Raw genomic sequence first — 57671 nt, forward strand, 5'->3', positions numbered from 1 at the left:
AGCTTGTTCCATTATAGCTACTTCAAAGATTTTGTAACTATCTTGACCGCCATCAGGATTTGGAAAACTTACAATCACGTTAGAATCTGTAGCAGAATCCATTGGTGCCATTGATAGTTGAGTGCTTAAAACAGAAAGATCTAAAGTAAAAACCTTGTAGCCAGTTCGAGGCATATCTGAGAAAGGAAAAGCGGGCAGTTGATTAACATGAGTTTGTGTCATGACCGTCCAAGGTGAGATTTGACCTAAAGCATTTAATACGGAAAACAATAGTATTGAAAACAGTAATAGTTTTTTCATAATTTATCTTTTAGTTTGGGGCTGTTTAAATGATTTATGGCATTAAGTGTTTTAAATTTTATTTTTTTTAATTGCTGCTTCCAAAGATATAATTATTCTAAAATAACTCTTATTATGGCTTTGGTTTACCTATTTGTAAAGGATACTAAATAAAGAACAGTATATACTTTTTCTAGATAGTGTAAGTTCAAGTTATAAGTGCAACAGATAAATTAAAAACACTTGGAGTTACCCCCCCCCCCCCCCAACTGTTTAAGGTCAGATGCCTAAATTTTAAATACATGAAAAAATACAAACAATTAAACGAGCACAAAAATGCCAAATTGAAGCTCTATTACAAGCTACATGTAATCAAACGAAGATAGTAGCTCAATGAGCTGTTGGTTGCTTTTAGAGTAGCATTTATAGAACTCCTTGTTATAAAATCGTGGTCTTTAGTGCAAGTCGAGTTTCACTGTTTAAATTGATTATTTTTTCTATGATTTTCAGGAGTGTCGTCTGTCATTTTTTTAAAAATATGATAAAAATTGCTTTTGCTATCAAAACCCAGTTCATAAGCAATTTCATTTACAGGAATTAAAGTATCTGAAAGTAATATTTTTGCTTTCTCTATTTTTCTAGATAGCACATATTGGTAAGGAGTTAAACCCAAATATTTAGAAAATAATCTAGAGAAATGGTCCTTTTTCCATTTTGTGAGTTTGGTTAATTCTTCAATATCTAGTTTTTTTTCTAAATTGCTATTAATATAATTTACAATTTCTTTTACTTTAAATGGAATAGGGCTTATTTCTTCATTTTCTATACGATTGGCATCTATTTTTTTGTGCGAATAGTTATTTAAAACTATCGAAACGGTCGATAATAAATCTTCATCTTTAAATGGTTTAACTATATAGCCTTGCGGCCTAGTTATGTTTACTTTATCTAAGGTGCTTTTGTCAGAATAGGAGGTGAGATAAACATAAGGAATTGTGTCTTTTTTTAGTAAATAACTGCCTAATTCGGTTCCTTCTTTATCTTTGTTTAGGTTAATATCAATAAGCACTAAGTCTGGTGGTGATTTTTTAATATATTGAATAGCATCTTCGACCGATGTAATATCGATAGTAACTTCGTAGTTGTTTTTTTCTAAAACTTTTTTAATATGAAGTGCTATTAATAATTCATCTTCTACAACAATTATTTTTGATTTCATGAGATTAAAGTTTTATTGTTTTAAATTGTATTGTAAAAATCGTACCTAATGAATTTTCAATTTGTAGCGTACCTTTTATTTGCGACACCAAAAGCCGAACTAGTTCAAGTCCTAAACCGTTTTGCTGTTCTTGTTTGTTTTCAAACCCAATACCATTATCGCTTATAGTAAGCGTAAATTTTTTCTTATTTTCTTTTAATGAAATTTTAATTGTTCCTGATGATCTGTTTACAAATGCGTGCTTGTACGCATTATTGATCAATTCGCTAACAATTAAACCAATAGGTATAGCAGTTTGAATATCGAAATAAATATCATGTACATCAAGTTGCAATTCTATTTTTTTAAAACCTTGATAGGAACTTATAATAGATGAGATCAAATTGTTCATGTATTCTTTAAAATCAACTTTGCTTAAATTTTGACTTTGATACAAGTTTTCATGCACTAAAACCATAGAGTTAATTCTGGCTTCGCTTACGCTTATAAAATCTTCAACGGTTAGTTTTTGGGCATCTAGTGCTTGAATTTTTAGTAAACTGATAACCATTTGCATATTGTTTTTTACTCTATGATGAATTTCTTTGAGCAATATTTCTTTTTCTACAAGCGATTTCTGAGTTCGTATTTTTTCGGTCTCGATTACTTTATTTTTATTTTTAATCGTCTTATTTGTTTTAATGTAAAAAAATATAAATGCCAAAGCAATTGATAGCAAAACACATATAAAGGTTAAAAGGTCTTTTTGATTTTTATTCTCAACGGTTTTGATTGTTTTTTGCTCTTGCAAGGTTTTTATATTATAATCTTTTAAGGTTATATCAAAATCAATTTGGAGAAGTAAGTGATTTTCATTGTTTATTTTATTGTTTCGCTTTTGTGTGAAATTTATTTGTTTTCGATAAAAATAGAGTGCTTTTTTATAATTGCCTAAATCCTCTTCTATTTTAGATACGTTAGCATTCAATTCAAAATTTTCAAATTGTTTATACAAAGAGTCATGAAAAACAAGCCCTTTGTTGCTGTAAAAACGAGCCTCTTTTTTTTTATTTAAATCAAAATAAATATTGCTCAATATAACATAACATTCAATTTTATATTCTTGAATGGTATTTTTTGAATCAATTACTTTGTTTATGTAAGGAACAGCTGCATTATATTTTTTTAATTTATAATACGCATTGGCAATGTTGTATAAAATTAAATTGTACTGCCATTCGCTGGTTCTTTTATATTTGTAAATAGTTTGATAATTTTTTAAACTTAAATCTAAGGCCTCTTTATGTCTTCCTAATTCGTTAAGTAGTAATGCTTTTTTTGCTTCGACCAAAAATTGTGCTTTTTCCTCTGAGTTTTCTATAGAAAAATTAATGTAAACTAATGCTTTTTCATTTTGGTTTAAAGAAATGTATTGATCTGAAATTCTTTGAAAAAAATAGCTTTTTGAAATCGACTTTTCTTTTGATAAAAGAGGTATACCTTTTTTATAATAAAATAACGATTTAGCTATAGAATGTTTAAAGCAATTATTATCGCCCAATAATCTATAAAAATTTAGTAGGATGTCTTTGTTTTTATGGTTTAAAGCTAGTTTTAAATTTTGGTTGAGTACTAGCTTGCTTTTTTGATTATCACTAAGCCCAATATAAATTTTAGCCATTTCAATAACATTATTAAGATAATGGCCAATAGCATTATTTTTAATTAAAATAGATGCTGCTTTTTTAGAAAACTGTAATGCATCGTTGTATTTATTATTCAATGAATGTACACGAGAACAATTTAAATAATATAAACCGTAGCCTATGTCATACTTGTGTTTTCGCGATAAAATTAAAATTTTTTGGTTGTATTTCTTTAAATTGGCTTTACTGTTTGTAGCATACTCTAAACATATAGAATGTAATGTATTTATTTGTGATTTATAATTTTCACTATCATTAAGTACAACAAGCAAGCTGTCTATTTGTTTTTCGTTTTGAGAAAAAGCGACAGTATGACCTAACAATATAAAAACAGATATTATAATATTGTTCATAATATATTTGTAAGACAGATTATATTTTTAAATATAATCTTTTTTATTTTTAAACATGAAAAAATAATAATCAAAAAAACCACTCCAGATGATTGGGGCGGTTTCTATACTTAAAAATAATTATTTTAAAAAAAACCGTTCAAGGATTTGCCCTTAAACGGTTTTAAAAAAAATTAAAATATTTCTTATTAAATTTTAAAATACCATTTCTAAATATTAAGAAATTTTTTTAAATACTAACAATTCTTTTAAAAAATAAAAGGTATAGAAATTGGCTTTATTTTTATTATTCAAATCTATTAATTTTTATCACATTGGCATATTTATAAGAACCATCTTGATTTTCAATAGGGGATTGTGAAAATCTATAAATATCTGCAGGTAATGTTGCATTAATAGCTCTATATACAGAACCATCCCAATCCATTGTTATTGAACCACCGCTCGGCATACAACATAAAAGTTTATTTTGGCTACTACTAAATGGAGTGTATGGTGAGCCAACATAAATGCCAAAAAAATCATTGTATGTCCAAAAGCCAGCTAAATTTAGAGTTTCTGTACTGATCTCACTATTAAATAGTATTGTTGGATCGTACCCTCTAAAAAGAGGTCCAACTAGTGTTGTGTTCGCAACAGTTGTGGCACTTATAAAATAATAAAACCGATGTTTAGGATCAGAGCTAATACATCGGTACTGACTAAAAACTCTAACATATGGTAGCGCCTGAATAAGTTGTTTTATTCTTCGTTGTTCGTAAGTAAAAGGATCAAATGTGGTATAATATAAAGAATTGCTCGATTCTGTTAATTTTGCCTCAGCTTCTCTTTTTAATACACCTAATAAATGATTATTAATAGTAGGTGTAGCAGCATAATTAGATAAAGTCATCAACATGTTATAAAATTCGGCTAATTCTGTACTTCTTGTTTGTTGTATTGCAAGCTTGACTTGTGACGCGATATAATTATCTCGAACACTTGTAGTTACGCCATTTTCAGTTACAATAGTACTAGTAAAAATTCCTGGGTTGTAAACATCATACTTCATTGATATTATAGGTTTTGTTGATTGACTATTAACCGCTGTAGTAAAAAGATTTTGTAATTCTATAAAGTTTGAAAGACTAAATGTACTTGCGGTAAGACTTGATGGAAGCGAAAAAGCTATATTTGAATATGCTTTAAACTCTACCTGCGTATTTGATACTCTAGAAGTCATTGTTGAATCGTAAGTATAACTGGCTTCAGTAGATGCTTTGCTATTAAAAAATTTAACACTTGCTGCTGCTTGAAAAGATTGTTTATCAGAATAACTCATATTGGCTTGGTCATAATAAACTTTTAACATTACAGTTAGCGAACCCCCTAATACCTCTTCAGAAATAAAATAAGGGCCATATAAATCAGTAAAGGTACGACCATTAACCGAGTTGTTATCACAATACGGTTGCGCTGCGCTGGTCATATTAGCAAATGTGTTTCCAACTACATATTTACCTAATCCAACTTTAATTACACCTACCATGTAGAAACTATTTGAGGTGTCTGACAAGTTACTTGATAAATTTGATTCATAACTTCCTGAAAAATTTGCTCGCACATCTGCAGTAGGCTTAATATTACCACTAAAAGAAATTGTACCGGCAGTATTAATTACTGATATTTTTTCAGAGTTATTTTCAACACTGTAAAAAGTAGCACTCGATTCGTTTCCAAAATTGCTTAGTCTAGAATCTACAAATGGTGTTCCGGCATAGGATGCGGTAAATGGGTTATATCCCATACCAATAAGTAGCCCATCTCCTGTTTGTGTAATTGTTCTACTACTATTTCGCGCCATTACATGTTTACTTTCTTGAATAGAATTACCTTCTTTTGAAAGATATGATTTATTCATAACATCATAACACGGTTTGTCATAAACGCCAGAAACATCAATATTTTTTGCTTCAATGGCTTTTACATCTATAGAATTGCTATCGGTAATGTTTTCATTTTCAAGATTATCAGTACAAGCATAAATTAAGAGTAAAAATATTGCTAAAGCCCAAAGATAAATTGTTTTTTTTATAAATTTTTTCATGGTTAAATTTTTTATTATATTTTAAAATTTTCTATTTCTCGTTTTTCCAGTTGTTGCATTACAGACACTGCAACAACTGTTGTGTTCTTGGGAATTTTTTGTGGTTTTTTCATAGGTTCGTTTTTTTGGTTAAGTTTAATATGTAAATTTATGTTTAACCAAAAAATCAAGATTGTCATAAAACGATATAAATTGCTGATAAACGATATTATGTTTTTGACAAAAAGTTAACGTGTTGTTTATCAGTAATTTAAAATAGGGGTTTTTGTTAATATTTTGATAAAATATTTTATAATTATTAATTTTCTTATAAAAATTTACGATTTTAACTTAAAATAAGTACATTCTTTTATCTTTTTAAGATTTAGATTTAGTGTCATTTCGAGTGATTTTGGCGCGATACGTTGCCACAATGTAAAATTGTACCTTTCTATAATTGTATCGTGAAGTTTTAATACTCCTCTAGATCTACATCGTCACTTTGATTGTTTTACTTGATAATGATAGATAAAGTGTACATGATGTAAGCCAAAACCTTTCGAGAAGTGTAAGACATTTCTAGATACAATTTTTATAGTGGGTAACATTCAAGCTTATTTTACATTACGATCGAGGCTGGCAATGCTACAGTAAAAGATATTAAAATCACCTTAAATAAAAAGGCATTATATAAAAGGTTGACTTTCTTGCTTCTGCAATTATCGAAAATTGTTTAGGGATATTACAATTAGAACTGTTGTATCTATAAAATACACATCAGTAGAGTAGGTAATAAAGGAAATTAAAGAATAGGTACACTAGTATAATAGTGACAGCAGCAAATTAGATTTAAATAAAATGAGCCCGATACACGATCGAGCTCATTATTATCAAGATAAATGATAAATTTTTAAAACTTTTGGATGCAGTCTACAGGTAAATCCAAACCTTTTTTTGTTTAGATGTATTTTATTACCAAGGGAACTTGCTTAATACGATAGCTATTTTTTTATAATTTTTAAATAATTGTATTTATTTTCTACTTTATCAAATACAATTACAAAATACAAACCTTCGGTATATTTTTCCATGTTTACTTGCAACAAGGTAGCACCAGTTTTTTCATATTTTGGAGTGATGTATTTACCGTTTAAATCATAAAAACTAAAACTGAAATCATCTGTGTTATTTCTTGTATCAATTGTGAATAATCCTTGAGTAGGATTTGGATAGGCGACAACCGTAGCGACTGACTTTGAAATAAAATTTTCTATTGCCAAAACTTGGTCTGATGCCAATGAATAGCAAGAATTTGTTACTTGGTAACTACTTCCCGCACAAGGGTTAGAAACCCGTTGGATATACAATTTTTTATTAATCAAAGTAAATTTTAATTTTCCGTTTACAGAAGATTCAGAGTATACATTTGGTGAATCATTATTCAAAACAGAAGATGAAGCAGTAGAACCAAAATGCCTGTAATTGATAACATGTATAGAATTATTTAGCAAATCGATACTCAAATAAACTGTTGCATTGGTGGTGTTGCAACTAGTGCCTATATTTAATTTAACGAAAACACCATTTTGCACTCTTGCAATCGATGCAAAATCTTTAATGAGATTTGTATTCGAATTCGTTATTGTAGCACCAGAAATAGTGTTGTTACAATTTGAAGGTTCAAGGGTATTATCAATTCCATTTTGATCGTCATCCATCACAGACCAACACGATGGGTTGAGTCTAAAACTGCCATTACCACAAGGATTATAAATTCTTTTAACGTAAAGTTTATTGTTACTAATAAAATAATTTACTTGTGCATTTGTAGTCAATGTGCTGGTTATAGAACTGGTTTCGTTTCCTGTACTATCTGAATTTGTTGAAGCAAAATGTTGGTATCCAAGTACATGTATTATATCTGAATCTAGGTTTACAATGGCTTTTAAATTATTGGTAGCATTGTTGCAAGAAGTAAAAGCGTTTAGATTCACATAAAAAAGTCCGCTTGTTGCACTTGCAAAATCTGTTACCAATATATCACTACTGTCTGTAACTGCTGTAGATTGCGGAATTTGATTATCACATTTTTGTAGTTCACTAGAATCTCCAGAATCTATACCAGTAGCACTATATGGTTTCCAGCATGATTCTTGTAAAGTAACGGTTTTGTCAGTCTGACCAATTGACGCACAATAATTGAAAATATGGTTTAGATATAATGTTTTGTTGATTAACGAAAAAGATACCTGCGCCCAACGATTACTAAAACTCGTTACATTATTGGTATTGTTTCCTGTAACTTGAATTGGCAAAACGCCATCTTCGAAATGACTGTAACGGATAACACTAATTTGATTGTTATCTAAATTGACTATGGCAGTCAAATTACTGGTATAATTTCCACAATTGGTAAAAAGATTCAGTTTTACAATAAATTTTCCGGTTGTTGCACCATTAAAATTGGTAACTAATCCTTGGCTTCCAACTGCTAAGCTTGGTGCTGCTGGAATATTATTTACACAGTTTACAGGATTTTCAAAATCGGAATTTAACACCAAACAACTTGCGGCATCATAATTTACAGTTATAAAATTTGTTACAGTTTTTGTATCTGATATTCCTGAACTGTTGGTTACTTTTAGCGTAGCATTTACAACTCCTGGAGATAAAAATTTTACAACAGGATCTTTTGAAGTTGCACTTGTACCACTTAAATAAATAGGTGTTTTAGAAAAAGACCATTCCCAAGTTGCACCAGTATAATTAAGAATACTATAATCGCTAAATTTTATTTCTTGGTTTACACAAATGTTTTTTACGTTGGTTGTTGGTTGTGCCACAGGATTACTTTTTTCGTAAAAAGGGATTGTTTGCACACCACCTTTAGCACTTGCAACAATTAATCTTTCTTTAAAATAAGATGCTTTTAAAAAAACTCTTTCTTTGGCTGTTCCACTCATTAAATTTGGTGAATAATCTATCCAATCTGGCATGGTGTTGTTTTTGTAAAAACATTTTGATATTTCATTTTGAACTCCCATGATGTACACACCACCATTCGAACCATATTGATGTTGTATTTGTCGAATATTAAATCCGTTTAAATTTGGTGTATTTAAATCAGTCCAAGTTTGTCCACCATTGGTGCTTTTAAATATCCTAGTATTGTTGGCAATGCTGCCGTGAGTAAGCCAAATTTCGTTGGCATTTGTTTGCGATACGTCTATGTAACACTCAACTCCTTCTGGTTTTAAATCTATGTTATTAAGTGTCATGTTGCATTGGGTCCAGTTTGCGCCACTATCACTGGTTTTCCAAAGTCCATCAGTATGGGTCATTACATACATTACTTTTGGGTCTTTTCTGGTTGTTTTTACATCCCAAACTAATGAGTTAAAACTTTTATAAACTTGATTAGTTACACCATTATCATAAGAGATAATCACATCGTTATTAAAACCTGAATAAATAATGTTACTATCTTGTGTGTTCGATGTGGTATCACTATTTCTTAGCCCACTAATATAAGAATTGTTTTTGAGCGTAAAAGGATGAGAATCTGTATAATTCAAACAATAATCTACATCTATTTGTTTAAACCGTTTCAAATTCAAATCTTCATAAAACATTGAATTTGGTCTACTGAAAATTGCTTTTCCCACGGGTGCTTCATTTGAATGGATATGTATTGATTTACCGTTGTTCCAATTGGGGTTAAAAATGTTATTACCGTTGTGTATTTTTCCACCACCCATTTGATCGGTATTAAACCCAATATCAAACCCGATATAATTTAATGAAAACATCCCTTTGGTCATGGTTTTATAGAGCGAAAGATTGGTGAAGTTATCTGGAGATTCTCCCACGCCACCATCAGTGGAAACCACAACTTTTTCTCCAATAAAAACCAAGTCTTGAATGTCGGCATGAATTTTACCGCTCAAAGGACCACCGTAACCACCAATTTTATTAAAAGTTAATCCACCGTCTGTAGATTTTAAGAAATCGGAAATACCAAAATAATAAATATTTGTATCTACTGGCGAAATACCAAAAACAAAAGCATAAAATCCTTGAGTAAATACCAAAGTTTCTTTTATCGATAAAAATGAAAAATTTTCGCCACCATTGGTACTTTTAATTATTTCTACAACGCCGTGACCTGTTGCACCTCTGGTTTGAAAACCGATTGAAACTAAATCTGGGTTTGCAGCAGAAACGGCCAACAAAAATCCTTCTTTACCAGTATTTAGCGTGTAATTGGTTGGTTTAATTGTCCAAGTTAATCCTGCATCGGTACTTTTATAAAAAACACCTTGATCATCAATAGCATAAGCAATTGTAGAACTGCCAGGTTTAAATTCTACATCCATAAAGTAACCTGCTTGTCTTTCATTAAACGTTTCGCCTGCATCAGACGAGACAAATAGCCCATTGTGAGTAGCTGCAATAATGGTAGTGCCGTTGTTTGACCATAATATTTCGTTACAACCTCTTTGAACTGGTTTTACAGTCCAAGTTGCACCACCGTCTGCACTGTAACGAAACGGATTACTGGCTAATATTATTTTATTAGGATCGGTTGGATGAAAGGCGCTTGGCCCACCGTGTTCGTTAAGATAAGTCCAATTTGCTCCTCCATCTGTGGTTTTAAAATTAGAATTTGTTTCGTCACTTGCCAACCTAATATTCGGATTAGAGGGTGCAATATTTAAGTAATAAACATTTACCATTGCTTGCACTTGCTCGTCGTTAACTACAACTTCGGTTGTGCCAATTTGTTCCCAATTGTTGACTAAAACACTTTTGCCACTCTTTTTAGCGTTAATATTACTTTTATTTTTTTCAAATAACTCTGCGTTTTTAAAAATTTTTTTTTCTGTTGGCATTTCAATGAAACCTTCATCATTAATCCACTCACCAGGAACTTTCATAACGAAATTTAGTGCAAATCGCACAATTGGATTTTCCGAAAGACTTTCATTAAAATCACTTTCATCCTTTTCAACGGTTTCTTTACTAGTTTTTTCTCTCTTCTCTTTTTTTTCTTCAATTAACCATTCATGAAGTTCTTTTTTTAATTTCTTTACATTAATCTGGTCTGGATTTTCATAAAACTGATTTGCCCACCTTGGTGTTTCGCTTGTTTTTGATGGTAAATCAGAAAAGTTGATGTAGTCTTTAATACTCATTTTGGTATCTTGAGCAAAACCATTGATTGTTAATAAAAACAAGAGCAACACATAAATTTTTGTTTTCATATTTTAGTTTTTTAATTGAATTATCAAACTATTAATTCTCTATTTCCTGTCCGAAATAATTAGCTTTCCGTTTAGTATTTTATCTTCAGAAATTATTTTATACAAAAGCATTCCTTCTTTCAAATTGTAATTACCAAGAGGAATTGGAGTATTAAACTTTGTAAAAACCGTATCTATTAATTTACCATCAATACTAAATAAATTAAACTTAATATTGTCATTGTCATTTCCGTTTACAGTTACAAAACCATTGCTTGTTACTGGATTTGGATAAACCAAGGGTGTTTCAAATTTAAAATCATCTGAAGATAATGCTGTACCATTTAGTTTTATATTATCAATATATAATGCTTGACCAAACTGATTAATATTTCTAAATTTGATTAAAACATCTGATGTACCAGCGTAAGAAGACAAATTAATAGTTTCTGTGCGCCATTGCGTTGCTGTTGGTAGAAATAAATCTTGAGTTGATGGTCCTGTTGCTAATTGTTGCCCTACTTTATTATATAAAGTTACAAAACTAGGGCTACAATCTTTTGAAGCAAGTACTTGAAGGCCATCTTGATAACCATCCGAATGAAAAGAATATGCAACATCAAAAGTGAGTATTGCATTTGCAGTACTAATTGTAGACATATTGATTTTTGCAATCATGTCGGCAGTTGTGCCTGATGCGTTTATATTAAAGTTATCAAAAACCATACATTTTGAACTCTGTCCGAAACCACCAACTGCATCGTTGTAAGACCAATTGTAAGTACTTGTACTTTGCTGATACCAATTTTGAGGTAATAAATTTACTTCAAAATCTTGATTTATCGTTGCACTAATTAAACTCGAACTGGTATTTACGGTTATTGTGTCTGTAGAAGAAACTCCATTAGCATTTGTTACTTTTAACGTTATTAGGTGATTTCCCGAAGAATTAAAAAACACTTGCGGATTGCGTTGTGTTGAAGTGCTGATGTTTCCATCTTGAAAAGTCCAGGCCCATGTTGCATTGGTATGATTTAACATAGAATAATCGTCGAAATTAAAAACACTATTACAAGATGTTGCAGCACTTAATTTATCAACCATTATTTTAGCAACTGGCCTTGTTGGTTGTTCATATAATTGACTTTCCCAAATGCCTTTTCCATAACTCGCCATTCTAATTTTGCCATCTCTGTAAAAAGGACGAAGACCGTGTGCATTTATAACTGTTGGTAAGTTTCCGTTAAAAACAGTCCAATTAGTCATGGCATTATTTTTATAATAGCACGTTATATTAGTTGCAACATACACACCACCATTTGTACCACCAATTGTGGTCATAGATTGAATAGTTTGTCCATTAAGTTCACTTGTAGTTTGGTTAACCCAAGTTGAACCTCCGTTAATGGATTTATAGACTAAATTGTTATTTCCACCCTCTGCATAAGCAAGCCAAATTATTTGATCATTTTCTGGATCTATGCTAATAAGAGTTCTATTATTGCCAATTCCTGGCATCGCAATTGTAGAATTTGTTACCCAATCATCAGTAGTTTTAGCAAGATAACAACTTTGTGGGTATGGAGGTCTTACCACCACATACATGGTATTAGTGTTTCGTCTGGAAATTTCAATTCCTAAAACCATTGTTCCTGCGGGTGCAGTGTATTTGACCGTGGCAGTTTCGCCTCCGTCTAAACTTTTAAAAACCTTGTTTTCATAGCCTTTATAGATATAATTAAAGCAACTTGGATGAAATTCTATTTCAGATGATTCTGCATACCAAGGTGATTCGTTTACTGGCAAAAAATTACCTGGTGGCGCATCTAGAACAGCACCTGTAATTGTTTGTGGTAAAAATTTACTACCTAGAATAGTTGCGAAAACACGTGATTGATTGCTAGGACTAACATAACCTGATTGTGGTTCTCCGCCTGTTAAATTTAAAAATTCTCCACTTGGGAAGCCCTCTGCAAAGGCATCTACACCATTATGAAAAGTACCACCAATTAAAATATCTCTGTTCCAACCTGAGCCAAACCCCCAAAAATCTACTGCTCTCACGCCGTCCATTTTAAACTCTGAATTTGTATCAAAAAAATCATTTGATTTAAAAATACCGCCATCTGTAGTTGCCCAATACTCATTACCAAAAGCTCTATAATCTTGCTGATCTACATGTAAAATTGGTAAGCTGGAACATCCATAATTATACTTACAGGTAAAAGACTGCCCAGCATTATTACTGCGATGCATACCAATTCCGCCTACTAAAATTTCGTTAGCATTGGTATTTGATGCCATAATGGCCAAATTCATTGTTCCTTCTCCAAAGTCAAAACTAAAGCCTCCTAGAATATCATTAGTCATTAAATTAGGATGGTTTACATTATACGGTCCGCCGTCATATCCCATAGTATTTGCCCAATTTGATCCACTATCGTTACTTTTGTAAACACCAATAAAATTTTGGTCACCTTGTTTAGAGTTACCTGCTAAAATAACGTACACTCGGTTGCTGTCTGCTGCAGAAACTGCAATTCTTGCGCCTCCTACTGTTCTACTAGGATCTGTAGATGTGTACCAACCAGTTATTTGCGCTGTCCAAGTTAAACCGAGGTCTGTAGAAACAAGAAACTGATGTGTTTTTGTTGTTGTATTATTTATTACAGAATATAATGTATTTGGATTATTGGGTTTGGCCTTAATATCATAACACTCCTTGTTTAGTACTTGGTTCCAATTTGCACCACTATTTGTTGTTCTATAAATACCTTCTTTTCCAGCTAATAAAATTATATTGGGGTTTGCTGCATTAATATGTATTTCTGCAGGATTTATTATATAGCCACTATTTCTAATAGTACTGGTAAAAACTACAGCCCAATTATTGCCACCGTCTGTAGTTTTAAAAACTTGATTACCTGAACCAATATAAACGATATTTGGATCTGTGGGATGCACTGAGACAACAAAAACGCCTGCGTTCGCAACAACAGTATCTACTGCATCAGCAGTAACTAGAGTTTTAGAAACATTCACCCAAGTATTAGCGCCGTCGGTACTTTTATAAACTTCTCCAGGTTCTGTGCCACAATACATTATATTTGGTGTTCCTTCACAACGACCAATCGAGAGAATGTTTGCTTGAGAGCCACCTGGCGCAACGCCGCCAGTTTTAGGATTTTTAAATGGTCCCAACGCTGTCCAATTGCCACTCGCTACTCTGTTTAATTGTGTATCTTTTCTTAGTTTATCTACGGCTAATGCAAATTTAGCTTTTTTTGAAAAATCAATTTGACCGTCATTATTCAAATACGAATCAACTGATCTGCGCCAATGCTTATAATATTGTGTATAATTTGATTTTTTATAAGCTCTAGATTGAAAATATTTTAAATATAATTGATCAACCTCATTTACATTTGGTTTTTCTGAAAACATTAATTTTGCCCAGTCTGGCGCGTTTTTGTATAATTCACTGTTTTTATCAACTCCCGTAGGTTGTCCGTAACCTACTGAAAAACATATGATTAATATAAATAATTTAATTTTTTTCATAATTTACATTTTTGTTTATAACTTGATATGATTTTTTTATGTTTTTAACTCTCAATCAATGGTAATTCAGCTATTTCTTGTAATCATATTTTTTTAGCATTATAGTATCCATTTAAAAATATTAGTTACAAAACAGTTTAAATATTATTTTGGTTTTCGTAGTGTTATTTTTTAATTATTTTCAAATAGTTGTATTTATCATCTGTTTTATTATACACTATCACAAAATACAAACCTTCAGCATATTGTTCCATATTTACTTGCAACAAGTTATCAGTTGTTTTTTCAAATTTTGATGTGATAAACTTACCATCGATGTTGTACATACTTAAACTATATTCAGAATCATTCGATTTAGTATCAATCGTGAACGAATTGGTTGTAGGATTTGGGAAAGCAACAATGGTGGCAGCAGAATTTGAAACAAAATTTTCTATTGCCAAAACTTGATCTGCACCTAATGAATAGCAAGACTCTGTAATTTGATAACTGCTTCCAGCACAAGGGTTAGAAACCCGTTGGATATACAATTTTTTATTAATCAAAGTAAATTTTAATTTTCCGTTTACAGAAGATTCAGAATATACATTTGGTGAATCATTATTCAAAACAGAAGATGAAGTAGTGGAACCAAAATGCCTGTAATTGATAACATGTATATAATTATTTAGTAAATCAATACTCAAATAAACTGTTGCATTGGTGGTGTTGCAACTAGTGCCTATATTTAATTTAACGAAAACACCATTTTGTACTCTTGCAATCGATGCAAAATCTTGAATGAGATTTGTATTCGAATCCGTTATTGTAGTGCCAGAAATGGTGTTGTTACAATTTGAAGGTTGAAGCGTATTATCAATTCCATTTTGATCGTCATCCATAGCAGACCAACAAGATGGGTTAAGTCTAAAATTTCCGTTACCGCAAGGATTATAAATTCTTTTAACGTAAAGTTTATTGTTACTAATGAAATAATTCACTTGTGCATTTGCAGTCAATGTGCTGGTTATAGAACTGGTTTCGTTTCCTGTAACATCTGAATTTGTTGAAGCAAAATGTTGGTATCCAAGCACATGTATTATATCTGAATCTAGGTTTACAATGGCTTTTAAATTATTACTTGTGTTATTACAAGAAGTAAAAGCGTTTAGATTCACATAAAAAAGTCCGCTTGTTGCATTTGCAAAATCGGTTACCAATATATCGCTACTGTCTGTAACTAATGCTGATTGTGGAATTGGATTGTTGCATTTTTGTAATTCTGATAAATCGCCATTATCTATACCAGTACTAGCATAGGGCTTCCAACAGGAGGATTGTAAAGTAACAGTTCTGCCAGTCTGACCTGTGGATGCACAATAATTACTAACGTGATTTAAATACAACGAATTGTTACTTAAAGAAAAAGAGATTCCTGCCCAGCGCACGCTTGCACTGAAAACCGTACTAGTATTGTTTCCAGTAACCGATATTGGCAACACGCCATCATCAAAATGGCTATAACGTATCACACTAATTTGATCGGTATCTAAATCAATTATTGCATTTAAACTGCCTGTAAAACTTTGACAATTCGTCAAAAGATTCAGTTTTACTAAAAACTTTCCGGTTGTAGCACCATTAAAGTTAGTTACCAATCCTTGACCTCCAACTGGAATGCTTGGCGCACTAGGAATATTATTTACACAATTTACTTCGTAATCATAATCCGAATTCAAACGTATGCAACTTGCCGAATCATAATTGACATTAACAAAATTTGTAACTGTTTTTGTATCTGATTTTCCTAAACTGTTGGTTACTTTAAGAGTAGCATTTACAGAACCAGGAGATAAAAATTTTACGATAGGATCTCTTGAACCTGCACTTGTACCATTTAAATATATTGGTGTTTTAGAGAACGACCATTCCCATGTGGCGCCTGCATAATCAAGAATACTATAATCGCTGAATTTTATTTCTTGATTAATACAAACGTCTTTTATGTTAGTGGTTGGTTGTGCCACTGGATTGCTTTTTTCGTAAAAAGGAATTTCCTGAACGCCAATTGTTCCAGCAACTCTTAATTTTTCTTTGTAGTAAGTTGCTTTAAAAAAAACATTTCGAGATGTAGCAGTGTGTTTCACTAAATTCGTAGAGTAATCAACCCAATCGGTCATGGTGTTATTTCTGTAATAACATTTTGAAATTCCATAGGCTTGTCCCATTAAATAGATTCCACCGTTCGAACCGTACTGGTGCACTATTTGCTTAGATTGAAAATTAGTTAATATCGGTGTGTTTAAATCTGTCCAATTTTGTCCACCATCGATACTTTTAAATACTCGGTTAGTTGTATATTCTTTATTGTAGGTTAACCAAATTTCATTTGAATTTGTCTGCGATACATCAATAAAACAATTAATTCCGTTTGACGTTAAATTTGTATTATTAAGTGTCATTTTGCACAAAGTCCAGCTAAGACCGCCATCATTAGTTTTCCAAAGACCCGTACTTTGTGTCATAACATAAATCACTTTAGCATCTTTACGAGTGGTTTTTATATCCCAAACTAGTGATCCGAAATTTTTTAAAACTTGCCCAGTAATGCCGTTATCATAAGAAATTACAACATTATTTCCTGTGGCTGCATAGATAATATTGCTAAAATCAGTATTCGAAGTTGTATCGCTATTGCGTTCTCCAAAATAATAAAGATTGTTTTCTAATGTAAACGGAAAAGTAATAGTGTGATTTGGGTTGTAACTAATATCTATCTGTTTAAAATTCTTTCCTACACCAGAAAAAAACATGGAATTGGGTCTACTAAAAATAGCTTTACCATCAGCTTCTTCACCACCGCCAAGGTGTATTGCTTTTCCATTGTTCCAATCTGGATTGTACATAGAATTGCCATTATGAAATTTTCCGCCACCCATTTGGTCAGTATTAAAACCTAAATCAAATCCCCAATAATCAAGAGCCTCAAGACCTCTACAAGTACTTTTCCAGTTAGCAAGACTTGTAAAACCATCCGTAGATTCACTCACGCCACCATCGGTGGATAACACAACAGTATTTCCAAAAAGCACCATATCTTGCATGTCAGGATGGATTCCGAAAGGTGGATTGTAACCACCAATTGCATTAAATGTTAAACCACCATCAGTTGATTTATAAAAGGAGCAAATACCCAAAAAATAGGTGTTTACATCGGTAGGGGAAATACCAAAAACAAAATCGTAAAAACCTTGCGAACGCCAAATACTGGAGTTTGAAAGTAGTGCAAAATTTTCACCACTGTTGGTACTTTTAATTATTTCTACTGCATTACCACTTTCAAAAGTAGTACCAGTTAAAGAAGCAATACACACTAATTCTGGATTAGCATCCGAGACAGCAATTAAAAAACCATTTTTGGTAATATTAGAATTGTAGTTTGTTGGTTTTACCACCCATGTTAGTCCAGAATCTATACTTTTATAGAATACGCCTTCATTGTTGACTGCATAAGCAATAGTTGAACTACCAGGCTTAAATTCTACATCCATAAAACTGCCCGTTTGCCTTTTGCTGAAAGTTGCTCCAGCATCTGAAGAAACATATACACCATCATTTGTGGCTGCAAGAATGGTTGAACCATTAGTAGACCATATAATTTCGTTACATTCTGCAGTAACTGGTTTTACTGTCCAAGTTGTGCCACCGTCTGCACTTAATCTGAATGGGTTACTTCCTAAAACAATTTTATTCGCATCTGTTGGATGAAATGCGCTAGGACCAGTGTTTTCTGCAATAGTAGACCAATTTGCGCCGCCATCTGTTGTTTTGTAAAGTACGCCTGTTTCGCCACTGGCCAATCTAATATTGGTTGCCGATGGTGCCACACTTATATAATAGATATTGGTACTACTAACAATTTGCACACCATTTTGCACTATTTCTTTAGACCCAATTTGTGACCAATTATTAACTGAGACATTTTTATTAACGCTCTTATTATAGCTAGTTCTATTTTTTTCTTGATTTTCAGCCTCTTTCAAAAAGGCATTTTTAGTAGGCATAACAATAAATCCTTGTTCATTGATCCAACTTTGTGGCACTTTATTTATAAAATTTATTGCAAATCGAACAATTGGATTTTCGCTAATGTTTTCTTGTAGTTCGTTTTCTGGTTCATTTTCGTTTTCATTTTTAACTTTATCTTTTCTTTCTTTTTTTTCAGCAATAACCCAATTATTAATATCTGTTTTTAATTTATTGACATTAACTTGTTCTAGATTTTCATAAAATTGATTAGCCCAACTAGGCGTTTCGTTAGTTTTTGATGGCAAATCAGAAAAGTTGATATAGTCTTTAATACTCATTTTGGTTTCTTGAGAAAAACCCAATTGAAATAATAGTAAAGCGATGATTAGTTTTAATTTCATAATAGTTTAATTTGGGGTTAATTTACTTTTTAATGATTTTTAAATACTTGTATTTATTTTCTACTGTATCAAATACGATTACAAAATACAATCCGTCAGCATATTGCTCCATGTTTACTTGCAATAAATTATTTTCTGTTTTTTGATATTTTGGTGAAATGTATTTTCCATTCAAATCATAAAAACTTAAAGTAAAATCATCGGTATTTGTTTTGGTATCTATAGTAAAATTTCCTTGATTAGGATTCGGATATGCAGTTATGGTATTTTCGCCATTGGTTATAAAATTATCTATAGCCAACATTTGCTGAGAAGTCATAGAATAACAAGAGTTTGCGATTTGATAATTGCTTCCTGAGCAAGAAGTTGATATTCTTTGGATATATAATTTTTTATCAATCAGCATAAATTTTAATTTGCCGTTTACTGCAGATTCTGAATATACATTTGGAGTATCGTTGTTTAAAATAGTTGATGATGTTGCACTTCCAAAATGTTTGTAATTGATTACATGTATTAAATTTTTACCAAAGTCGATATTCAAATAAATCGATGCATTAGTATTATTGCAACTCGAGTTTATGTTCAAGTTAACAAATACGCCAGCCTGAATTGCAACTAGCGATGAAAAATCTTCAACGAGATGCGAGTTGGCATCTGAAAATAGCGCTGTAGATAGTGAACCGTTACAATTAGAAGGCTCTAAAGCATTGTCAACTCCATTTTGATTGTCATCCAATGCTGAATAGCAAGATTGGTTCAATCTGAAACTAGATCCGTTGCAGGTTTCTGAAGTTCTTTTGATGTATAATTTGTTGTTGTTTAAATAATAGTTCACTTGTGCATTTGTGGTAAGTGATGAATTAACGGAACTAGTTTCGTTTCCAGTTGTGCTAGAAGTCGCAGTCGATCCAAAATGCTTGTAATCTAAAACATGAATTAAATCTGAATTTAAATTGACAATAGCTTTCAAATTATTACTTGTATTATTGCAAGAAGTAGAAGCAATAAGATTTACATAAAAAATTCCGCTTGCTGCGTTTGCAAAATCTGTCACCAAAATATCGTTATTATTAGTAACCGACGCCGATTGTGGAATTTGATTGTTGCATTTTTGTAATTCTGCTAAATCGGTGTTATCGAGTCCAATATCAGTATAAGGTTTCCAACAAGAATTTTTAAAAATAATAGGAATATTAGTTTGACCACTGTCGTCTGTACAGCGGTTACTGATATGATTAAAGTATAGTGCATTATTAATTAATGAAAAACCTATTTGTGCCCAATTAGTTTTGACACTTGTAACAGTACTAGTATTGTCACCCCATAATTCTAAATAGTCGCCAGCAATATTATTAAAACGAATAACTTTAATTTGATCAGTGTCTAAATTGACCAAAGCAATCAAACGACCACTCCAATAACCATAACAATTCATACCAAAATTTAGGTTCACTAAAAATTTACCAGAAGTCGCATTATTAAAATTTGTTATTAATCCTTGCGAGGCAACCAGTACGTTAGGAATATTTGAAATATTGTTAACACATTCAAACTCGTAAAAATAATCTGAATTTGATAATGTACAACTTGACGCATCATAATTTACATTAACAAAATTCGTAATTGTTTTAGCATCAGATATTCCCGAGCTGTTTGTTACTTTCAATGTAGCATCGACACTTCCTGCAGATAAAAATTTTACAACTGGATTTTGCGAACCTGCACTTGTACCATGTAAATATATTGGTGTTTTAGAGAACGACCATTCCCAAGTTGCGCCTGCATAATCAAGAATACTATAATCATTAAAGGTCACTTCTTGGTTTACACATATTTCTTTTATGTTTGTAGTGGGCTGTGCCACAGGATTACTCCTTTCATAAAAAGAAATTTCTTGAACTCCCATATGACTGGCTACTCGCAATTTTTCTTTATAATAAGATGCTTTAAAAAACATATTAAGTCTTGAAGTAAGAATCGATAAGTTAGCTGAATAGTCAATCCAGTCGAGCATGGTGTTGTTTCTGTAAAAACATTTAGCTATTGATCCTGTCTGACCCATTAAGTAAACCCCGCCATTCGAGCCATATTGGTGTATTATTTGTTTAGATTCAAAGCCGTTTAAAGTTGTAGTATTTAAGTTAGTCCATACTTGACCACCATCAATACTTTTGGAAATTCGTGCATTTGAGTTGCCGTTATCATTTGTAATCCAAATTTCATTTGCATTGGTTTGCGACACATCAATAAAACAATTAAGACCATTAGGCTTTAGGTTAATATTATTTACCGTCATGTTACAAATAGACCAATTGACGCCTCCATCACTAGTTTTCCATAAACCATCAGTTTGGGTTAGCGCATAAATCACTTTAGAATCTTTGCGTGTGGTTTTTACATCCCAAACCAAAGAATTAAAACTTTTTAAAACTTGACTATTAACTCCGTTATCATAAGAGATCATTACATTGTTTTCAAAACCTGTATAAATAATATTACTATCTGTAGTGTTAGATGATGTATCGCTATTGCGTAATCCTCGAACTGCAAGATTATTATTCATTGTGAAAGTATGCGAGCCAGTAACAGTAGTATTATACTCAACATCAATTAAACGAAATTTTTTATCTAAGCCATTTGTGGCGTTTGGTCCAAAATAAGCTAAAGAATTTGGTCTGCTAAAAATAGCTTTTCCAGTTGCTTCTTCAGCGCCACCAATAAATAATGTTTTACCATTGTTCCAATTTGGATTAAAAATATCGTTCCCATTGTGGTACTTGCCACCGCCCATTTGATCCGTATTAAAACCGAGATCAAATCCCCAATAATCTAAGGCGTCTAAACCTTTGCAAGTACTTTTCCAATTAACTGCACTGCTAAAATTATCTGTCGATTCGCTTACACCGCCATCCGTTGCCACGACAACTGTATTACCAATAAATTGAAGATCTTGTATGTCAGGATGTATGCCAAATGGACCAGAATAACCACCAACATAGTTAGCAGTCAAACCACCATCGACCGATTTAGATAATGAAGATGCACCAACAAAATAAATATTTGTATCGATAGGTGAAATTCCAAACACAAAATCATACCATCCATTAGAATACCCAGTATTAATTACTGATAGCGGTACAAAATTATCGCCACTAGTGGTGCTTTTAATCAATTCGGTTTTTTCTCCTGTCAAAAAAGCAATGGCTACTAGATTTGGATTTGCGGCAGAGACGCCAATTAAAAAACCATCTTTACCGGTTGTGAGTGAGTAATTTGTGGGTTTTATTGTCCAAGTTAATCCGCCATCGGTACTTTTATAAAAAACACCTTGATCGTTAATAGCATAGACAATAGATGTACTTCCTGGTTTAAATTCGACATCCATAAAAACACCTGCTTGTTTTTGACTAAATGTTAATCCTGAATCTACAGAAACATAAACACCAGCTGTTGTAGCTGCAATGATAGTTGTTCCATTATTAGACCATAAAATTTCATTGCAAATTTCCGAAAGTGATACATTAGTCCAATTGTATCCACCATCAGAACTTATCTTAGCAGGTTTACATCCAAAAATTATTTTATTTGGATTGGTAGGATGAAAAGCAGTAGGTCCGCCCCATTGACCAAGACCACCATAACCATTTAAGTACGTCCAATTTGCTCCTGCATCTATGGTTTTATACAACGCACCATTTTCTGTACAAGCCAGTCTTGTGTTAGTTTGAGAAGGTGCAATACTTAAAAAATAAACATTTGTGTTTCCCACGATAGGTACTCCATTACTAATAACTTCTTTAGCGCCAATTTGTGACCAGTTGTTTACAATTGTGTTTTTTTGATTGGCAGTACTTATAATTTTTTGTTTATTTTGTGCATCTTTGATAAACTCATTTTTAGAGGGTAAGGTTAGTTTACCTTCTTTATTTATCCACTCGTTTGGTATTATTCTTATAAATCGTGAGGCAAACCGAACAATTGGAATTTCTGAAATACTTTCTTGAAGTTCTTTTTCAAACTCTTTAACAGCTTCGATATCGGTCTTAAAGTCAGTGTTTTTAATTATTTTTTCTTTTCTATTTTTTTTCGCCTCAAGCATCCAATCGTTAATTTCCTTTTCTATTGTTAAGAAGTTAATTTGGTCTGGATTGTCATAAAACACATTTGCCCAACTTGGCGTGTCGACTGTTCTACTGGGTAATTCAGAAAAATTAATGAGCTCTTTAATACTCATTTTAGTTTCTTGCGAGAAACTATTCAGGGTAATTAGAGTTAAAAGGAATAAATAAATTTTTGTTTTCATAGGTTTTTGGTTTTGTTATTTGGGGCTTCCTTATTGGTTTTATAGAATTACAAAGTTAGCACTTACTTAAAAAAAGCTATTATCAAAAAACGACTTTTAATCCTAAAAAACGACTTTTATATTTTTACAAAAGTATAATAAAGATTAAGATCAAAAATTAAATATACATTGTAAATGTTAAAAAAAATGGAAAACAGTATTAAATCTATATTATTTTTATAAATATTCTAGTATATTCCCAAGAACCAATAGTTCTTACATTTAATAATTTTCTGTGATACGTCTATACCAATAAAGTTTAATTGACAATATGGAGGCAAAAATAATATTATTTTATGTCTCATTTTTCAAAATTAAGCTATACTTTTATTCATGTTAAAATTTTTACATTTACAAAATTAAGTAGAAAAAGGTGTATGAATATTAATAACAGAAAAATAATAAGTAAGGAATTTTATTTCTTTTTATGTTTTAAAAATTTATATCCTTTTTAAAGAACTCCAACTTTCACATCAACATTTTTTAGATCTTATTCCGTAATAACCATAGTGAAAGCCAGAAAAGTAATAATAAAAAGAAGAAAGTAAAGAGAAGTTCCAGTTTCTAAAAATAAATACCAAGCCCTGCGCGTTTTCAAAAAAATATTCACTCAATAATTTTTGTTGCATCAATAATAGTAAAATCAAAATTCTACTCCCGACCAACTTTATCGTAAAAGCAAGGTAGTATTTTAAAAAAAAAACTTGCTTTTCTTGAAACCTTTACTTGATAATATGATTTTTTTTTATCCGAAAGTGGTATGCTTAAAAAAATCAATTTTACAGGTAGATTTTCCTCGCTACTTTTATTACAACATGGTTTATTATTATCTCTCCAATAGCAAGGCAGTCTTTTTTATTTGGTAATTTGATAAATTTTAATCAGTTTCAAAATAGGTAAAACTAGCCACTTTAGCTTCTAAAAAATGTTTGGCCTCCTATTAAATAGATCAGCACTGATAAATCGGTGTGAATCTTTTTTAATCTTTGGCAAAGTAAAAAGCTTTAACCTTGCATAATTCACCTCTTCCAAACCAATTTTATGTACTTCAAGTCGAAGGTGATTTAGTTAATTTTTTTTACAGTTTTAGAAGCATTTCCCCACGATTATTGTTTTATATTGCAACAATTAGTTTAGTTTTATTTCTGGCTGTTGTCACAAAAAGTATATTCCTTAATAATTGGTATACCATAGGTAGGATGATAGTTAGGGTCAAAGAAAAAATGATATGTTTAAATCAATCAACAGCAGTGCTCCACATACATTTAACCCTATGTTAAAAGTAATGCTCTTTATGTGCTTTAGTTTCGCAACCTTAAATGCTCAAGTAGTAAAGACAGATACTATTGCGAAAACTGCTATTCCTCAAAATATCAAATTCAATTATAAACAGCTGATTATTCCGGCTGTATTAATGGGATATGGTTTTATAGGTATTGAAAGTGACCAATTAAAAAGTTTTAATTCTCAAATTCAAGCGGAAGTAAAAGAAGATATTGACAGGAAGACTACTATTGACGATTTTTCGCAATATGCACCTGCTTTTTCAGTTTATGCATTGAATGCTGCTGGAATTAAAGGAAAAAATAATTTGAAGGATCGTTCTGTAATTCTGGTTACTTCCTACATCATGATGTCTGCAACCGTTTTGTCGTTAAAATCATTAACTAAAATCGAAAGACCTGACGGGAGTTCTAATAATTCATTTCCATCAGGGCATACTGCAACTGCCTTTGCAGGAGCAGAATTTTTATGGCAGGAATACAAAGACAAATCAATTTGGTACGGAATTTCAGGATATATTGTTGCAACAGGAACAGGCGCTTTTAGAATTGTCAACAATAAACATTGGCTTACAGATGTTGCCGCCGGTGCAGGAATTGGGATTTTGAGCACCAAAATTGCGTATTGGATGAATCCATTTATAAATAGGAAATTATTTGGGTCCGAAAGAAACAATACAACAGCAGTTATTGCGCCTTTTTACAACGGAAAACAATTAGGTTTGTGCTTAGCGAAGACTTTTTGATAAATGGAACTAATCAAATCTAGTATCTTATTAAATGTATGTAATACTTCTAATTTCAAAACAATCTGCTTTTAAATATCTTGAAATTGTCCTGCTCTTCAACAGTCTTTCCTGTTCTTGAATACGGAATAGTTGGTAGTTTAAATTTGAAAAAGAACGATTTTCAAAACTTTTTGATAATGAAAAGAAGAATTTCAAAAGAACTAAAAAAAACGCCCAAATCAATGATTCGAGCGTTTTTTATCACGATAAAATTCGTGATGAAGTACTTAATATTATTTATGGCTTTCGTGTACAGCGTCTACATTGATATGAGAAACAGCTATTTCTGTTAATTTTACGTCAGCATTTTTCTCTTCTTCAAGTGTTTTTGCAAGAAGCAAGGCAGCTTTTGTTTCACCAAGAGTAACTGCATACACTCGTAAAGTACCATAAGTTGCTATCTCATAATGCTCTACTTTTTGTGCTGCTGAAATCATTGCGGCATCACGAACATCTCCAACTTTAGTTTCTTCGATAATTCCTTCAGCCTCTTCAAGTAGTCCCGCCATTGCATCGCATTTCTTGGCAACTGCTTTGAGACCCAAAGATTCAAATATTTTTTCCAAACGAGTAACGTGCTCTTCGGTCTCTTTCAAATGACTCTCGAACGCATGAATTAATTTTGAAGCCGTTGCGTTTTTTGCCATTTTAGGCAATGCTTTTGTTAATGCTTTTTCTGCCCAGTAAATATCTTTTAAGCCGTCTTCGAAAAAATCTCTTAAGTCTTTTGCTGCATCAGGTTTAGCTTTCACAACATCTTTTTTTGGCTCATCATTTTTTTTCTTGGCAGTTGTTACTGTCTTTTTTTTCTCTCCATCACGGACTTTTTCTAGCTGATCTGTTGTCGTTTTCATAACTTTTAAATTTAGAAATTAATTATGTTATTAGTTGAAAAACAAATTTAAAGATTAGTAAAATGTATTAGATACAAAATTATTATAAATAGTTACAAAATTCACATTATTAGATATTTAGCTAGCTGTATAGCCAAGATTACAAGTAGCTTTACAAAACAAATTGCAACTACAGCAGGTAAATAATAACAGGAAATCATAAAAAGTAATTGTCAAAAATAACAATTGCAAAAATTAGTAAATGCTCCTTTATTACAAGAATCTTTAAAGCGGGAATGAGGAATTATTGAGATGAAAGTATACTGTAGTATTACAAACTGTTTTTTATGCAAAAACATCTGCACTAGGTACAGATGTTTCAATAAAATAGAACGGGCATCGAGAATAGTTTTCTATCAATCAGTTGCGCACACCGATTATTGCTATTCAGCAGCTACACTATTAACAATATTGAGCGCAACATCACTGAGTAAACAGTCCGCTTCTTTTTCTTCAGCCAGCGTTTGTGTCAGTAATTTTGCAGCATCATTTTCTCCAAGTGTTTTTGCAAAGGCAGATAAAGTACCATAAGTTGCAATTTCATAGTGCTCAATTTTTTGCGAACTAGCGATAATACCTGCATCCCTAACAGCTCCTGGCTGAGTACCTTCCAGTATACTGTCGCCTTCTTTTAGTAGTCCTGCCATAGCCTCACATTTTTTTCCTTCAACTTTTTCTCCAAGAAGATTAAAAACTTTTTCGAGTCTTGTTACTTGATTTTTAGTTACTGCCAGATGGTCTAAAATTGCACTCGCAAGCCTCGCTGATGTAGCATTTTCTGCCATTTTTGGCAATGCTGTAACAAGTGCGTTTTCTGCCCAATAGATATCCTTAACGCTATCAATAAAAAAGTCTCTTAAATCTACAGCAGCTTCTGGAGAAGGCACTACAGTACTATTCTTACTGTCTATCGTAGTAGGTTTACTTTCAATAGTTTTTTCTGAATTTTTCATATGTATATTTTTGATCGTTAATTATATAAGTTTATTTCACGGTTCCAAAAACGATGCTCGCCCATAGCTGCTACAAAATCTTTTGCAAAAGTTTCGTCTGCAATAGCATTGGATAATAGGATACCTGAATCATCGCTTCGCATTTTAGAGGCAAATGGCGCCGTTTTTATCAATTCGGTTGCTTTACCATCAGCGCCAATAACTTTACAATGTTTATAGGCATCGTTCAGGAATTCCATCACATCATCATTTGTCAGGAGTGTACTAAATCCTAATCCGTGTGGAATGTAAACAGCATCAAATAAAACTGAGGAGGAGGTCAGAAAACTGAAATCAGCAGCAATAGCTCCTTCTGAATCAGTGCGAACTGAACCTAGGTGCGGTGCAATTATGAAGCCTTTGGCATCTTCTTTTATAAGCGCATTTTTCATATTCATTACTGCTGCTTCCGAAACCCCATGCGCACAAATAATAGCCACTTTCCTCGAAGCAATGGTAGTTGAATTAGTTGGGTTTTTAAGCATAGAAAGTGCAGCAGACGATACAATTGATGACTCCACAGTACGGGATTCTTGCTGCCCTTTTATTTCGTTTTCTGGTGAAACGCCCTTGTTTAAAGGGGTTTCTAGTACAGTTGGGAGAGTAGCGCCTAGTCCTATAGCAACTTTTTCTGCCAGTTGCGTGTCTACTTGAGATAGAAGCCCTAACATTCGGATTCTGATAGCTGCAGTTTCTACTTTGCCTAGTTCAAAGCGTAAGGCTTTTACAATATGGCTTTTTTCTGTTGGTGTCTGACTGTTAAAAAATAATTTAGCCTGACCAAAATGGTCTGCAAAACTTTCGCTTCGTTCTCTAACTTTATGCGCATCTACACGCTCGTTGAAACTTGAAAATCCTCCTTCACTAATTTTAGCTTGGTAAGGACAACCTCCACCAAGTGAATTAGGATGATAACTTACACGTCCCATATTGATTTCCTGACGCATATGCCCATCCCGCTGATTGTTATGAACTGGCGCAATACTTCTATTGATTGGTATCTCATGAAAATTAGGACTGCCTAATCTAGATAGTTGTGTATCTGTGTAAGAAAACAATCTTCCTTGAAGCAACGGATCATTTGAGAAATCAATTCCAGGTACAACATGCCCTGGATGAAAAGCAATTTGTTCCGTCTCGGCAAAGAAATTATCAGGATTTTTATTGAGTACCATTCGACCCACAATAGTAACTGGTACTAGTTCTTCAGGAACGATTTTCGTTGGATCAAGTAAATCAAATTCATATTTGTGTTCCTCTGCTGCAGGAATTATTTGTACACCTAATTCCCATTCCGGAAAATTCCCAGTTTCAATTGCTTCCCATAAATCCTCTCTGTGAAAATCAGAATTCTTTCCTGAAATTTTTTGCGCTTCATCCCATGCTACTGCATGAGTCCCTAATTTAGGTTTCCAATGGAATTTTACAAAACAAGACTCTCCAGCTTCATTGATTAGTCTAAAAGTGTGTACACCAAACCCTTCCATCATACGATAGCTTCGAGGAATTGCACGGTCAGACATCACCCACATAATCATGTGCATAGATTCAGGCATGAGAGAGATAAAATCCCAAAAGGTATCATGAGCAGAGCCCGCTTGAGGCATTTCATTATGAGGTTCCGGTTTCACTGCGTGAACGAGATCTGGGAATTTTGAAGCATCTTGTATAAAAAATACTGGAATATTATTTGCCACAAGATCATAGATTCCTTCCTGTGTGTAAAATTTAACAGCAAACCCTCTCGCGTCTCTGGCAAGATCAGTAGAACCTCTAGAACCAGCAACTGTTGAAAATCTTGCAAAAACGGGAGTTTTTAATCCTAATTCTTGCAAAAATCCAGCTTTAGTAAATTCAGGTATCGGATTTGTAACTTCAAAGAAACCATGTGCACCAGACCCTCGTGCATGTACTATTCTTTCGGGGATGCGTTCATGGTCAAAATGTGTAATTTTTTCTCTAAGAATAAAATCTTCAAGTAGGGAAGGTCCTCTTTCACCAGCTTTTAACGAATTATTGTCGTCATTGATGCGGACACCTTGATCGGTAGTCAGGAATTTGTTGGTTCCATCTGATTTGTTAAGAGACAAATCGCGCTGTTTTTCATCCTGTGAATTTTTCATTTAATAAAATGTTTTAGTTAAATATTTTGAAGTTGCCAGGACATTTCAAAATTTATACTACTTTGTTTCAACATTTAAAGCAAGTTAAATTCTTGAAATCTTCTATTAATTCAAATTTAATTCATATTCTCAGAATGTTTTTTATAGAATTATTTAATAAAATTATGCAATTACTACTTTTTGATATAATTTCAGATAGTGTTGTACTGATCTGATAACTAAAAGATTGAGTAGCTGTCTTTATTTTCTGATTTTATTATATAAACTACCATTAGGTTTGTACTTTACAATCCGTGTCCATATAGTATATCGATAAAGTGAGAAAAAAGTTGGATGTTGTAAAAAAATAGGTCTTGACAATTGGAATGTGCACGGATTTCAAATCTGCTATCGAATTCTAGCATCCTATCAAATGTATGTACTACTTTAAGTTTCAAATCAATCAGCTACGAGTTTTAAATCTTTGAGTATAAGGTTCGAATTTTATTCCGTACCGTTTGCTTAACAAACCCAAAGTAAGCTGTTGTTTTTTTGTTTTTACACCTTTTGTATATTATAATTTCCTACATTTACGACTATTAAATACCACATTTTACAACACGTTGCCTTTTTTTGCAAATAAAAATGAAACGCGTTACTGTATAGATAAAATCCATAGTGGTTTCTTCTAGTGTTTAGAAATATTTTACAGAATTTAAAGCACTGTAAACGAGACGATACATCAGTACTAGATTGTAAAAACAAGTTTCTTACCAGTGGCACAGCACAGTTTCTAGAGAGCGATTGCAAAGGATAGGGTAGAGGTATCCATAAAAATTAAAGATTAAATAATATAAATTGTAACGTAAGTTAAATAACAAAAATACGCATGAGAAAATATTTTATTCATAATGGACAAACTGAAATGGGGCCATTTGAAATGGAACAGCTAAATACAATGCAGCTTAAAAGCGAAACACCTGTTTGGTTTGATGGGTTGCAAAACTGGACAACAGCAGGAAATATTCCTGAACTGCAATCAATTATAAATTCTTATAATCTTCCTCCAAAGTTTGAAAATCCGGTTAGTTATAATATAAACCCACCAATTTATACAAAACCTGATTATGGCGGTAGCATAAATGCACACGTTAAAAAAAACAATACAGTTCGAAACATATTTTTTGCATTTGGAATTATTGCAATAGTCTTTTTGTTAGGTATGCTTTTCTTGTTTACAAATACTAATGATGCTAGATCTTATAACGTAGAGGGTGCAGAAGAAGTGATAGATTCAGCGGCCGTCGTAGTTGAAAATGCTGAACCAGTTAGAGATGAAATTAGTGCTGCACTGACTGAAAAAAATAGAGCGTTACGCAATAGTATTGAAAACTATGTTGGCGCTACCACAAATGATTATACTGCCGATGCACTTGGAGGGATCACCAACTTAGATGTAAGTGTAACGAACAATACAGAATATTTGCTTGACGAAGTTGTTGTAGAAGTGGAATATATTAAAGACACTGGCGGTAAATATAAAACAGAAATAGTATCTCTTTATAATATCCCAGCTAATCAAGATAAATTTGTTTCTGCCCCAGATAGTGAAAGAGGAACTTCAGCACGCGTAAAATTGACCAATATAAGGTCGAAAGCTTTACATATTTGTTACTATAATGAAGTTGCTACACAAGCTAGAGGAATTGATCCATTTTTTTGTAAATAGAAAATTGAAAGAATATAGATGTAATTTTTAACTTCAATTGCGATTAGATTTTTCATATAATGTTAAGTTTTTTTTGAAATAATTATTTATCCAATGATAAAAGATAACATAAAATACAAATTAATTAAAATGAGATCAACATCTAAAATTGTATATTTTTTAGTACTAATAGTCTTCACTTCTTGCGACAATAGATCAAGTATTAATAGTGTACACAATCCATTTAACAGTACGTATATTCCTGGGCAGTATAAAACTGATATAAAAAAAAATAGCATAGTTACTGATTCAAGCGAGTCTTTACTTTTCTATTTCGGCAAAAAAGGCCAATACGTTCCTGCAACAAGGCGGAGCTCTATTTTGGAAGAAATTTGGGATGAAGCTGAAGATTTACGATTTGACGCTGCAAGTGTCCTTAACAATGCCAGAAGTTTAGGATGTGATAGTGCAATTGAGGCGGCAGAAAACGCTATAAATTATAGTGACGATTGCACTAGTTCACGGAATTATAGTGAAGCAGAAAGTTATTTAGATGATGTTCAATCAGAATTAAATAATGCTCAAAGTTTGCTAGATGATTGTGAGAACAGCGAAAATAATGATGGTGAAGATGAGCAATAGTGCATTTTTATAATTGAATTAAAAGGTAATGTCATTAGGATAAGATATTTATCAGTCAATAAAAATAAAGATTAAATAATTCATAATTATGGCGTTAAGCTGGAACGAGATTAAAGACAGAGCTGTTCGGTTTTCTAAAGAATGGAAAGATACCACTAATGAAGAAGCTGATGCTAAACCATTTTTAGATGCTTTTTTTGAAGTTTTTGGGATAACTCGGAAAAAGATAGGGACTTTTGAGCACAGGGTAAAAAAACTCTCAGATGCAGATGGATATATAGATTTACTCTGGAAGGGAACCATCTTAGTTGAAATGAAAAGTCGGGGTAAAAACCTGGATAAAGCTTTTCAGCAGGCTATAGATTACACACACGGATTAAAGCAAAACGAATTACCCAAATACGTTTTGGTTTGCGACTTTCATATTTTTAGGCTTTATGATACGGAGGAACAAACTACAGTACAGTTTACACTTGATGAATTAGTTCTCAATGTTCAAAGTTTTGGTTCCATACTTGGGTATCAAAAGAAAACCTATAAAGAACAAGATCCAGCGAATATCAAAGCGGCTGAATTGATGGGTAAACTTCACGACCGATTAGAAGAAATTGGATATGAAGGTCATCCGTTAGAAGTATATTTAGTTCGAATATTATTTTGCTTGTTTGCAGAGGATACTACTATTTTTGACAAGCAACAACTACAAGATTATATTGAAGGAAGAACTGCCGAGGATGGAAGCGATCTAGCCTCTAAACTGCAAGAATTATTTCAGGTTTTAAATACTCCAAAAGAAAAACGTTTTAAAAACTTAGACGAACAACTCAATGACTTTCCGTATGTAAACGGAAAATTGTTTGAAGAGATTCTTCCTATGGCTAGTTTTGATAGTAAAATGCGCCGTGCCTTACTAGAGTGTTGTTACATTGATTGGAGCAAAATATCGCCAGCCATTTTTGGTTCTATGTTTCAAAGTGTCATGAACCCTAAAGAGCGAAGAAATTTAGGAGCGCATTACACCAGTGAAAGTAATATCTTGAAATTAATTAAGCCTTTGTTTCTAGATGAACTTTGGACTGAGTTTGAAACCATAAAAAGCAATAAAAACAAACTACCAGAATTTCATAAAAAAATTAGCCAACTCAAATTCCTTGATCCCGCCTGTGGTTGTGGGAACTTCTTAGTGATTACCTATAGAGAATTACGCTTACTGGAGCTAGAAGTATTGCGCGCTACCTATAAATCAGGTCAAGGCGTTCTTGATATTAGAGAAATCATGTGGCTTGATGTAGACATGATGTGTGGCATAGAATATGAAGAGTTTCCCGCACGTATTGCCGAAGTTGCCATGTGGTTGATGGATCACCAAATGAATATGATGATAAGCAATGAGTTTGGACAATATTTTGCTCGTTTGCCTCTTAAAAAATCAGCTAAAATAGTTCATGGCGATGCTCTAGAAGTAAATTGGGAAGAGGTAGTTTCTAAAAAAGAGCTTACACATATCATTGGGAATCCTCCTTTTATAGGCTCTAAATTAATGAGCCAATTACAGAGGAACCAAATTGTAAAAGAATTTAATAATATTCCCGGATGTGGTGTTTTAGATTATGTGACAGGTTGGTATTTAAAAGCCGCCAAATACATTCATGATACCAAAATAAAAGGGGCTTTTGTTTCCACTAATTCTATTGTTCAAGGTGAACAAACCAGCATTCTTTGGGGACAAATGCTGAATAAATATGGCATAAAAATTCATTTTGCACACCGTACTTTTAGATGGAGCAATGAAGCCAAAGGGAATGCGGCTGTATATTGCGTTATTATTGGTTTTGCCAACTTTGATTCTAATGATAAACGAATATATGAATATGAAGATATCAAAGGCGAAGCTCACGAAATAATAGCAAAAAATATTAATCCGTATTTGGTGGATGCAAAAGATTTATTGATAAACAAAAGTTCAAATCCTATTTGTAATGTTCCCAACATGAATTTTGGTAATATGCCATTAGATGGTGGTCATTTACTACTATCGGAAATAGAAAAAGATGATTTAATTAAAGAATATCCAGAAGCTATACCTTTTTTAAAAAAAACAATTGGTTCTCAGGAATATATAAATAACATAAAAAGATGGTGTATTTGGTTATATGATGTTGACCCTAGTTTGTATAGAAAAATCAAAGGTGTAATGAATAGAGTTGAAAAGGTTAAGCAGTTTCGAGAGAATAGTATAGCACCATCAACTAAGAAATTTGCAGCAACTCCATTCCAATTTAGAGATACCAAACTTCCTAAATCTTACATTGTAATCCCTGGTGTTTCATCTGAAAGAAGAAAATATATCCCTATAGGTTTATTAACGAATGAAACAGTTCCTACTAACCTCGTACATATTGTCTCTAATGGAACTTTATTTCATTTTGGAGTATTAGTGTCAACTATGCACATGGCTTGGGTAAAAACTACTTGCGGCAGATTAAAAAGTGATTTTAGATATTCAAAAGATAATGTTTACAACAATTATCCATGGCCAGAGAATCCAAGTGAAAAACACATTAAAACTATTGAGGACAAAGCGCAAAATGTATTAGACGTTAGAGCTAGTTTTCCTAGTAGTTCCTTAGCAGATTTATACAGTCCTTTAACCATGCCTCCGGCACTTGTTAAAGCTCATAATGAACTCGACAAGGCTGTTGATGCAGCTTATAGCAAACAGGCATTCACCAGTGAAGCTAAGCGTATGGAGTTTTTGTTTGATTTGTATGAGAAATATACAGCTGGGTTGTTTGTTAAGGAGAAAAAGGGGAAGAAAAAGTAAGCTTGCAAATGATTTATAGGCAGTATGCCCAACAAAAAAAGCTACCAGCTACTATTTGTTCATTGGTTGCTTAGAAACGATAATTTCCCCAGATCGAATACTTTGTATTCTCGTTTTGGATGTTGTTTTACTATTTCATAGAATTGTTTTTTTAAGATGTTCAAATATAAGTTATAACCTGCGTTAGTCGCCATTGAAAAAACGGCGGCAAGCTGACAGTTATAGGGCATAACTGAAAAAAAACGTAAAAAAAACAGCAACTTTAAGAATATATAACCATTCTTCTTTGTACAAAACCGAAGTTAAAACTCGATAGAAAAAATACAGTATCTTTAAACGAAAAATTTGTGGAAGCATACTTTAAAAAAAATCTCTAAATTAGCAATCTGTGCGCAACAATAAAAATAAAGTTAAAGACAAACTAAATGAGTATTTTTTTATTTAATATTGTACAAACAAATTAAATATGTCTACAGCGAAGATTTTTTTAACACCTAAATTAGAAGGCCATCGATTTGATGACCATACTCTTCCTGTAAGTATGTTAGAAGACTTTTCTGCATTTGAAGAATTGGTTTTTGAACTTGCAAAAAAAATATATTTAGAAAAAAACCCCTCAAGAAAAAGAGTTCCAAAAGGATTTACAGAAAATGTTTACTTAAAGCTATCAAGTATTGAAGAAGGAAGTACAATTCCTAAAATTTTAATAGCAGCTATTACAAGTTTGACTACTCCAACAATACCTATTCAAAATACTGAAAATTTTAGCTATTTTGAATTAGCAAGGGAAAAAGTATTTGAATTAGTCGAAAATGTTAATGCTGGTAAATCTATAGAAATTGAAACAAAATTTTTAAACTATTTCAATAGAATTGGTAAAAATTTAGAAGAAGGTGAAACAATTGATTTCTTAAATGAACCAAGTTCTTCTAGAAATATAAAATTCAATAAAAATACCAGAAGAAAAATTTTATTATCAAGAAATGAGAATTTAGAATATTCTGAAAAAATAAAAGAGAATATTTTAATTCCATCGATTGACAAAAAAAATCAAATTTTTAAAATAGAAATTAATGGTAATATAATTGAATGCCCTTTTACCAAAGATTTTCAAGATACAATACTTACAGCTTTTCAAGAATATGAGAACAAAACTCTTGTATCCATTAAAGCAACGGGAGTTTTCAATGAAAACAATAAACTAATCCATATTGAAGACATCGAATCAATGGATATTCTAGATCCATTTGATATAAGCGTTAGACTTTCTGAATTATCAAATTTAGAAGACAAATGGTACGACGGCATTGATGGAAAAGCATTAAATATTGAAAAATTAGAATTATTTAAAAATTACTTTGAGAATTATTATAATAATGATTTAACGTTACCTGCTATTTTCCCAACAATAAATGGAGATATTGTACTAGAATGGAAAAAAGATAATAATGAGATTTCTTTAGAAGTAAATTTATCAAATTTCAATTCTACCCTATTTTATTTTGAGATGGAAAACGATGGCAATGATTTTGAAGAGCAATTAGACTTAAATGTAGAACAAAATTGGGTTTCACTAAATAGTTTAATTACTAAATATATAGGTTAAAATGAAAGAAGACACTTTAATACATAGACAAATTCACCCAAGTTGGGTTCAAAATGACACTATATCTTCTCAAGCATTTTTGACTGAAAATAATATCGCTTCTTTATCTTTTACACCATCAGAAAAAGACAATGATAAATTATCGGTTTATAATGGAGAAAAATTCACTCCTGAAGAATCTTTTATTCATTTTACAAGAAATTTTAAATCTGCTGGGGTTTTGTCGGTAAGCATTGACGAAGTTAATGTTGTAGGAGAATTAAAAGTGGAAGAAGACAATGACCCATTTGATGGTCATTCAGTTATAGATTTTTCTAGAGTATCATCCTCAACTCAAATAAAGAAAAAAGCAAAAAAATTAAAAAATATTGCTGTACAAAGAGGCTGGACTCATAAAGAATAATATTTTATACTTCTCAATGATGTAATCTTAATTAAAAGACATCAAAAATAACTTCTATTATAATATTGGAAGCGAAGAGCTTTGCAGATATTGTTGCGCCCTACAACACCCCGATGGCGCAAATTTGCAATCCGTGACTAAATAGTATATCAATAAAGTGAAAAAAATTAGATGATATAAAAAAAGTGGTCTTGACAATTGGAATTCGCTGGGATTGCAAATCCTCCCTATCGGATCAAAATAGAATTAAATTTCAAATAGTTGCAAATATTAAGATACCTTAAATTATATTAATTTAATTATTACATATATTTTAATTTGATGTATTATACTAGTTTGATTATCGTAATTGTTTAAATTGTAATGATATATTCCCTGAATATGAAAAAAGAATCTCCATATAGATTGACCCAGAACCAAAAGAATGAAATAGCGCAAAATTTGCTTGATATATTACAAGCAGATTCAACAATTACACAGGATACAAAAACATTCATTTGCAAATGGATTCTAACAGATTATTTGGGGAAAACGAAAGCTTTTTATGATGTGTGGGATATAGTTTTAAGGAATTATTTACCCGTGAAGAGACCTATTTTGTTCAGGTCTTGTCAACGTAAAATTGTAAAAAATAGAATAGCAAGTTTTACAGGAAGTTTAAATTGTGTAATGAGATTTAGTAAACATAAAGGCTATTTGATAATTTGTAACTCCAAAGATCAACTCAAGCATGAAGCTAAGTTTAACAAAAAGGGGAACTACAAAAAAACGTTTTATCCACTTGTAAACGTTTTGAAAAAAGCACAAAAATCAGATGGCTGGGGATTTAGCGCAAATTTTCTTGAGGAATTTATCGGTGAAGATGAGCATATTATGCATACTAATTTTGAAAATAATTGTGTCTTAAAGTGGGCTGAAATTTCGTAGTTAGTTGTATTATCTAAGTTATATCCCGATCGCAAATTTGCAATCCGTGACCACTTAGTATATCGATAAAGTGAGAAAAAAATTAGATGATGTAAAAAAATTGATCGTGACAATTGAAATGCGCACGGATTGCAAATTCGCTATCTGATTACACGATCAAATGAATTGTTTAGTTAAAACTACAATAAAAGAAATTAGTTTAAAACGTTTTTAATTAAAACATCAACAGACGAAAGTATTAAAATAAAATATATCAATAGTATGTCAAAAAAAATCTTTGGAGCGCTTACCTTGCTTTCATCAATTGTTTGGTTCGCTTTTTTCATCAATGGAATAGATAGGAACCAAATTTATTTTATTTTTTTACTTGCAGGTTTAGTAGACTTGCTACTTGTTGTAGGTACTAAATTCTGGAAAGATAGCCATGAACAAACTACAGTCATAACAGCTATGCGTATTGTATGTGTGCTTGTCAATATACTACTTTCTTTTTTTCTTTTAAAAATTATGAAATCCGAGGTTGATTTAGATGATCCAGACGATGTACTGTTATCGATTTTAATGTTTCTAGCCGTAGTTGCACCTTTAGCTTATTTATACAAAACTAAAAATAGAAAAAATTAAACATGATTAGTAAGCAGTTAGAAAGATATATTTTTGTAATTATTAAAAAAAAGTTGACCACAGATTGGCGGGATTAAAAAGATTTTTAAAATTTTATAACGAATTAACCTGCGTCAATCTGTGAAATCTGTGGCAAAAAAATGTAGTATTTTATTAAAAAACGACATTAAATTTTAGTCGTTATTTACATAAAATTTCGTGATCAAAGTGATAATTTATTTAATACCAAACCATGACCAGATTAATTATAGCAATCGTTTTAAGTATTTCCACTTTTGTTGTCGGCCAAAATAAAAAAGCTGTAAGCCTACCCGAAAAAGACTTTGAAAAATTCTGGACCACGTTTAAAGACAATTATGCTTTTTTTGAATTGAAAGGGGTAAATTGGGATGATGCCTACACCCAATATCGCAGTCAAGTCACTCCGAAAACTTCACAAGAAGAGTTAATAAACATCTTGGGTAAAATGGTAGATCCTTTGCAAGACGGACACATAACCATCTCAATAGGAGATGAGGTGGTTTATAAAGCGAAACGACCTTCGGCTTTTAAGAAAGAATTTAAGGGAATCGAAAAAGACTTGTGGAAGGCCAGTTTTGAAACATTACAAAAAGAAAAATTTGCCGCAGTAAAAGGAATAGGTCCCGTAGTTAATGATGAACATTTGTATTATGCATCACAAAGCGATGGTATCGGTTACATCAGAATATCTCGTTGTTTTGGTACCATCGAGAGTTTGTATAGTTCTAAAAAGGAGGCTAAAGACATTAAATTGATGCTTACCTTATTTGATAGTATTCTTAAGTCATTCGTTTCAACAAAAGGAATTATTGTTGATTTAAGAGCAAATGGAGGTGGTCATGCGGGCGATTTGCTGGCAAAAAGGTTTGTTTTACAAAAAGGCCTAACTCATTATAAATCAACCAAAATTAAGGGCGACTACAAAACGTTTTCTCCATTACGACCAATTGTAATTGCCCCAAATAAAGGCGTACAATATAGAAACCCAATTGTGATCTTGACCAATGATAAAACAGCCAGCTCTGCAGAGGATTTTACGCTCTCCTTGTACAAACAAAGTAATGTAACCACGATAGGAGCCAACACTTCAGGAATGTTATCAGATATGTTTGAATCGAAATTGTCGCACGATGTGTACTTTACATTGTCTAATGACAGTTACTACACAACGGATCGCATTTTACTCGAAGATCGTGGTGTTCCGGTTGAGATTGCTATGGTGAATACCAAAAATGATATTAGCTCTAAACGAGATCCGTTGATCATCAAAGCACTGGAAGTACTGCTAGCGAAAAAATAAGATTATTTCTTAACTTTCTGTGATGGCTAAGTTAGCATGTCCAATGAGGTAGTTTATAAAGAAAAAATCACAAAGCATAGAAGTATAAAATATAGTTGTTTGTGTATGTTTGTATAATGGCTATTAACTTGAAATGGCTGTTTTTAACATAATAATGTGTTATAATATATATGCTTTTGTATATATTTGTCATGTACAATTGTCAAACACAAATGCACATACGTTTTAAATCAAACTATATGATGGAATGCTTAACCGCTAAATCAAAAATTCAAGAAACCTTTAATGAGGTTACTGAATTAGCAAATCAAAAAAATGTCAAAGCTTTAAAACAAGAAGCTGTTGATAAATTTTTGGATAAAATTATAGTATTTACAACTTCTCTTGAAAATCAAACCAAAACGATATTAGATATTAATTCAAAATTAGAAAAATTATCTTGGGTAGATAACGTTGACGATGAATGTCTTGAATTAATAAAAGGATTGCTTGATAAATCAAACGCAGTTCATAAAAAACTAATTCGTACTTATGTAAGTATGAGTTGGGTTATTACCAAAGACATTGCCACCAAAGTAATGCGTAATTATAAAATCGCTTTAGACGATCTAAAAGAGCACAATCAAGATTTAGAAGATTTGTATTTTAACCTCCCTGCTGATACCGAATTTGCTAAAAGAATAGAAATGTTAAGCAAATAATGGATGAATGTTTATTGTTCTAATAGTTTTATTGAAGAGTATCAAAAATTAATTAAAAAGAAATAATACAAAGATTTAGAAAAATTATTTTTAGAATTTTTTATAGATAACACTTTTGATATTGTTGCTACTGGAAATAGACTTTACGGTCCTGAACACATCCCTTTTCTTAAAAAAAGAATTCCCGATGCTGGAGGATATAGATTATATTTTCTTGCAGATTTTAATTCTGAAAACATTTACATTAATTATATTCATGCAAAAAGGCAACCCCTTGGATATGACAACATTGGTATAGAAAAGAAAAAAGAACTTCATGATGCTATTTTAATTGATCGTAATAACATCGCACTACTTTATAAATTAGAAAGATGTCCAGTGGAAAGAATTGCGGTATTTAAACCTTATGAACCACCAAAAAAATAATATGTAACATAAGAACAGAAATCTCTCCCTGTAAGGAGGGATTTTCTTATTTTTACAACTTAACCATAAAACTGATTCACCAACACACGCTACAAGCAATTTGGGGATTAGGCTTAATTTGAAATTGGTTTTGTATTTGAAAGATTTGGCAAACCCAATGGCGCAAATTCGCAACCCAATCGCTCGGATTTGCAATCCGTGACCACATAGTATATTAATAAAGTGTAAAAAAAATTTGATGTTATAAAAAAATCGGTCTTGACAATTGGAATGTGAAGGGATTGCAAATCGTGTTATCGCAAATTGCAATATATTCATTTAGACCAAGTACCCTTGACCCAAGTTTGCCGTGTACTTCATTTGGCTAATTCCGCATCTTACTCATTTTATCAGGATTCAGGATCCTTAGAATACTCCCTTTTTTTTCAATCAGTCCTTCATTTTTAAATTCGGTTAGTGTGCGGCTTACAGTTTCTGCAGCTGTTCCTGCTAACGCCGCCAAGTCATCCCTGCTAACGCTTAACGTCTTTATTCCATCTTCGTGTTGTTGGTATAAACGTAGAATCGCTTCTGAAATCCTTTTCCGAACAGATTGGTAGGCAAGTTGCAAAAGATAGCCATCCTTTTTACGAATTTCATGGGATAAGATTTCAAGAAACTTTCCTGCAACATCTGGATACAGTCGCAACATTTCATCAAATTGTGTTTTAGGAAAAAAACACAAGCAACTGTCTTCTAGTGCTGTTGCAGTATCCTCGTGGGCATTATTAGAAAGAATAACGTTGATGCCAAGAAAATCTTCTGCTTGATAGATACCTGTCATCAATTCTCGGCCATCTTCTGCCATTTTCATGGTCTTAACTTTGCCTGATATTACAAGGTAAATCCCCGTGGCATGGTCTCCCTCGTAGTGAATAATCTGGTTTTTTTTGAACAACCTAGTTTTTCGCTCGGATATAATTTTTTTTAATTCAGTCAATCCATTCGTTTTTGAAACAAGGTGATCCAAATTCTCTAATGATTTACTGTAAAAAAGATGTTGACAGTCTTTTTTCTTCAACCTCGTTTCGATAGCATTTAAAAGTTCTAACCGGCCAAATGGTTTTGTTAGATAATCATCGGCACCCATTTCCATTCCTTTACGCAAATCAACTCGTTCTGATTTGGAAGTAATAAAAATAAACGGAATAGTTGTGGTTTCTGGATTTTTATTAAGAAGGTATAATACACCATATCCGTCTAGATCTGGCATCATTATATCAGAGAGAATAATATCGGGTAAATTCATAGTAGCCATTTCAACACCTTGTTTGCCATTTTTGGCCACAATTACGTCATAGTCGGCTAATTCAAGAATTTCAACTATATTTTCACTTATTTCTATGTTGTCTTCTATTACCAATACTTTGCTCATGTCATTGAAAATTTGAGTGTAAATAATGTTCCTTTATTTAGAGTACTGCTGTACGAAATAGTACCCTTCATTAGGGCAATATATCGAGCAACAATATTTAAACCGAGTCCAGTTCCAGGTATATTAGCTGTATTATGAGCCCTGAAAAAAGGTTCAAACAAATGTTTCTGATCTTCTTCTGGAATTCCTATTCCTTCATCTTTTACTTTAATAATACAATGGGTATCATTAATTTCAGTAGTAAAAGCAATACAACAGGTCTCCGCAGAATATTTTATAGCATTTGTAATTAAATTGATAATGCTGTTCTTAATTAAGTTTTGGTCCAGATTGATTAGTTTTTTAATGCCGTAGTGTTTAAATTGTATTTGCTGTTCACGTTTTGCCAGCAATTGCATCTCTTCTGTAATTTCTTCAGCTAATTGTACGAGGTCAAAACAAGTCTGATTTGCTTTCACTGTACCTACTTCTAATTGTTCTGTGTATAAAAAGTCATTTAATACAGTGGTTAAATTGGTCACAGCACTAATGATTTTTCTGGCATGTTTGGTAATATTGGTATTTTCTAATGGTTCGGCATATTTTTCTATTAGGGATGCTGATAAGTGTGCAGTACTTAACGGGGTTCGGAACTCATGAGAAGCCATTAATAAAAATCTATTTTTCAAGGTACTGAGTATCTTTTCTTTCTCTAAAGTGGCGCTTACTTTTTCTTTTGATTTCTCCAAGGCACGTATCGTATCATTAAGGGTCTTGGTCCTTTGTTCTACAAGCTCTTCTAAATGGTAAGCATAATTTTTAAGGTGTTCTTCATCTTTTTTTTGTTGGCTCAGGTCATGTATAAATCCTGCATATATCCTTCTGCCATCATAGTTTACTTCACTTACTCCTAATCTGAACGGAAATTGGTAACCCTCTTTAGTTTTTCCAATATGTTCTTTTCCAATTCCACTATTAAGAGCTTCTCCTGTCTCTCTATAATGTTTGATGTAGTCAGTATAAGCCTTCCTGTCTGATGCCGGTATAAGCATCGTGATGTTATTTCCTAAAACCTCCTCTTCTGAATAGCCAAATAGTGTACAAGCGGATGGGTTTATACTTTCTATAGTTCCAAAAGTATCAACAGTTATAATACCGTCTATAGCATTATGTACTAGGGCATGAAGTAAGGCAGCATTTTCCATAACTATTAATTTCCAAAAAGTATTGGCAATATGTAAAATTGATCTTTTTAAACCTACATATTATTACACAATTGACATTATAAATTATATAATTGACTCTTCTATAATTTTACCTCTCTTGTAGGATTAATTAAGTGATATAAATCACTAATAGTACTGCTCATTCTCATTTCAATTCAAGAGTATTTGTTCCAATTTTGCGTTGATACAGAATGGATGCATCTTTTCATTCTCAATAGATAAAAAATGAAAACTGATGAAATTTTACAAAAGGATGTCAGCAATGCATTAAAATGGAAATCGCCTATTTCTATTAGTAATATAATAGTAATCTCGAATGATGGAGTAGTTACACTTACAGGTGTAGTAGAGAATTATATAAGGAAAACACAAGCCGAAAATAGCACTAGGAAAATTGCTGGAGTAAAATCTGTAATTAATAAAATTGATGTGCTAATAAATAGCTGGGAGGGCAAAAAGGATGTTGCAATCACAGCCGAAATCCTTACTATTTTCAGATGGAATTGGCATACCATAAACGATACAATCAAAGTCAGTGTTATAAATGGATGGGTAACCCTCTTTGGAGAATTAGAATGGAACTATCAGAAAGAAGCTGCTAAAGAGGCAATTGTAAACCTTATTGGGGTCAAAGGGGTTAGCAATTACATCAGTATAAAATCACAAAGTGATACTGTAATTAACAGTACAGCTTTATGGCTCGCATTAGAAAACCATTACGAGCTGGATTCACAAAATATTGAAATAGAGGTATTAGATTCAAAAATAATTTTAAAAGGTACAGTTGATTCTTGGTATCAAAAAGAAATAGCAGGACGCATTGCATGGAAAACACCTGGCGTGATACATGTTAGTAATGAGTTAGTAATGGAAGCAGAATAAACTAAAAAAATTACAATGAAAACAATAAAAAAATTAGGCATTTGTATGGATCATGCCCATGCCCATCTTATTGAATTTTCGGATGAAATAAAAATCACAGAAACAGTCTCACTTGATTTTGACCATCAGGACAAGAATGAAACGCTACATCGCAGTGAAAGTGAAATGAATAACAAACAGCAACAAAGACAACATGGCTATTATAAAAAATTGGCAGCTATTATTAAAGATTTTACTGAGGTAGTTTTGCTTGGCCCTACCAATGCAAAGTCTGAATTATTTAATTTTTTAAGACAAAATCGTCTGTTTGACAGCATAAAGATTGATGTGATAAATGCTGATGAAATGTCTGATAAAAAACAACAGGAATTTGTTTCGGAGTATTTCAAGAAGGTTGATGTCAAAATGCATAAATAATTTCATTGCTATCCTATTTTTTTAAAATGGGTAAAACATATTAAAAGAAAAAATAAATGATACAAGTCAAAAAAGAAGGCGTACTACTCGAAAAAACGATTATCCCGTTTGAAAATGAAGGAGTGCTAAATCCTGCAGCAATAAAAGAGGGCGATTTTGTACATCTTTTTTATCGAGCAGTGCGCAAAGGCAATCATTCAAGCATAGGGTATTGTAAACTAGAAGGTCCTTTATTAGTTGTGGACAGAAATAAATCACCTATTTTGTTCCCCGAATTTGACTATGAAAGTCATGGAATAGAAGACCCAAGGATAGTAAAAATAGAAGACACCTACTATTTAACGTATACCGGTTTTGATGGGATTAATGCTTTAGGATGTCTTGCTATTTCAAAAGATCTGATTCATTTTGAAAAAAAAGGAATTATAGTTCCACAGATTAGTTTTGAAAAATTTAATAGCCTTGCTGGAATGGACGTTCCTCTCAATGAAAAATATTTCCGCTACAACAGGCATAACGTTGAATTGGAGAAGCATCCAAAAAGATCACTGCTATGGGACAAGAATGTAATTTTTTTTCCAAGGAAAATAAAAGGAAAATTTTACTTGTTACACAGGATCAAACCAGAAATTCAGATTCTTGTTGGTATTGAAGATTTAAATGATTTAACAGAACTATTTTACGACGATTACATGGTCCATTTTAATGATCATGTTGTACTTACTTCAAAATTTGATCATGAAATCAGCTATGTTGGCGGTGGTTGTCCTCCTATAGAAACAGATCAGGGATGGTTAATTATATATCACGGTGTCAAGGATGGTCTAGATGGATACGTTTATTCGGCCTGCGCTGCTTTACTGGATCTAGAAGATCCTAGAAAAGAAATCGCTCGCTTACCGTATCCTTTATTCAAACCAGAATTAGAATGGGAACTAAAAGGGGAGGTAAATAATGTTTGCTTTCCAAGTGGAGCAGTAGTTTTTGACGATACTTTGTACATCTATTATGGTGCTGCAGATGAACGAATTGCTTGTGCTTCGGTCTCTTTTTCAGGATTAATCAATGAATTATTACTTAATAAACTACACGATGATAAATAAAATAAGATCAAATCGCAACAATTCATATTCAGGTCAAAACGGCAAATTTTTCAGCTTGGATAAAGTTTCAGTAAAAGATAAAGAGAAATTGCCCGAAATTTTATTTATCACTACTTATCCACCTCGTGAATGCGGTATTGCAACCTATTCACAAGATTTAATTTTGGCATTAAAAAATAAATTCCAAAACACTTTTGATATTAAAATTGCAGCTCTGGAAATGCAAAACAATACGTATTCTTACACTGATGAGGTTACTTATTTTTTGGAAACCGATAATAAAATCTCTTATACTAAACTCGCAAATACCATTAATGTAAATCACTCCTTAGAATTGGTATTGATTCAGCACGAATTTGGTTTATTTAGAGCCAATGAAGCAGATTTTATCCTTTTTTTAAAAGCGATAAATAAACCTATCATCATCGTATTTCATACTGTATTGCCTAATCCAAATATGCAACTGAAAAAAAACATAGCCGAAATGGATGCTATTGTTGACTCCTTTATAGTCATGACCCATGCCTCTGCAAAGTTATTGGAACAGGATTACGGGATTTTAAAAAACAAAATTACTGTCATTCCGCACGGAACACATTTGGTAAAATACATAGATAAAGAAGCTTTGAAAGCAAAATACAAATTATCAGGCAGAAAAATCATTTCTACATTTGGTTTGCTCAGCTCTGGAAAGTCTATCGAAACCTCATTAGACGCAATGCCAGTAATTATTAATAAAAATCCAGATATTCTGTTTCTAATTATAGGCAAAACACACCCATCTGTTGTAAAAGAAGAAGGTGAAAAATACCGTCAAAGTCTGGAGCAAAAAATAGAAATACTCGGTCTGCAGCATCATGTAAAATTCATAAATACGTATTTACCGCTCGAGGAATTACTCGACTATTTACAGCTAACAGATATTTACCTTTTTACCTCAAAAGATCCAAATCAGGCTGTAAGTGGTACGTTTTCTTATGCTATAAGTTGTGGTTGTCCAGTGATTTCTACTCCTATACCGCACGCTAGTGAATTATTAATGAGCGGTGGAGGTAATATTATTGACTTTGGAAATTCAGTACAATTAGAAAAACAAGTAGCCATTTTATTAGACAATCCAAAGTTATGTAAGGAAATTTCAAATAATGGTATTCATAAAATGGCACCAACGGCTTGGGAAAATTCGGCTATTGCCCATACTAAATTATTTGAAAAATTTTTGCAGAAAAAATTAAAGCTAAATTATAGAACACCTAAAATAAACCTCAGCCATTTCAAGGCATTAACGAGTCCATTTGCAATGATACAGTTTTCGATCATTAACCAACCAGATTTAAAAAGTGGGTACACGCTCGATGATAATGCAAGAGCTTTAGTAGCCATGTGTCAGCATTTTGAATTAACAAATGATAGTGAAGACCTAATTTATATTGATCAATACTACCATTTTATCCACTTTTGCCAGCAAAAAGACGGCACATTTTTGAATTATGTAAACGAACAAAAAAAATTCACAGACCAAAATAGTGAAAACTTAGAGGATTCTAACGGAAGAGCCATATGGGCTTTAGGATTTATGATTTCTATGAGTAATTTATTGCCCAAAATATTAATCTTAGAAGCAAGAAAAACACTTCAGTCTGCTTTAGCTAATACTCATAAAATACACTCTACAAGGGCAATGGCTTTTACAATAAAAGGAATTTATTACGCTAATAAAAAGGAAATAAGTTTTGAAAACATAGTACTGATAAAACTATTGGCTAACAGATTGGTTCAAATGTACAAACACGAATCAAAATTAGGCTGGCATTGGTTTGAGAGCTATATGACGTATGGAAACAGCATTCTGCCCGAAGCCATACTTTGTGCTTATCTGGCTACAGGCGAAGTGATTTACAAAGGAATAGCAAAAACGTCTTTCGATTTTTTATTATCAAAAACAATTACCGAAAACAGTATTAAAGTCATTTCCAATAAGGGATGGTTGCATAATAACAAAGCAGTTCATAAAGAAGTAATTGGAGGCGAACAACCTATTGATGTAGCCTATACTATCTTGGCATTGGCTAAATTTAATGACACTTTTAAAAATAATGCCTACCTACAGAAAATGGAAATGGCTTTCAGTTGGTTTCTTGGAAACAATCATCTCCAACAAATTATTTACAATCCCTGTACTGGTGGATGTTATGACGGTCTGGAAGAAGATTATATCAACCTCAATCAAGGTGCAGAATCAACTGTAAGTTATCTTATGGCACGACTTACAGTCGAAAAATGCAGACGAGAAATACAATACAATAAGACAAATACGCTTCAAAGTCATAATCATAGTTTGACAGTTGCCAATTAGAACGCATTTATAAACAAGTACATTCTTATAAAGAGTTTTTGCTACAGATTAAAAGGATTAAAAAGATTTTTTAAAATTACATAACAAATTAATCTGTGCTAATTTGTGAAATCTGTGGCAAAGAAATTTAGTGCTTTTTTAAAACACGACATTAAATTGTAGCCAGTACTAAAAGGAATAGCATACATCAATACATCTAAATAGTATGAAAAATAAAAACACATTATCAAAATCCTCCAAAAAGGAGATGGAAAAAGTAGCAGCATTAAACTATCCACCGAGTGAAGATATTTTTAATAAGCTAACTGAAGCAAAGGATATTGATCCAGAAGACATCACCAAAAATAAGACACCAAATGAACCTAGAAATTCTAAATGGAATGAAAAGAATTTTAATGAAGATGTTTCAGGTTTAGATCTAGATATTCCTGGATCTGAACTCGATGATGATATGGAACAAACAGGAAGTGAAGATGAAGAGAATAATGGTTATAGTCTGGGTGATGATAATAGTAAGTAATAGAATGAAGACAAAATGGCGGAATAGATTCTTGGAGATATATTTTTGGTAGGATTTCTATAAATAAGCAACATTTAAAATGTTTAAATCAGCATCTAAAGTATATTTACGGGGCAAACCAGTTGGGATATTGATTTTTTCAATATCCTTTGGACTGATGTTTTCTAAATACATCATTATTGCTCTTAAGCTATTGCCGTGGGTAACAAGGAGTACGTTTTTACCAGCTTTTAACTTGGGTTCGATTTCAGTTTTGTAATACGGAACCGTTCTGTCAAAGGTCGAAGCCAAACTTTCTCCATCGGGCGGACAAATAGCATAACTTCTTCGCCATATTTCAACTTGTTCTGTGCCATATTTCTTTGCAATTTCAGCTTTGTTCAGTCCCTGTAAACTGCCATACATTCTTTCATTGAGAGCGCTATTTTTTACCACAGGTATTTCGGTTTGCCCTAGTACTTCAAGAATGATTCGCAAGCTTTTCTGCGCTCTTATTAGCATTGACGTATACGCTATTTCAAATTTGTAGTCTTTGAGTTTTTCTCCTGCCCGTCTTACTTCTTCCTCTCCCAAAGGGGTAAGATCTATATCGAGAGTTCCAGTAAATCGATTTTCCAGATTATAAACAGATTGTCCATGGCGGACTAGTATTAAAATAGACATAAGCTGTTGAATTATTGAATAGCAACAAAGTTGCAACATCGTTTACCATTTAAAAATGTAGATCGTAGGTATTATAAGTGATAAAAATCACTTTGCCATCACGATCTCAAATAAATGTTTGATATCATTTTTTCAGTTGGGTATTATCATTTCCTGACAGGAAAATATGGCTCAAATTTGCACCTTTAAAAGACAATCTTTGCAGATAGGAAAGGATATATAAACTTAAAAAAAAAGCGATTATGAAATATTTTTGCATCGGTAATCAGCAGTGCAGCTGGGTTAATTAGGAACGAAATTATAGCACGCACACGAATAGAAACCATTAGAAATTTGCAAATTAATAATCCCATCAAAAAATGAAAATAGCCATCTTTAATACTAAATATTACGAACGTGAATATCTTGACAAATATAATGTTGAAGGTAAGCATCAACTCACTTATTTTGAAGCACCACTCAATGCAGCGACAGTAGCTACCGTAAAAGACTTTAATGCAGTTTGCATACAATTGACAGATAAACTAGATGCTAATGTAATGGGTCAACTTGCAAAAGAAGGAATAAAACTGATCGACTTGCGTAGCGCAGGCTATGATAATGTTGACTTGGAGGCTGCTGCAAATAATAAAATAAAAGTGATGCGCGTACCGGCTTATTCACCTCAAGCAATTGCAGAACATGCCACGGCACTAATCTTGACACTCAATAGGAAAACACATAAAGCGTATAATAGGGTTCGAGAAAATAATTTTTCTCTTCAAAATCTAATGGGTTTTAACTTATTTGGGAAAACGGTTGGAGTTATAGGAACAGGAAAAATTGGAACGGCTTTTTGCTTTATAATGCTTGGTTTTGGCTGTAAGGTTATTGCAAATGACAGTTTAAAATCTAAAACATTAATTCAAAAAGGAGTAAAATATGTCACTTTTGAAAAGCTATTAGCACTATCTGATATTATTTCTATTCATTGTCCTTTGAACCCAAAAACAAAACATCTTTTTGATAGTATTGCTTTCTCAAAAATAAAAAAAGGAATGATGCTTATTAATACAAGCCGAGGAGCAATCATCAATACAAAAGACGCTATCGAAGCACTTAAAACGGCACAAATTGGATATTTGGGTATCGATGTGTATGAAGGTGAAGACACTATCTTCTTTAAGGATTTATCAGATACAGTCATAAAAGACGACCAAATCGAAAGATTAATGTCTTTCAATAATGTTTTGATTACACCGCACCAAGCTTTCTTTACAAAGGAAGCTTTAGATGAAATTGCCAGAATAACAATTCATAATTTCGATTCATTTGAAGACAAGGTTAAGTCAGAAAATGAAGTATCGTTCCCATTACAAAAACTACTGCAGAACTCATAGTTAAGTAAGGAGAATCATTTTTTTAAGAACGTTAGGTCATTTGAAGCCTTGCGTGCATGTCGCACCTTTGTATTCAGTCTTAAACTAAATTTTTCATAATGAAAAGTAATGAAGAGTTACAGAAAAACGTTGTAGATGCCATTAATTGGGAACCTTTTTTAAATGCTGCCGTTATTGGCGTTATGGCAAATAAAGGTTCTGTAACACTTACTGGTTCGGTAAATACCTACGCCAAAAAAGCCGAAGCTGAACAAGCGGCCAAAAATGTAGCTGGGGTAAGAACAGTGATCGAAGACATTAAAGTGGTTTGTAATACTAAGGACAAAAGAACTGATGCTGAAATTCTAACGGCTATTGAAACTGCCTTCAAGTGGCATTGGGATATCCCAACCGAAAAAATTTCAGTTATTGTAGAGAGCGGATGGGTATTTTTGAGCGGTCAAATCGAATGGAACTACCAGAAAGAAGCTAGTAAAAATGCACTCAACAACCTTATTGGAATTACAGGAATAACTAATAACATCAGTATCATTTCCTTATCAAAGGATACAAACAAAAAAAAGACGTTGAAATAGCTATTGCCCGCAATGGGTCATAAGCATCAAGGATATTGGTGTCTTTGTTTTTAATAATGTAATCTTTTTATAAGGCTCTATAGATTCTTGGTACCAACAAAAATGAAGCTGGACGAATTTCATGGAATGCACCCGTTGTAAAGCAGAAACAAAATTATTTATAGGTCGATTTTAAGAATAATATTTTCATCTAAATTTAAATCAATAAAAACTACTAATTATGGAAAAAGTAAATATGGATAGTCTAGTTGTCGTTCTGGCTACTCTTGAAAAATTGGGATTTCATTCTCAATTTGAAGTCAATGGGAAAAATATGGTTTCATTACAAACAGACAATCTTTTCCAAAGTAATGAAGTGAAAATTGTACATTTCTATCGTTTTGAAGGCGAATCTAATCCTGATGACAGTTCTATTATGTATGCCATTGAATGCAATAACGGGGAAAAGGGAACTTTAGTTGATGGATACGGAACAACTGCCGATACAGATACTGCTAACTTTATGCTAAACGTTAAAAATAAAAAATAATCTTCAAAAACACCGATGCTAGTTTCCAAGAAACACAAATTATAATGTAATAGGTTTCTATTCAATCTAAAAATCAATAAAAACGGTATGCTTCACAATAAATTTAAAAGTAAAGGTTTAACAACTGCTGAGGTAAATCGTGCAAGAAAAAAATACGGTGAGAACAAAACTGCCTATAAAAAAAACAATATGTTTTTAAATGGCTTACTTCAGATTGTCAAAGATCCTATGACCATTTTATTATTGGTAGCATCAACCATTTATTTCATAAGCGGAAAAACATCTGATGGTATATTTTTAGCTGCAGCAATTATTTTGATAGCTGTAATTTCATCTTATCAAAAAGCTAGAAGTCACAACGCTTTAGAAAAATTGAAAGATTATACAAAACCCAAATGCAAAGTCATTAGAAACGGTACTGTAATCGAAATAAAAACAGAAGAATTAGTACTTGGCGATAGTTTGTTGGTCGAAGAAGGGAATGCAATTGCAGCTGATGGAATCATTGAATCCTCAAATGATTTTTCAGTAAATGAATCCATACTGACAGGAGAATCAATGTCGGTTATAAAAGACAAATCGACAAAAGACAACACTATTTATCAAGGGACAACCGTTGCAAGCGGGCTGGCTATAGCAACCATTACAGCTATAGGCGCTGAAACTAAATTAGGTACCATAGGTAAAAGTCTAGAGGAAATCAAAGAAGAAAAAACACCTTTGGAAGTTCAGATTGGAAATTTCGTAAAAAAAATGGCTATTGCGGGAGCCGTAATTTTTGTCATTGTTTGGATTATAAACTTTTTAAATTCTCATAATGTATTAGACAGTTTACTCCAAGCATTAACTCTTGCAATGAGTGTTTTGCCCGAAGAAATCCCAATTGCTTTTACCACATTTATGGCTCTTGGTGCTTGGCGAATGATGAAAAATGGAATTATTGTCAAGCAAATGAAAACCGTCGAAACATTAGGGAGTGCCACTGTAATTTGTATTGACAAAACAGGGACTATCACTGAAAACAAAATGAGTTTAGCTAAAATATTTACGTTAAAATCTCAAAAAATTACGGATATAGACAATGAATTATCCGATGAAGAAAAAGAATTAATTGCCATCGCTATGTGGGCAAGTGAACCCACTCCGTTTGATCCCATGGAAATAGCATTACACGAAATTTACACGAAATTTATTGCTACAGATCAAAGGCCTGGTTTTAAATTGATTCATGAATATCCGTTATCTGGTAAACCGCCCATGATGACACATATTTTTGAAAATAAAACCGGAGAAAAAATTATTGCAGCCAAAGGTGGTTCCGAAGCCATTATGGCCATTTCAAAACTATCCAAAAAAGAAAAAACTGTAATTTTAGATGCAATAAAATCATTGTCAAGCGAAGGATATCGCATTTTAGCCGTGGGCGAAACTTTTTTTAATGGAAAAAAATATCCCAAAACACAACAAGAATTTACATTTGAATTCAAAGGATTAGTAGCCTTTTATGATCCGCCAAAGAAAAACAGCCATCTTGTATTGCAACATTTTTATAAAGCAGGAATTAAAGTAAAAATTATTACAGGAGACAATGCCGAAACCACAGCCTCAATAGCTAAACAAATAGGTTTTATAGGCTATGAAAAAAGTATTTCGGGTGACGAATTAATGAAATTATCAGATAAAGAACTCAAAAAACAAGTTGTAGAAATTAATTTGTTTACCAGAATGTTTCCCGAAGCAAAACTAAAAATTATAAATGCACTAAAATCGAATAAAGAAATCGTGGCTATGACTGGTGATGGTGTCAACGATGGTCCAGCACTCAAAGCTGCTCACATAGGAATTGCAATGGGCAAAAAAGGAACCGAAATTGCCAAACAGGCGGCATCATTAATTTTGATAAATGACGATTTAGCCAAAATGGTTGATGCTGTTGCCATGGGAAGGAAAATTTATACCAATTTAAAAAAAGCCATTCAATTTATAATTTCCATTCACATTCCAATTATTTTTACGGTGTTTATTCCGTTGGCATTGCGATGGGTTTATCCTAATATATTTTCGCCAATTCATATTATATTTTTAGAATTAGTAATGGGTCCAACATGCTCTATTGTGTATGAAAATGAGCCAATGGAAAAGAATACGATGACACAGAAACCAAGGCCTTTTACAAACACTTTTTTTAGTTGGAAGGAATTATCAACGAGTATAATTCAGGGTTTGGTAATAACTTTTGGTACGTTATCAGTGTATCAGTTTGCGGTTTATCAGGGCTTTAATGAACACGTGACACGAACAATGGTTTTTCTGGTTTTAGTAACATCAAATGTGCTTTTAACCTTAATAAACAGGTCGTTTTATTATTCCATTTTTACCACTTTGAGATATAAAAACAATTTAGTTTTTATAATTATAGGAACTACAATTGCCATTACCGGATTGTTACTGTATCTAAAACCATTGACAGATTTTTTTCTATTTGAGCATTTAAATGTTTATCAGTTATCAATTGCTATTTTAGTTGGTAGTGCTGCCGTATTATGGTATGAGTTGGTCAAAATTTGGAAACGCAATACCAAGAATTTCTAAAGGAATGAATCGTATAGAAAAGTATCCTTTGCGAACCATTTAAAAAAATCAAAATGACGCTATGGGCAATTGCTATAACACTTTTTATAGTATACCGCTTGCATTGACAGGGTGGTTAATACCAGCTGTAGCTTTGTTGCTGCATCTAGTCTTTCTAAACAAAGCTCCCAGCGAATTTACACTTCTTATAAGTTTTGGTACTCTAAAGAAAAAGTTGTTTTACTACACTCTAAATTCAGCTCTTTAAATTTGCCATTCCTACAATTTAAAAAAAAGTTTGATCTGAATGCTAATTTTTTTCGTATGTTAGATATTGTATAAACATACTTAAAATGAAATATCTGTTTGCTCTTTTATCTTTAGTTGCCACTCAATTTTGTTTGGGACAAAAAACAATTCCAAAAGTTTTAGAAAAACTAAATAGTAAAACTGTCCCTTACATGACTGTAGAAGAATTTCAGACAAAAAAAGGAGTTATTGTATTAGATTCCAGGGAAATAAGCGAATTTAATGTAAGTCATATTAAAGATGCGCTTTACGTAGGCTATAATAATTTTGATGAAAATAAAATTACTACAGCAATACCTAATAAGAACGCCAAGATAATTGTTTACTGTTCTATTGGAGTTCGCAGCGATAAAATTGGAGAAAAACTACTTAAAATGGGCTATAAAAATGTGTACAATCTTTATGGTGGAATTTTTGAATGGAAAAATAATAATGGGAAAGTAATTGACAATAAAGGTCACGAGACAGATAATGTACATACGTTTAACAAAAGTTGGAGTAAATATTTGAAAAAAGGGACCAAGATTTATTAAAACTAAAACGAATTCTTAAATCAATAGTTGAACAATTCTTTAAAAAAGTATTTTAACTAAAACCGATCTATATAATTTATCGTATCTCATTATAACTTGTAGTTTAAATAAAAGAAAAGTAAGAGCAATAAGGATTTTTGGAGTATGTAACCAAAAAACAGCAGTTGCATAATTTTATAAAACAAAATTTACAAGTAAAAGTAAGTTAAATATAATATAACTGTTTTAAAATGGATCAACACAAGAATTACAAAATTTGAAATGACAAAAATAAACAGCAATGACTACCAATTTTTTATAAATAATTAAACCAAATCAATAACCTTAAATATTAAACCTATGAAAATGTTTATCCTGTCCTTAATTTTTTTACCATTTTTTTCTAGTGGTAAAAACGGAACAAATCCAGAAGCCGTAAAATTTACTAATGAGAAAAGCAACACTATAGAAGCACCGGGCGTTAATCATGCAAGATGGAATGCATTATTACAAAAAAATGTTTTAAAGAACGGAAATGTAAATTATAGAGGTTTTCAAAAAGACAGCAAAGAACTAAAGGTATACTTAAACGAACTTTCAAACAATTCACCCACTAAAGCATGGTCAAGAAATGCGACTTTAGCATATTGGATAAACGCATATAATGCGTACACGGTGCAATTAATTTTAAACAACTACCCAACTAAAAGCATTAAAGATATTGCTGATCCATGGGGCAAAAAATTTATTTCTATTGGTGCCAAAAAATACAGTTTAGAAGAAATTGAAAATAACATTCTGCGCAAGATGAATGAACCTCGCATTCACTTTGCCATAAATTGCGCTTCGGTTTCTTGTCCTGAATTATTAAATGAAGCATTTACGGAATCAAAATTGGAAAAGCAATTAGTTTCGGTTACTAGAAATTTCATTACTGATAAATCTAAAAATTCCATTACACCTAACAAAATTGAAGTATCAAAAATATTTGATTGGTTTGCTGCCGATTTTAAGACAAAAGGGGATGTAATAGATTTTTTAAACTTGTATAGTACTATTAAAATCAGTTCAAATGCAAAAATAAGTTACAAATATTACAATTGGAATCTTAATGACTAGCCTTTCTGCATAAATAATTTTTTAATTACACGCACTTTTCAATCGAAATATCATTTAATCTAAAAATGGTGATGATAGGAATTGAATAGCTCGCTTTAGATTCCAATAATATTCAATTTTATATTATATATCGTTTCCTTCGAAAAAAAAGAAAATTATTATTTAAAACTTTTGCATTGATTGGGTTTTTAAAGTAGTACTTTTTTAGTTTTAATGATTAGTTTTAGGCAGTTAACAAGGAAACGTATCTAGACAAGACTTTGCAAGAACTTTTGAAATTTGTATCAGAAAAAAATATCATTAAATTGGTTTTTTTTATTGGATAAGGAAGTTTTCAATATTATTTATAAATATTTTTGATGAGGTAGTTAATTGAAAATCAACAATTTTTTAATTTTTTTTAATTTTTTTTTGATTTTCTAAAACCAAATCTATTTTCCCCTCGTAAATGAACAAATAAGTAAAACAAATAACACTTAAACACTATGATTAAAAAACAATTACTATTAATGTTAGCAGTAACAACACTAGGAGGTGTATATACCGCTTTTTCGCAGAGTCCAATAAGTGGATTCATGCAAGGTAAAGGAAAAGGAAATGTTTCTCTTTCTTTAAGTTCAGAAAAGTATGATAAAGTATACTTAGTACCACAAGAAACAAATGGTGTACCAATTTTTAACGAAGTAAAGTTAAACAGCACTAACCTGTATGCAACTTATGGTCTATCAGATCAATTAGACGTTGTAATGTCTTTGCCATACATTTCAGCTGAAGGGAATGCTTCACAAGAGCAATTAAACAACTTAAACTATTCAAACACTAGAAGTGGAGTTCAAGACGTATCTTTTTACTTAAAATACAATCCTTACTTCCACAATTTTGGTAAATCTAGCTTAAGATTGATTGGTGCTTTAGGATTAAAAACACCACTAGGAGACTACAAAGTTGATGAAGGATTACAATCAATTATTGCAATTGGAAATAGAAGCACAACGGTTAGTGCTCTTGGTTTAGCTATGTTCAAAATGGACTCTGGAATTTTTGCTTCAGGACAAATTGGAGGAAATATAGCTTCTAATGATGTACCAAACTCTTACACATCAGAACTTAAATTAGGATACGCGGCTTCTAAATTTTATGGCGATGCTTACGTAGCAAATCAAACATCTACAAGTGGTGTAGATATTTTGGCAGAAGGTTTTCAAGGCTTTTTCCCAGCTACAAAAGTAAACTATACCAAAATAGGTTTGAACCTTTACACTCCTCTTTACAAAGATTTTGGATTAGCTGGAGGTGCTAGCACTTTAGTAGCAGGTAGAAATATCGGAAAAGCGACTGGATTTTATGGTGCACTAGTTTATAAATTTTAATTAATAACTCTAAATTAAAGAAATGAAAAATTTAAATATAAAAAGCGCATTATTGGCTTTTACATTACTAGCAACATTAGTATCATGTGATAATGATTATGCTGATGAGAAACCAACAATTGCCAACATAGCTGTAACAAATTCAGCTTTCAGTACCCTTGAGGCAGCAGCAATTCAAGGTGGCGTAGCGGTAGTATTAAGTAACAAAAATGCAGGAGATCCTTCAGGAAATTTTACTGTATTTGCTCCTACAAATGATGCTTTTGCTAGATTAGGACTAGTTGATGCTGGTAGTTTAGGCGCATTAAATAATACGTTTTTAACGAACACATTATTATATCACGTTTC

37 protein-coding genes (1 of these 37 running past the window's edge) are annotated in these 57671 nt (G+C 32.2%); 23 read left to right on the forward strand and 14 right to left on the reverse strand.

The genetic code is table 11. The features are described from left to right. The 8 genes from ACNQGB_RS12365 to ACNQGB_RS12400 form a co-directional block, all read right to left on the reverse strand. Positions 1–300 (reverse strand): hypothetical protein (locus tag ACNQGB_RS12365; protein WP_472777120.1); only part of this gene is annotated, 300 nt, incomplete at its 3' end. A gap of 451 nt (positions 301–751) precedes the next feature. Next, positions 752–1498, reverse strand: coding sequence for a response regulator transcription factor (locus ACNQGB_RS12370; protein ID WP_417944017.1), 747 nt, complete (start codon positions 1496–1498; stop codon positions 752–754). Between the two features lie 4 nt (positions 1499–1502). Beyond that, positions 1503–3536 carry a tetratricopeptide repeat-containing sensor histidine kinase gene (locus ACNQGB_RS12375; RefSeq protein WP_417944018.1) on the reverse strand — a complete coding sequence of 678 codons (2034 nt, stop codon included), beginning with the start codon at positions 3534–3536 and terminating at the stop codon, positions 1503–1505. Positions 3537–3822: 286 nt separating this feature from the next. Beyond that, a complete protein-coding gene (locus tag ACNQGB_RS12380; protein WP_417944019.1) occupies positions 3823–5622 on the reverse strand; it encodes a hypothetical protein in 1800 nt (599 codons plus the stop codon). Between the two features lie 980 nt (positions 5623–6602). Beyond that, a complete protein-coding gene (locus tag ACNQGB_RS12385; RefSeq protein WP_417944020.1) occupies positions 6603–10865 on the reverse strand; it encodes a T9SS type A sorting domain-containing protein in 4263 nt (1420 codons plus the stop codon). 39 nt (positions 10866–10904) lie between these two features. Continuing rightward, the gene (locus tag ACNQGB_RS12390; RefSeq protein ID WP_417944021.1) at positions 10905–14405 is read right to left on the reverse strand and encodes a PKD domain-containing protein; all 3501 of its coding nucleotides are present in this window, start codon (positions 14403–14405) and stop codon (positions 10905–10907) included. A gap of 164 nt (positions 14406–14569) precedes the next feature. Beyond that, a complete protein-coding gene (locus ACNQGB_RS12395; RefSeq protein ID WP_417944022.1) occupies positions 14570–18814 on the reverse strand; it encodes a T9SS type A sorting domain-containing protein in 4245 nt (1414 codons plus the stop codon). A 22-nt stretch (positions 18815–18836) separates the two neighbouring features. Beyond that, positions 18837–23120 carry a T9SS type A sorting domain-containing protein gene (locus tag ACNQGB_RS12400; protein WP_417944023.1) on the reverse strand — a complete coding sequence of 1428 codons (4284 nt, stop codon included), beginning with the start codon at positions 23118–23120 and terminating at the stop codon, positions 18837–18839. 1267 nt (positions 23121–24387) lie between these two features. On the opposite strand from ACNQGB_RS12400, the gene ACNQGB_RS12405 reads away from it, so the two are divergent. Next, positions 24388–25188 (forward strand): phosphatase PAP2 family protein, encoded by an 801-nt coding sequence (locus tag ACNQGB_RS12405; RefSeq protein WP_417944024.1) that lies wholly within the window; start codon positions 24388–24390, stop codon positions 25186–25188. Between the two features lie 275 nt (positions 25189–25463). Here the strand turns inward: ACNQGB_RS12405 and ACNQGB_RS12410 are convergent, their stop codons facing one another. The 3 genes from ACNQGB_RS12410 to ACNQGB_RS12420 form a co-directional block, all read right to left on the reverse strand. Continuing rightward, positions 25464–26084, reverse strand: coding sequence for a YciE/YciF ferroxidase family protein (locus ACNQGB_RS12410; RefSeq protein ID WP_417944025.1), 621 nt, complete (start codon positions 26082–26084; stop codon positions 25464–25466). 422 nt (positions 26085–26506) lie between these two features. Beyond that, complete coding sequence (locus ACNQGB_RS12415; RefSeq protein ID WP_417944026.1) at positions 26507–27076, reverse strand: YciE/YciF ferroxidase family protein; 570 nt, start codon at positions 27074–27076, stop codon at positions 26507–26509. Between the two features lie 17 nt (positions 27077–27093). Further along, entirely contained in the window at positions 27094–29238 is a 2145-nt protein-coding gene (locus ACNQGB_RS12420; RefSeq protein WP_417944027.1) for a catalase, read from the reverse strand. Positions 29239–30106: 868 nt separating this feature from the next. On the opposite strand from ACNQGB_RS12420, the gene ACNQGB_RS12425 reads away from it, so the two are divergent. From ACNQGB_RS12425 to ACNQGB_RS12465, 9 genes are all read left to right on the forward strand, one after another. Beyond that, a complete protein-coding gene (locus ACNQGB_RS12425) occupies positions 30107–30946 on the forward strand; it encodes a DUF4339 domain-containing protein (protein WP_417944028.1) in 840 nt (279 codons plus the stop codon). 129 nt (positions 30947–31075) lie between these two features. Next, on the forward strand, positions 31076–31567 hold the full coding sequence (locus ACNQGB_RS12430; protein ID WP_417944029.1) for a hypothetical protein: 492 nt from the start codon (positions 31076–31078) through the stop codon (positions 31565–31567). Positions 31568–31655: 88 nt separating this feature from the next. Further along, positions 31656–34391 (forward strand): class I SAM-dependent DNA methyltransferase, encoded by a 2736-nt coding sequence (locus ACNQGB_RS12435; RefSeq protein WP_417944030.1) that lies wholly within the window; start codon positions 31656–31658, stop codon positions 34389–34391. A 466-nt stretch (positions 34392–34857) separates the two neighbouring features. Then, positions 34858–35997, forward strand: coding sequence for a hypothetical protein (locus ACNQGB_RS12440; RefSeq protein WP_417944031.1), 1140 nt, complete (start codon positions 34858–34860; stop codon positions 35995–35997). 1 nt (position 35998) lies between these two features. Beyond that, positions 35999–36400, forward strand: a complete 402-nt coding sequence (locus ACNQGB_RS12445) for a hypothetical protein (RefSeq protein WP_417944032.1) — start codon at positions 35999–36001, stop codon at positions 36398–36400. 381 nt (positions 36401–36781) lie between these two features. Next, on the forward strand, positions 36782–37327 hold the full coding sequence (locus ACNQGB_RS12450) for a hypothetical protein (RefSeq protein WP_417944033.1): 546 nt from the start codon (positions 36782–36784) through the stop codon (positions 37325–37327). A gap of 261 nt (positions 37328–37588) precedes the next feature. Then, complete coding sequence (locus ACNQGB_RS12455; protein WP_417944034.1) at positions 37589–37951, forward strand: hypothetical protein; 363 nt, start codon at positions 37589–37591, stop codon at positions 37949–37951. 232 nt (positions 37952–38183) lie between these two features. Beyond that, complete coding sequence (locus tag ACNQGB_RS12460; RefSeq protein ID WP_417944035.1) at positions 38184–39272, forward strand: S41 family peptidase; 1089 nt, start codon at positions 38184–38186, stop codon at positions 39270–39272. A gap of 239 nt (positions 39273–39511) precedes the next feature. Beyond that, positions 39512–39973, forward strand: coding sequence for a hypothetical protein (locus tag ACNQGB_RS12465; protein WP_417944036.1), 462 nt, complete (start codon positions 39512–39514; stop codon positions 39971–39973). 790 nt (positions 39974–40763) lie between these two features. Here ACNQGB_RS12465 and ACNQGB_RS12470 read toward each other — a convergent pair. Together ACNQGB_RS12470 and ACNQGB_RS12475 are read right to left on the reverse strand one after the other, a co-directional pair. Then, positions 40764–41813, reverse strand: coding sequence for a response regulator (locus ACNQGB_RS12470; RefSeq protein WP_417944037.1), 1050 nt, complete (start codon positions 41811–41813; stop codon positions 40764–40766). After that, on the reverse strand, positions 41810–42997 hold the full coding sequence (locus ACNQGB_RS12475; RefSeq protein WP_417944038.1) for a PAS domain-containing sensor histidine kinase: 1188 nt from the start codon (positions 42995–42997) through the stop codon (positions 41810–41812). Before ACNQGB_RS12475 ends, ACNQGB_RS12470 begins: the two co-directional genes overlap by 4 nt. A gap of 246 nt (positions 42998–43243) precedes the next feature. On the opposite strand from ACNQGB_RS12475, the gene ACNQGB_RS12480 reads away from it, so the two are divergent. From ACNQGB_RS12480 to ACNQGB_RS12500, 5 genes are all read left to right on the forward strand, one after another. Continuing rightward, on the forward strand, positions 43244–43900 hold the full coding sequence (locus tag ACNQGB_RS12480; protein ID WP_417944039.1) for a BON domain-containing protein: 657 nt from the start codon (positions 43244–43246) through the stop codon (positions 43898–43900). A 15-nt stretch (positions 43901–43915) separates the two neighbouring features. After that, the gene (locus ACNQGB_RS12485) at positions 43916–44317 is read left to right on the forward strand and encodes a hypothetical protein (RefSeq protein WP_417944040.1); all 402 of its coding nucleotides are present in this window, start codon (positions 43916–43918) and stop codon (positions 44315–44317) included. A 56-nt stretch (positions 44318–44373) separates the two neighbouring features. Next, positions 44374–45420, forward strand: coding sequence for a glycoside hydrolase family 130 protein (locus ACNQGB_RS12490; RefSeq protein ID WP_417944041.1), 1047 nt, complete (start codon positions 44374–44376; stop codon positions 45418–45420). Beyond that, positions 45410–47776: a glycosyltransferase gene (locus tag ACNQGB_RS12495; RefSeq protein ID WP_417944042.1), complete on the forward strand. Its 2367-nt coding sequence runs from the start codon at positions 45410–45412 to the stop codon at positions 47774–47776. The genes ACNQGB_RS12490 and ACNQGB_RS12495 overlap by 11 nt, the downstream gene beginning before the upstream one ends. Before the next feature lie 205 nt (positions 47777–47981). Beyond that, entirely contained in the window at positions 47982–48296 is a 315-nt protein-coding gene (locus ACNQGB_RS12500) for a hypothetical protein (RefSeq protein ID WP_417944043.1), read from the forward strand. Positions 48297–48353: 57 nt separating this feature from the next. Here ACNQGB_RS12500 and ACNQGB_RS12505 read toward each other — a convergent pair whose 3' ends face one another. Next, positions 48354–48959 carry a 2,3-bisphosphoglycerate-dependent phosphoglycerate mutase gene (locus ACNQGB_RS12505; protein ID WP_417944044.1) on the reverse strand — a complete coding sequence of 202 codons (606 nt, stop codon included), beginning with the start codon at positions 48957–48959 and terminating at the stop codon, positions 48354–48356. A gap of 359 nt (positions 48960–49318) precedes the next feature. Between ACNQGB_RS12505 and ACNQGB_RS12510 the strand changes: the two genes are divergently transcribed. The 8 genes from ACNQGB_RS12510 to ACNQGB_RS12545 form a co-directional block, all read left to right on the forward strand. Then, positions 49319–50338, forward strand: coding sequence for a 2-hydroxyacid dehydrogenase (locus ACNQGB_RS12510; RefSeq protein WP_417944045.1), 1020 nt, complete (start codon positions 49319–49321; stop codon positions 50336–50338). A 98-nt stretch (positions 50339–50436) separates the two neighbouring features. Beyond that, complete coding sequence (locus ACNQGB_RS12515; RefSeq protein ID WP_417944046.1) at positions 50437–50913, forward strand: BON domain-containing protein; 477 nt, start codon at positions 50437–50439, stop codon at positions 50911–50913. A gap of 220 nt (positions 50914–51133) precedes the next feature. Then, positions 51134–51442, forward strand: a complete 309-nt coding sequence (locus tag ACNQGB_RS12520; RefSeq protein WP_417944047.1) for a phosphoribosylpyrophosphate synthetase — start codon at positions 51134–51136, stop codon at positions 51440–51442. Between the two features lie 87 nt (positions 51443–51529). Continuing rightward, positions 51530–54034 (forward strand): cation-translocating P-type ATPase, encoded by a 2505-nt coding sequence (locus ACNQGB_RS12525; RefSeq protein ID WP_417944048.1) that lies wholly within the window; start codon positions 51530–51532, stop codon positions 54032–54034. Positions 54035–54366: 332 nt separating this feature from the next. Beyond that, the gene (locus ACNQGB_RS12530; protein WP_417944049.1) at positions 54367–54855 is read left to right on the forward strand and encodes a rhodanese-like domain-containing protein; all 489 of its coding nucleotides are present in this window, start codon (positions 54367–54369) and stop codon (positions 54853–54855) included. Between the two features lie 339 nt (positions 54856–55194). Continuing rightward, positions 55195–55953, forward strand: coding sequence for a DUF547 domain-containing protein (locus ACNQGB_RS12535; RefSeq protein WP_417944050.1), 759 nt, complete (start codon positions 55195–55197; stop codon positions 55951–55953). 485 nt (positions 55954–56438) lie between these two features. Next, entirely contained in the window at positions 56439–57323 is an 885-nt protein-coding gene (locus tag ACNQGB_RS12540; protein WP_309760339.1) for a hypothetical protein, read from the forward strand. Between the two features lie 22 nt (positions 57324–57345). Beyond that, on the forward strand, positions 57346–57671 hold the start of the coding sequence (locus ACNQGB_RS12545) for a fasciclin domain-containing protein (RefSeq protein WP_417944051.1). It continues 652 nt past the right edge of the window; the window shows 326 of its 978 coding nt (coding positions 1–326); the start codon lies at positions 57346–57348; its stop codon lies off the right edge, out of view.

The organism is Flavobacterium frigidum, assembly GCF_048286795.2.

Bases quoted from the DNA above. Each gene is read 5' to 3' on its own strand.
- ACNQGB_RS12470 (WP_417944037.1), bottom strand. From the start codon at position 41,813: ATGAGCAAAGTATTGGTAATAGAAGACAACATAGAAATAAGTGAAAAT.
- ACNQGB_RS12525 (WP_417944048.1), top strand. From the start codon at position 51,530: ATGCTTCACAATAAATTTAAAAGTAAAGGTTTAACAACTGCTGAGGTA.
- ACNQGB_RS12380 (WP_417944019.1), bottom strand. From the start codon at position 5,622: ATGAAAAAATTTATAAAAAAAACAATTTATCTTTGGGCTTTAGCAATA.
- ACNQGB_RS12510 (WP_417944045.1), top strand. From the start codon at position 49,319: ATGAAAATAGCCATCTTTAATACTAAATATTACGAACGTGAATATCTT.
- ACNQGB_RS12460 (WP_417944035.1), top strand. From the start codon at position 38,184: ATGACCAGATTAATTATAGCAATCGTTTTAAGTATTTCCACTTTTGTT.
- ACNQGB_RS12395 (WP_417944022.1), bottom strand. From the start codon at position 18,814: ATGAAATTAAAACTAATCATCGCTTTACTATTATTTCAATTGGGTTTT.
- ACNQGB_RS12455 (WP_417944034.1), top strand. From the start codon at position 37,589: ATGTCAAAAAAAATCTTTGGAGCGCTTACCTTGCTTTCATCAATTGTT.
- ACNQGB_RS12440 (WP_417944031.1), top strand. From the start codon at position 34,858: ATGTCTACAGCGAAGATTTTTTTAACACCTAAATTAGAAGGCCATCGA.
- ACNQGB_RS12540 (WP_309760339.1), top strand. From the start codon at position 56,439: ATGATTAAAAAACAATTACTATTAATGTTAGCAGTAACAACACTAGGA.
- ACNQGB_RS12445 (WP_417944032.1), top strand. From the start codon at position 35,999: ATGAAAGAAGACACTTTAATACATAGACAAATTCACCCAAGTTGGGTT.
- ACNQGB_RS12415 (WP_417944026.1), bottom strand. From the start codon at position 27,076: ATGAAAAATTCAGAAAAAACTATTGAAAGTAAACCTACTACGATAGAC.
- ACNQGB_RS12520 (WP_417944047.1), top strand. From the start codon at position 51,134: ATGGAAAAAGTAAATATGGATAGTCTAGTTGTCGTTCTGGCTACTCTT.
- ACNQGB_RS12385 (WP_417944020.1), bottom strand. From the start codon at position 10,865: ATGAAAACAAAAATTTATGTGTTGCTCTTGTTTTTATTAACAATCAAT.
- ACNQGB_RS12475 (WP_417944038.1), bottom strand. From the start codon at position 42,997: ATGGAAAATGCTGCCTTACTTCATGCCCTAGTACATAATGCTATAGAC.
- ACNQGB_RS12530 (WP_417944049.1), top strand. From the start codon at position 54,367: ATGAAATATCTGTTTGCTCTTTTATCTTTAGTTGCCACTCAATTTTGT.
- ACNQGB_RS12485 (WP_417944040.1), top strand. From the start codon at position 43,916: ATGAAAACAATAAAAAAATTAGGCATTTGTATGGATCATGCCCATGCC.
- ACNQGB_RS12480 (WP_417944039.1), top strand. From the start codon at position 43,244: ATGAAAACTGATGAAATTTTACAAAAGGATGTCAGCAATGCATTAAAA.
- ACNQGB_RS12420 (WP_417944027.1), bottom strand. From the start codon at position 29,238: ATGAAAAATTCACAGGATGAAAAACAGCGCGATTTGTCTCTTAACAAA.
- ACNQGB_RS12435 (WP_417944030.1), top strand. From the start codon at position 31,656: ATGGCGTTAAGCTGGAACGAGATTAAAGACAGAGCTGTTCGGTTTTCT.
- ACNQGB_RS12425 (WP_417944028.1), top strand. From the start codon at position 30,107: ATGAGAAAATATTTTATTCATAATGGACAAACTGAAATGGGGCCATTT.
- ACNQGB_RS12375 (WP_417944018.1), bottom strand. From the start codon at position 3,536: ATGAACAATATTATAATATCTGTTTTTATATTGTTAGGTCATACTGTC.
- ACNQGB_RS12515 (WP_417944046.1), top strand. From the start codon at position 50,437: ATGAAAAGTAATGAAGAGTTACAGAAAAACGTTGTAGATGCCATTAAT.
- ACNQGB_RS12400 (WP_417944023.1), bottom strand. From the start codon at position 23,120: ATGAAAACAAAAATTTATTTATTCCTTTTAACTCTAATTACCCTGAAT.
- ACNQGB_RS12500 (WP_417944043.1), top strand. From the start codon at position 47,982: ATGAAAAATAAAAACACATTATCAAAATCCTCCAAAAAGGAGATGGAA.
- ACNQGB_RS12430 (WP_417944029.1), top strand. From the start codon at position 31,076: ATGAGATCAACATCTAAAATTGTATATTTTTTAGTACTAATAGTCTTC.
- ACNQGB_RS12370 (WP_417944017.1), bottom strand. From the start codon at position 1,498: ATGAAATCAAAAATAATTGTTGTAGAAGATGAATTATTAATAGCACTT.
- ACNQGB_RS12390 (WP_417944021.1), bottom strand. From the start codon at position 14,405: ATGAAAAAAATTAAATTATTTATATTAATCATATGTTTTTCAGTAGGT.
- ACNQGB_RS12490 (WP_417944041.1), top strand. From the start codon at position 44,374: ATGATACAAGTCAAAAAAGAAGGCGTACTACTCGAAAAAACGATTATC.
- ACNQGB_RS12505 (WP_417944044.1), bottom strand. From the start codon at position 48,959: ATGTCTATTTTAATACTAGTCCGCCATGGACAATCTGTTTATAATCTG.
- ACNQGB_RS12405 (WP_417944024.1), top strand. From the start codon at position 24,388: ATGTTTAAATCAATCAACAGCAGTGCTCCACATACATTTAACCCTATG.
- ACNQGB_RS12535 (WP_417944050.1), top strand. From the start codon at position 55,195: ATGAAAATGTTTATCCTGTCCTTAATTTTTTTACCATTTTTTTCTAGT.
- ACNQGB_RS12450 (WP_417944033.1), top strand. From the start codon at position 36,782: ATGAAAAAAGAATCTCCATATAGATTGACCCAGAACCAAAAGAATGAA.
- ACNQGB_RS12410 (WP_417944025.1), bottom strand. From the start codon at position 26,084: ATGAAAACGACAACAGATCAGCTAGAAAAAGTCCGTGATGGAGAGAAA.
- ACNQGB_RS12465 (WP_417944036.1), top strand. From the start codon at position 39,512: ATGATGGAATGCTTAACCGCTAAATCAAAAATTCAAGAAACCTTTAAT.
- ACNQGB_RS12495 (WP_417944042.1), top strand. From the start codon at position 45,410: ATGATAAATAAAATAAGATCAAATCGCAACAATTCATATTCAGGTCAA.